The organism is Aquimarina litoralis (assembly GCF_019295435.1).
GTDB classification, from domain to species: Bacteria; Bacteroidota; Bacteroidia; order Flavobacteriales; family Flavobacteriaceae; genus Aquimarina; species Aquimarina litoralis_A.
Window position 1 is genome coordinate 115,344 of sequence record NZ_WEKL01000005.1, and the last position, 47,397, is coordinate 162,740.

Consider the following 47,397-nt stretch of genomic DNA (forward strand, 5'->3'; position numbering starts at 1 on the left):
TAAAGAATTACTTTAGTCCATAAATATCAAAAACCGCTTCATATGAAGCGGTTTTTTTCGTCATTTTTCAAAGTATTTTCTAATAATTTCCAAAACACCTTCATTTAAACATTTTGGACCCCTCCAAAATGCTACCCCATAAAAGACTAACTCCCCAATTAGTCTAGTCTACAAATCACCCTTAAGCAAATTTGTAAATTCTAAAAAATGTTCTGTCATTATTTCAAAAATACTTCTCATCTCCCCTATTTTGTTTTCCCTTTGGCAAACCTAAAACATTATCAAACACCAATCAATAGGGACATCAGGGGAAAAGAACCCTTTTTTAGTGCAGACCTTTCTTTTTAACATTTTTTTCAATTTTAAAAGAAATTACGTTTCGTCAGCAAAGTATTTTCTTAATTAAGAATATCGTTATATTTGCAGCACACTATAAACAAATGATGAAATACAAAAGAATATTACTAAAGCTATCCGGTGAAGCTCTCATGGGAGAACGTCAATACGGTATTGACCCAAAAAGACTAGCAGAATATGCTCATGAAATAAAGCAAATAACAGAAAAAGGTGTTGAAGTTGCTATAGTAATTGGTGGAGGTAATATTTTTAGAGGAGTTGCTGGAGCAAGTAAAGGAATGGACAGAGTACAAGCAGATCATATGGGAATGCTAGCTACAGTAATTAATGGACTAGCTCTTCAGAGTGCATTAGAAGATGCTCAAATTCCGACTCGATTGCAATCTGCTATAAAAGTTAACGAGGTTGCAGAACCTTTTATTAAAAGAAGAGCTCTTAGACATCTTGAAAAAGGGAGAGTAGTAATTTTTGGAGGCGGAACAGGAAATCCGTATTTCACTACTGATTCTGCAGCGGTTTTGAGAGCAATTGAGATCAATGCAGATGTAATCCTTAAAGGAACAAGAGTAGATGGAATCTACACAGATGATCCTGAAAAAAATGCAGATGCTACTAAATTTGATTTTATTACATTTGATGATGTTTTAAGTAAAGGTCTTAAAGTTATGGATACAACAGCCTTTACTTTAAGCCAAGAAAATGAATTACCAATCATTGTTTTCGATATGAATAAAGCTGGGAATTTACTGAAAGTAGTTTCCGGAGAATCTATTGGAACCAAAGTAAATCTTTAGTAATCATAAAATGGCTCATTTTTTGATTCATTCATTAATAAAGAAAAGAATTAGACACAAATGAACGAAGAAGTAGATTTTATTCTTGATTCAACCAAAGAATCTATGCAGGGCGCTATCGCTCATTTAGAAAAACAGTTAACAGTAATACGTGCTGGAAAAGCATCTCCAGCAATGCTTAGTGGCGTTATGGTTGAATATTACGGAAGTCCCACTCCTTTAAATCAGGTTGGAAATGTAAATACACCTGATGCAAGAACTATTACAATACAACCATTTGAAAAATCCCTTATTCAAGAAATTGAAAAAGCGATTATGGTAGCTAATCTTGGGTTTAATCCTATGAATAATGGTGAGAGTGTGATTATTAGCGTACCTCCTTTAACAGAAGAGCGACGTAGAGATCTCGTAAAACAGGCCAAAGCAGAAGCAGAGGACTCTAAAGTTGGTGTTCGAAATGATAGAAAAAATGCCAATAACGAAATAAAAAAATTAGAAAAAGACGGACTATCTGAAGATATGGCTAAAAATGCTGAAACAGATATTCAACAGCTAACAGATAATTTTATTAAGAAAATTGATGAAATGTTAGCGGTTAAAGAAAAAGAAATTATGACGGTATAATTTCCCTACAATTTTCACACAAAAGTGTTTTTTTGGTCAAAAAAAACACTTTTGTGCATTTTTAACTAAACTATTATGATTCGCGGATAATGCAAAATAAACTTTTCTGTTTACTATTTTTTACCCATTTTGTTTTACTATCTCAAATTAGCATTACCGGAAAAGTAATCGATCAAAGCACCAATGAATCTCTACCTTTTGCTACGGTTAAAACCGATGACAATGCCTATGCATTAACTTCTTCTACTGGAGAATTTGTAATAAGATGTGATAGCTATCCCGTAAACCTAACCATAAGTTATGTAGGATATAAAACAAAAAAGTTTTCTATTAAATCAGAGGATGTTGTAAAAGTAGAAATACAATTATCTCCTAAACAAGAAGATCTAGAGACCGTAAAACTAGATATCCCAGGAAGTATAGCCTCCAATATTATAAAGCAAGCTATTACCAACAAAGAGACTAACAACCCCAATAAAGCGCTAACCAACTACAATTACAAAACTTACAACAAGTTTAAAATTACTGAAGATAATCAGGCTCGATTGGAAACTCCAGATACTACTAGAGCTGATATAGAAAGAATCTTTAACGATGCCCATTCTTTTCTATCTGAAAAAGTAAGCTTTCATCAAGTAAAAAAAGGACGTGATGAAAAAGAAACTGTTCTCGCCTCTAGAATGACAGGGTTTAATAAGCCCGTATACAATGTGCTTGGAATTAAAGTACAATCCAACTCTCTATATAATGAGAATTATGTCATTTTTAACAATAGATATGCAGGACCATTATCCAATAGAGCACTAAAAAATTATTACTATAAAGTTCTCGATACTACAAAAGGAAAAAGACCAGCATATGTAATCCTATTTCAACCAAGAAGATCAAAAAGAATTGCTAGTCTCGAAGGTGTTTTATATCTGGATATGGAAACTTTAGCTATCCAAAAGGCTGTTGCTGAGTTAAGAGGTGAATTAAATGTTTTAGTTAATCATAATTTCAAATATGATACTGAAAAAAAATTATGGTTCCCTTTAGATCAAGAAGTAAGCATAAGACCAGGTATTGGCAAACAAAAAGTGACTTTATTTGGTGGACAGATATCTGTGGGTAGATTAGGGAATGATAAGAAAAGTTTTACCGGTAATAACGACTTCTTGATTTCAAAAACAGATTATTTTGATTTCAAAACAGAATCAGACGCAAAAATTAGACTCCAGCAGTCAGCCATCGAAATAGCGCCTGAAGCAACAAGTCGAAATGAAGAATTTTGGAACCAATATCGAACTAGTGCTATAACCGAAAAAGATTTAAAGTCTTTTACAGTTGTTGACAGTATTGTACAAGCACAAAATATTGAAAGACGAATCGATGTCATTCAAAGTTTTAATATTGGATATTATCCTGTTGGTTTTTTTGATTTTGATCTAACCTACCCTATTAAATACAATAATTTTGAAGGACTACGCTTAGGACTAGGTGGTTTAACCAATGAGAAGTTTTCCAAACGATTTCGAGCTGAAGGATATCTAGTATATGGATTTAGAGATGCTAAATTTAAATTTGGCCTTGGAGGAGGTGTTTTGCTAAATAAAGATTCAGGATCTTGGTTAAATGTAAACTATACAGATGACTTAAGAGAAGTGGGAAGCTTCTTCTATCTTACAGACAGAAGAGTTTATTCGCTTTTCGAACCACGTTTAGTAAATATAGATTTCTATTACAAACACAGAACATGGAGCACCAGTTTGCAACATAGAATTTTACCTAAATTATTATCAGAAACTCAATTTTCTGTTAGCAATATTGATCAAACAGGAGGATATACCTATTTAAACGATGGCAACGTTTTTTCTCAGTATAAAACCGCAGAATCCACAATTGCCCTTAGATGGAGTCCCTTTAGTAAGTTCTTAAAAACCCCTAATGGTTTTAAAGAAATACAAGATGGGTATCCAAAAATAACAGCACAATACACCCAAGGCTATAAAGGCGTGTTTGATAGTAATTTTAATTATAGTAAAATTGGTATCAAAGCAGAATATATTATCAATCGTCTTAACCAATCTAGCACCAGCTTATTATTGGAAGCAGATATAGCAAGTGGAGATGTTCCTTTAACACACTTGTACCACGCCTATCCAAATGCTCCAACTAAAGAGACTGTTTTTCAAAGATTTTCTGTAGCGGGTAGAAGAAGTTTTGAGACCATGTTTTTTAGTGAATTCTTTAGCGATCGTTTAGCTACATTACAAGTAAGACATCGTTTACGACCTTTTAAATTTACTAGTTGGTTTAAACCTGAAATGGTACTAATCACCAGATATGCAATTGGAGATGTTAGTAATCGTGACAAACACCAAGGAGTTAACTTCAATTCATTACAAAGAGGCTATCAAGAATCGGGATTTGAAATCAACAAACTTTTTGCAGGTTTTGGCCTTAGTTTTGCTTATAGATATGGAGCCTATCATCTTCCAAAATTTGAGGACAATATTGCTTTTAAATTTACTTTTTACCTAAAGCTTTAAAACAGCAATATTTATTCATTTTCTTTTCGGAATTTTTAAGTATTAAACTCTCAAATCCTTACATTTGCACAAGGAAAATAGAGAATGGCAAAGTTACTAACTTTCGGGTTTTGGAATACCTTAGCTGGAATTATACTCCGCAATAGAGCAGCAATATTTATAGTGATTATTGGGATCACCGTTTTTCTTGGTTTTCAATGGAAAAACATGCGATTTTCATTCACTGAAGCAAACCTACTTCCTGATGACCATGAAGTTAATTTGAAGTATCAAGAGTTCCTTGATAAATTCGGAGACGAAGGAAATCTTATAGTGATGGCAGTGAATGACAGTTCATTATTCACTCCTACAAAATTAAAAGCATGGAATGATTTCAATGATTCTTTTAAAAAATACGATGAAATTGATCTTGTAATCTCTGTAAGTGATTTAAAAACATTAAAAAAAGAGAACAATCCTCCTAGATTTGAACTGGTATCTTTTATAAAAGACAGTATATATACCGAAGAACAAGTTTCTCAATACCAAGATGAGCTATTTAACAAGCTACCTTTTTATGAAGGACTTATTTATAGCAATAAATCTAATACAATACAGAGCGCGATATACTTAAACAAAGATATTGTAAACACGATTGTTAGAAAAAAGTTTATTGAGGACGTTCTTAATCCTGAAATTGAAGCGTTTGAGGAAAAGTTTGGAATGGATGTAAAAGTTTCTGGTATGCCATACATCCGGACCATGAATTCTCAAAACATTATGGATGAGATTCAGATTTTTATCCTAGCGGCTTTATTGGTTACTTCTTTAATCTTCTTTTTCTTTTTTAGATCTTTCAGAGCTACTTTTATCTCAATGACTGCTGTAATCATAGGGGTTATGTGGGCATTCGGTTTACTTGGATTACTGGAATACGAAATTACTGTATTAACTGCGATCATTCCTCCATTGGTAATTGTTATTGGAATTCCAAATTGTATCTTTTTGATAAACAAATATCAACAGGAAATAAAAAAACACGGTAATAAAGCAAAATCCCTTCAAAGAGTTATCACTAAAGTAGGTAACGCCACTTTAATGACAAATGTTACTACTGCAGCTGGTTTTGCGACTTTTGCATTAACTGAAAGTAAATTACTTAAAGAGTTTGGTATTGTTGCCGCCATAAATATTGTTGCTCTTTTTATCTTATGCTTATTGGTAATTACGATTATCTATAGCTATATGCCACCTCCTAAGGAAAGACATCTAAAACATTTAGGTAAAAGATGGGTAGAAAGCTTAGTAAACTGGATGGAGCATGTGGTAAAAAACAGAAGAATCACCATCTATATATCTTCTGTTATCATCCTAATAGCAAGCATTATAGGTATTTATACAATAAAAGTTTCTGGAAGCTTGCTAGAGGACATGCCAAAGTCTGCAGGCTTTTTTCAAGACATTCAATTTTTTGAAGATGAGTTCGATGGCATTATGCCTTTGGAAATTTTAATTGACACTAAACGCAAACAAGGTGTTTTAAAGCTTCCTACTTTACGTAGAATGGAACAACTAGAAGAATTACTAGAAGAAACACCCGAACTTTCTAAACCAATTTCTATCGTAAACTTGGTTAAATATGCCAAACAGACCTATTACAATGGAAATCCAAAATATTACCAACTTCCTACAAGTCAGGAACGAAATTTCATCCTACCTTATGCCAAAAGTTTTGAATCCGAAGCAGGAGCTATGAATAGCTACGTAGATTCTACTGGGCAGTACGCGCGGATCACGACATTTATGAAAGATGTTGGTACTGAGGAAATGAAAAGAATAGAAGCCAATTTAGCTCCTAAATTAGAAAAGTTATTCCCGAAAGACCGTTATGAAGTTTCCTTTACAGGAAAGGCTCTAATTTTTCAAAAAGGAACTACGTATTTAGTATGGAATCTTATATTCTCGTTAGGATTAGCAATTATATTAATTGCGCTATTTATGGCTTGGATGTTTAGATCGTTTAAAATGATCATTATTTCTTTAATTCCTAATCTATTACCTCTACTAATGACAGCAGGTCTCATGGGATTTTTAGGAGTTCCTATAAAACCTTCAACTATCCTAGTTTTCAGTATAGCATTTGGTATTTCTGTAGATGACACCATTCACTTTTTGGCAAAATACAGACAAGAACTGAAATCCAATCATTGGAGGATTCGAAAATCAGTTTTTGCAGCGCTAAAAGAAACTGGAGTGAGTATGTTTTATACATCTACAGTACTATTTTTTGGTTTCTCCGTATTTATGATTTCCAGCTTTGGAGGAACAAAAGCATTAGGTGGTTTGGTTTCTGCAACATTATTGTTTGCAATGCTAGCTAATCTATTATTATTACCTTCCTTATTACTTTCTTTAGAACGTAGTATTGCTAACAAAAAGACTTTAAAGGAACCTTCTTTAAAGATCATAGCTAGCGATGAAGAACTCCCTGAAGAGCACGAAGATCAAAAGGAATTATAAGTCAAATTTCAAATAGTTGGAATCTATTTAAAAAAAGAAGCCTCACTAGTAAACTAGCGAGACTTCGTGTAAGATAGATTACCCCAAAACCTATCGAACTAAACTTAACGTAAACACAATCGTCATAATTGCATATGCAAGATACACTCCCTTTTTGTATTTTGAAACACATTTTAGGGGGGAATTTCCCCCTTTCGATAAAATAAATATATATTTAACATTTTTTTTGTAGTCCTAAAATACTCATTAACAAAACAAACGTCTGTTTAACAATATTTTACAATAAAAAAATACGTAAGAATTTTTAGGTTCTATTTTAAAAAAAACTTCAAAAAAAGCGGTTTTTTCCCCAAAAAACTCTATTTTTACGGTTTTTACATCGAATTCTTCTAGAAAAAACCGCCAGATTCTGCATTTGGTAAAAACATCTCATTTTTATACTTTCAAAAAGAATCAAAACAACTATATCTTGAATTCACCACTTTTTTGCATAAGAATCTAACGCATCAATTCGATTAAAAATTTATCTTTGCTAACTTGAAATTTATGCTAGTGATTATTACATAAAATTCAATCAAAAAATTTAATACACTAATCACAAGAGATTGTTTATCATAGAATATAAAAACTTATGATCAATAGTCAATTTAGTGTATGATGACGTAAACAAATTAAAAAAGATCTAATGATAGTTTAGATCTAAGAATCAAAAAGAATAAAAAGAAAAATGAAACATACTAAAGTAGTAGACGTACTAGAAAGTGACAAACTATTGCAGCCTGTTTCTGTAAAGGGATGGGTTCGTTCTTTTCGTAATGATCGTTTTATAGCAATTAACGATGGATCTACCATTAAGAACATTCAGTGTGTAATTGAAGATAACACTATAGATGATTCTATCACCTCTAAAATTAATGTGGGTGCAGCTCTTTCTATAGAAGGAACACTTACGGAAAGTGAAGGTAAAGGACAACGAGTGGAAATAAAAGTTTCTAACATTGAAATTGAAGGTGAAGCAGATCCTGAAGAATTGAAGCTTACCATTCTTTCTCCAAAACGTCATAGCTTAGAAAAATTAAGAGAGCAAGCACACTTGCGTGTTCGAACGAATACTTTTGGAGCAATAATGCGTATGAGATCCAAATTATCATTTGCAATACATGAGTATTTTCAAAAAAATGATTTCTACTATGTACACACTCCAGTTATTACCAAAAGTGATGCTGAAGGAGCCGGAGAAGCATTTAAAGTAACAAACTTAGATTTTAACAACATCCCAAAAGATGAAAATGGAGAAATCGACTATAAACAAGATTTTTTTGGCGGTGAAACAAATCTTACTGTTTCAGGACAGTTAGAAGCAGAGACCTATGCAATGGGATTGGGGCAAGTGTATACCTTTGGACCTACATTTAGAGCTGAGAACTCTAATMCTTCCCGCCACTTGGCTGAATTTTGGATGGTAGAGCCAGAAGTTGCTTTTTGTGACCTTGATGGAAACATGGATCTAGCAGAGGATTTTATCAAATATGTAATTCAATATGTATTGGATAATTGCCAAGATGATCTTGAATTTTTAGAAAATAGATTAGTTCAAGAAGATAAGCAAAAACCTCAGGCAGAAAGATCAGAGATGCTGCTTAGAGATAAGTTGAAATTTGTTCTGGAGAATAACTTTAAAAGAGTAAGTTATACGGAAGCTATTGAAATTCTTAAAAACTCCAAACCAAATAAAAAGAAGAAATTCAAATTCCCGATCAATGAATGGGGAGCTGATTTACAAAGTGAACATGAACGTTTTCTAGTAGAGAAACACTTTAAATGTCCTGTAATATTATTTGATTATCCAGCAGACATTAAATCTTTCTACATGAGACTTAATGAAGATGGAAAAACAGTAAGAGCTATGGACATTTTATTTCCTGGAATTGGTGAAATCGTAGGAGGTTCTCAAAGAGAGGAACGATTAGACGTATTAAAAGAAAAAATGGCTGCACTAAATATTCCAGAAGAAGAATTATGGTGGTATTTAGATACACGTCGCTTTGGAACCTGTACACATAGTGGTTTTGGTTTAGGATTTGAAAGATTGGTATTGTTTGTTACAGGAATGGGTAATATCAGAGATGTAATACCTTATCCAAGAACTCCGTTAAACGCAGAATTCTAAAACATAGTTAGTTATTTCTATGTTTCTTTAATAAAATCTCAGAGATTAGATCGTAAATTATCTTTTGATTACTATCTAATTTTTGAGATTTATTTTTTGCCCTTTGAATTTTATCATAGTGTGGTACTTTACCTGTCTCAGCTAAAAACGCCATTGCATCTTCAAAAAAACTATTTAGAGCGGGCATAATATATTTGCTATGTGAATTATTACTTTTTAAATGAATAAATTTCTTCGCATACGCTAAAAACAATTGAGGATACTGCGCAAACGTAATAATTGTTTCAACAAAATTTTTTCTTACTTCTTCTGAACTAAGAGAATTCTTAAATCTTAATTTAGTAGTATCAATGTTTTTGATAGTATACAATAAAGCACTCTCTCTTATAAAATTACTGTAATCATTTTCAGAGTAATAATAGATTTCCATACCAATATTGGTATTGATAATCAATACTTCTGCCCAAATACTATCCGAAAGAAATGACTGAAAAGCTCCCGCAGTTGATGAAGACATTAATAATTGTCTTTTGATATTAGTAGAACGAATATTAACTGATTTTATATCTTTTATTTTATGATCTATACTCACTCTGTTTCATTCAATAATTCAGAAAAATCAATTCCTTGATTTCGAGCATGCATTTCGGCCGTGTGTCCTGTATTATCTTTTATAGTTATGTCTGCTCCATTGGCAATTAATAATTTGATGATTTCCTTTTGACCAAAAGTAGCTGCAAAAATTAGTGCTGTAGCATCATTGTAACTTTTAATATCGACATCTGCACCATTAGAAATCAGTAGTTCTGCAATTTCATAATGCCCTTTAAAACAAACTCCCATTAACGCAGTATTACCGGATGCATCTTGTTCATTCACATTCGCACCATAACCTATGATAAGTTTGGCTATATCTAAAAAACCATAGTATGTAGAAAGTAAAAGAGGAGTAGAACCTCTTTGATCTTTTGTATTTACTAAAGTATTATCCTTTTTTAGAAAACTCTCGACGGTTTCTAAATTTCCAGATCTGATTGCATCAAAAATAGTATTCATTGAAATGGAGTTGCAATTATTATTTTGAATTCACGTTCATACACTGATAAACCAATGGAAGATATCAAAAAAATATCGAGCAATACCTTAATTAGGAGAATTTTATAATTTTCAGCCCAAAATGGATAATTAAATTCATTCATAGAGCCTTTACTACTGCTCTATCCATTTCCTGAATGCCGAAGTATGAGAAGCACTGGTCATCACCTTTTCTTTTGCTCCTTTCATCTGTAGCAACAATCTATTTTTAAAATGGTTTTCAATTGTTTCTATATACTCAATATGCACAATTTGACTTCTATTAACCTTAAAAAACTTTTTGGGGTTAAGTTGTTCTGTCAAATTTCCTATTTTCTCTAAAATTGGATGTGTCTTACCATCCTTATCCGTAGCAATACAAAAATCACCCGAAGCATTAATCACGCTGATATCTTTTACATTTAATAACTGAATTCCTTTGCTTCTTTTAATTACAAATCGCTTCTTATAATTATCATGACCTTGCTGTATAGCAGATTTGAGCGCATTGATAGTCGAGTTATCTAATGTACTATAAGAACCTTGTTGAAAAAGTGATTGATATTTTTCCAATGCCCTTTGAAAATCATCTTTTGAATAAGGCTTTAATATATAGGCAATACCATTCGTATTAAAGGCCTGAAACAAATAATCATCATGTGCAGAACAAAAAATTATAGGACTCTCTACTTCAACCTTATTAAACAAATCGAATGAAGTACCATCTAATAATTGGATATCAGATAATATAAAATCATATTGATGGTTTTGTAGAAAACTTTCTCCATCAAGCACGGAACGCGACCAATCATGATCAAAAGAATTCTCATAAAAACCCTCTAAATAAGATAATAGCTTTTGATATGCCGGAATTTCATCTTCTAAGATTAAAATATTCATAGCCTTAAGATTCATTACTCAGTTGAACAATAGGAATAGAAACTTTGAATTTTGTCTCTGTATTAATGATTTGAATCTCTTGATCAGATAACAACTTATAACGTGTTTTTAGATTCTTTAAACCAGTTCCAAAAGATTCTTCTCTAGATTTGATGTTGGATTTCGTATTTATGACCGTCAACCAGTTTTTTTCGATTACCACCACAACATCAATGGTTTTAACATTGCTTGCTTTATTATGTTTTACTACATTTTCAAGTAATGTTTGTATAGATCCCGTTGGAACAAACTTGTCTTTTAAGGATATATCCTTAGTAATTCTAAAATTATAATCTTTTCCAAATCTAGTTTCTATCAAAAAAATATAATTCTCTGCAAAAGCTATTTCGTCAGAAAGCTCCATAACCTCAGCGTCCTTAGTCTGTATAAGATATCTATAAATAAGAGATAAACGATTTATATATTCTTTAGCTTTTGCCGTATTACTATCTATTAAAGCGTCTAATGTGTTTAGATTATTAAATAGAAAATGTGGATCGATCTGAGAACGTAACAGTTTTAATTCATTTTCTTTTTGTTGTTTTTGAACGTTAAAAAACTGCGCCTGCCCTTCATAAAACTTTTTAGCCAATAAAATACCAAATATAAAACCGGCATCTTCTGACAAACGAAAAAGACTTCGTAGCAAAAAATCGTACCATGCTGGAAACTTATTCCAATCTCCTTTTCCTGTCCAATATCCTGCTACAAAATCGATAGCACCAAAAAAGCACAATATAAACAGACCAAAGAATACGAATTGAACATACTTTTTTTCCCTAACAAAATATTTGGGGATAAGCCAGTACATAAAAATCAATATAATGATAAAAGAAAGAATTACAGATAATGGAATATCAATTAAATATTCTATCAAAAAGCTATCTGCTCGATAATAATCTATAATGTTGAAAACTGCAGATACAGTATAAATTATAGCAATTAAAATATAATCAGATCTATTTAACCTAGTATCCATAACTTAGCATTTCTCGATTTTACGTTTTTTGATTTCCTTAATGATTTGCTTTACTAAAAACAGTAGCATAAGAATAAAAGTAACTAGAGCAATCCCTATAGTTAGGTACAGTTTACGCTGACCTGGATCTGACAGCAAGTAAAAAGATAACTCTTCACCAAGTTGCTCACCATATTCTGAATTAGTAAATATAACAAAACCCCAATCCTTTTTTGTATCCAAAACAAACCAACTTGTAAAGCCTTCATTATTGCCTCCATGAAGATAAATATTTGTAAAAGGCAACTCTGGAATTGTAAACCCTAGTGAATAAGAAATATCAAATTCATCATAAGGCACTTCAGAATGCGGTTTCAATAATTCCTTATAGCTATCTTCGGTTAAGATATCTTCATTCATGACCGCAATCATCCATTTTGAAAAATCTAAAGATTCAGAATGTATAGAAGCTGGAGCAGAAAAAATATTATTTTCTTTCTTGAACCAATAATCATTTTTCCAATCGATCCATTTTGCATCTTTATCATAAGGTTCAGCCTTGTGTTTTCTTGTATATGTATTCTGAATATAAACGGTATGATCCAAACCGATTGGTTTTCCTATTCGTTTCTGAAATTCGACCTCTAACCCTGCGTCATCAGTATTCAAAATATGTTTTAAAACTTGTGTCAAATACTGATATCCTTCTCCAGAATAGAAAAAATCTGTACCAGGTTCAAATTGAATTTTAAGAATATTATCCTTATCATCTTCTCTCCAATTTTGAAAACCTGTTCGATGAGACAATGCCATTCTTGCCGTAATCTTCTTGTAACGTTCATCATGCGCTATATCCGGATACTCCCAATATTCATGCAATGGTTTATCCAGATCTAACAATCCATCTTCTACTAAAGTCATAACAAAGAATCCAAAAACAGGTTTAGATAATGAAGCTCCTTCAAAAATAGTTTGCTTTGTTATGGGTAATTGTTTCTCCAGATCAGCGTATCCTTCTACCTTATGATATACTACCTTTCCATCATTTATAATTGCCATTGAAAGTCCAGGAATTTTATATTCCTTCATTTTTGCCTTCACAAAAGCATCTACAGAATCTTTTGGAATATCAAAACCTAAGTAGCTATCTACAACACTTTCTCTATTAGAAGTACAACTAGCTATAAAACTAATTACAAATCCAACTACACATATTTGCTTTATTAAACCTTTCATAGTATATCTTAGTTTTTATCTTCTATTCTATCTCTTTCGTCTTCAGAGACATTATTTCTATTTTTCTTTTTACTAAGCTTAGATCCAAAATTATAATTGAGCTGAAGAAATATATTCTGTCTTGGCCAATCATTTACAATGGTTGCATTAACATTATCGTAATTAATACTACCCAAGAATTTTCTGTTTAAGATTTCTTCAAACTCTAAACTAACCTTTAATCTGTCATTCATAAACTTCTTACTTATCGCCAAATCAATTCCCGCAATCCATTTATATTCTATCTGACCTTCTAAACCACCTGTAGAATAGTATCCCGAAACTTCAGAATTGATTCCCCAAGGCAACTTATATTCTGCACTTGTATACCAAGTTAAACTCCATTGAGACAAATCCAAAGATGGAATTAGTCTTTCTGATGTATACTCGTTATAATTAACGATCACTCCAGTATATCCATCTAATCCTTTTATAAAATCCAATGGACCAAATAAACTTGCAGTGAAACTATTGTTCTCTGCTAAATTAATTACAGAACGTGAAGTTTCAGCAGAAGTATCATTTTGAGTAATGATCTCAAACAAAGCATCTCTAGTCTGTCCATAACTTACACTAAAAAATGGTTGATCATCATACGTAAGATTGAAACGAAAATTATTTGTAAATGCTGGTTTTAGATTTGGGTTTCCTTCTTCGAACGTAAAAGGATCATAATAATAAACGAAAGAATTTAATGAACTATACGATGGTCTTTGTATTCGATAGCTATAAGATACATTAGCTCCAATCTCTTCGGTAATATCTCTTCCAAGACTTACACTCGGGAAAAATTTAGAAATCTTCCGTGATCGTGTTTCATTCTGTGTTAACGAAGTACCTTTAGTATCACTTTCTTCCCAACGTAATCCTCCTGAAAATGACCATTTATTATATTTCGTATTAAATTTAGAATATAAAGCCAAAATACTTTCATCTATAAGGAAGCGATTAGTTTGATTTACATTATTTTCGAATTCACCAAGATCATTTTGAGTAAAAGATTGTAAATCACTATCTGAATTCACTTCTGTATATTTCCCTCCAAATCCCCAACTAAAATTATCATTTTGAGTTCTTTTATAGTCTCCTTGATACGTGAAAATTTCATAATCCGCATTCTGAAAATATCTTTGATTTGCATAGTCAACAGAACTTTCATTAGTTCTAAATAAATTGTTTTCATTTTCAAACGTATAATCTATATAGCTAAAATCTAAAGTTACTTTATTTTTTTGATCATCATATTCGTAGTATGGATTGAATGTATAAGTAACTCGATCTCTATCATAACTATTATCGGTTAATAAGACCGCAGATGCTATTCCATCGGTAATAGTTGTATTATTTTTAGTAACTCTATCTGATATTGATTGAATTCTATTAGCACTAATTCCCAAGGTATTTTTATCGTTTAAGTAATAATCTAAACCACCACTTACTCTAATGGTTTCTGGATCAAAAGGAGAAATTGAGGTTTGATTATAGGTTTCGTCCAAAACTTGTCTGGAAATAATTAAATCCTCTCTCCAAGAAGATCGATTATAACCAGCACTTGCTTGCCAGTTTAATTTATTCTTATAACTCGCCAAAGATGCGCTGGTTCCATAAGTAAGATCATCTACATACCCAATAGTACTTCTTACACTACCGTGAGTTCCTAATTTCACATTTTTCTTTAATATAATATTGATTAGTGGTCCTGATCCTTCTGCATCATATTCAGCACCTGGTTGCTGAATCAATTCAACTCTTGCTATATTATCTGCTGGCATCTCTCTTAATAAAGAAGAAACATCCATATAATCAGTAGTTTTACCATTGATCAGAATTCTAATATTGCCCTGACCTCCATAATTTAGATTTCCATTGGTAACAATAACTCCAGGAACTTTTTTCATTACATCTTGTAAATTAGTATTGATCAATTCTGATTTTTCAATATCTACAATTAATTTTTCTGCAGTTTGTTTAATGATTGGTTTCTTGTACGTAACCACTACCTCATCTAACTGTTCTGACTGTAATACAAAATCCTTAGATAAATCTTTGCCTTCATCTGTGAGTGTAAATATTTCAGAAGACTTGGTCTCAAAACCTAACATTGATACCTCTATTCTATATAGACCTTCTTTAATATTTTCAAAGAAATAAGATCCTTTTTCGCTAGTTGCCATTGCTGCAATTGCGGTGTTATTTTCATTCTGATAAAGAATTACATTGGCAAAAACTAACGGTTGTTGATTTTGATCGGTAACTTTTCCTGTAATAGTGTTTTGTGCACTCAATATTTTTACACAGATGAGTAAAATAAAGAGAAGCGTTTTTTTGTATTCCATGACTGTTCGTTTTTTGATTGATGATGGATCAAATGTAGATCTACACTCCTATTTATTAAAGTAGATTCTGTTCAATCGGGTCAAAAAACCGACGAATCCGTATAAATTTATTGTTGAATTGTAAAAGAAAAAGAGGAGCCATGGCTCCTCTTTTTATGAATTATTCTAATTATAGATGACTTAGATTACCCCAATTTCTCTTTCATTCTTAATAACTCCTGTTCTATCATTTGTAATTTACCTTCCATACCATCAGCGAATTCTGGAATACGTTTACAAAACACATATCGTACTCGCCACATTTCATTAATCTCTGAAATAGGATATTCCTCATCCTCAATATTCTTATGATCTGCTCGTAAAACCACACTGTTTTTGGTGATATATAATCGTCTAAAGATTAATTTGGTATCTGTAAGAGCAACGACAAGAGTGCCGTTATTCAATTTTTTGATCACATCAGAAGGAACTTCTTCTCCTATTACAATATCCTTAGGATAGAAACCTTGATCATGATTTGTCATTTCTAAATTCAAAACTGTATACCCTCTAAATTTTTTAGCAGGGTTTAATGGCAATTGAATTGTTGGTAATTCTTTTATAAAGTTCTCTTTATCATATAAAGTAATATATTCTCCTGCTGTACTTTCTGTAATACAAGGAATTAAAGGAAACTGTTCTCTTTTTATATCTTCTGCATAGGTAGTGAGATCTCCCTTAAACTTTAAAAGTTCATTTACGGTCAATTCATCTGTTAACAGCTTATCTATTTCAATGCTAAAATAATTAGCTATTTTAATTATTGTATCTATTTTCGGTTCACTCCTCCCCTCTTCATAAGCCCCCAAAGTCCCTCTTTTTAAATCAAATAGCTCTGCAAAAGCCTGTTGACTTAAGCTCTTAACACTTCTAATTTTTTTAATATTTTTTCCAAAAAATGACATTTTTGCTAATTTTATTTGCAATTATAAAAATTTATTGTACTTTTACACTAACAATATTAGCTAATATATTTAATAAATGCTAATTTTAGTAGAAATACTTTTAAAAAGTATATGAATTTTGAGCAGATTTACGCAGTCTACTAAAAATTTTAGCAAGTAACAATTATTTCATTAATCATAAAACAACAACATACCCATGATGTCCGCAGTACAATACATTGCCAATTTAGCCGTCGATATAGTAGAAAAGTTATCGTACTTTTTGTAATATTGATATAAGGTCATAAACAAGAAATAAATTACTAATTATCAATCAAAACAACCATCATATGCAAGATCACTTCCAACTGGTGAAAGATTATTTACTGAAACTTAATTTCAATATTATTCATGAGAATATCGGGGATGGAATTATCATGATCAGTAAAGAAAATGAAGGGATTAAAAACTTGATTTTAGGTGTTGCGCCACCTATTTTGATCATAGAACAACACATTTTTAATATCAAAAACAAAAATGAGTTGGTGTATCGCAGTTTACTTCAGAAGAACAGAGATATTGTTCATGGAGCATTTGTTCTAGATGAAACCGGAGAAAAAGTAATCTTTAGAGATACATTGCAATTAGAAAATTTAGATCTCAATGAACTAGAAGGTACTTTAAATTCATTAGGGCTATTATTAAGCGAATACTCAGAACAAATTATAAATTTTTCAAAATATTAAGTTATGAACTTTTTCAAAAGACTATTTAAAATAGGTGAAGCTGAAGCACATTCTGCTATTGATAAAATGGAAGATCCAATCAAGATGACAGAACAAGGTATAAGAGATATGAAAGTTGACCTTGAAAAAAGCTTAGAAGCACTAGCACAGGTAAAAGCATTAGCAATTAGATCTAAAAACGATACTGAGGAGTTTGCTGCTAAAGCAGAAGATTATCAGCAAAAAGCAATGTTAATCCTGAAAAAAGGGCAAAGTGGAGACTTAGATTCTGCCGAAGCAGATAGATTAGCTAAAGAAGCGCTGATTAAAAAAGAAGAATCCCTACAACATGTCGCTCGTGGTAAAGGTGAAACAGAAAAGTTCGATAAATCTGTATCTCAGTTGGAAAAAAATGTTGAGGAAATCAAACAAAATATTAGCAAGTGGGAAAATGAGTTAAAAACCTTAAAAGCGAGAGTAAAGGTTTCTGCTGCTACCAAAAATGTAAATAAACAAATGGCAGAGATAGATAGTTCTAGCACTGTTTCTATGTTAGAAAGAATGAAAGACAAAGTAAACCAAGAAGAAGCATTAGCAGAAGCTTATGGTGATATCGCCAATGCATCTAAATCTATAGATGAAGAATTAGACAAAGCTGTCGATGTAACAAGAACAAATGCTGAAGACGATTTAGCAAAGCTGAAAGAACAACTTGGAATGAAAGATTCATAATCAGGAAAAACCCGGAAAAAGGGGTAACATTCTGAGACTTTAAGACACTAACTTGCAGCGCGCGTACGCATGCTAAAAGTTAACCATCAATTACTCTTTCGATAATAAAAAGTAAGTATAGAGATTTTTATATGCCTTCTTTAATAAGGATACTAAAAACAGACAATTATTAGACTTGATTCAGGTCAACTAAAACTGTTGATTATCAGTCTATTTTCATCAATTCTAAAAAATAATAAAAAAAACTAATAAATCATGGTAACATCTACGACAGAAAAGATACCTAATAAGGAAGTTATTGAAATTTTAGGAATTGCAAGAGGAAGTACAGTGAGAGCCAGGAATATTGGTAGGGATGTTTTTGCAGGGCTAAAAAATATTGTAGGAGGAGAAATTGAAGAATATACCAAACTACAAGCACAGTCCAGAGAACAAGCATTACAAAGAATGAATCGGGATGCGCAACGATTAGGAGCAGATGCGGTTATTAATGTAAGATTGACTACTTCTATGGTCATGCAAGGAGCTTCAGAAATCCTTGCATATGGAACAGCTGTAAAACTTAAATAATAAGAAAATGGAAATATTATTTGTAGGTATTTTTTGGACAAGCATCCTCATTGCTTTGATTTATCTAGCAATAAGAAGAATTAAAATTTATCAAACCGAAGATTTTGAAAAGCGGGATAATTAATGAGATTACATTTAACTTACTAAACAACCAAAACATTGAAAGAATTAGTAGAAATAGCATTTTCGCCGGTAAACGCATTTTTCTCAATTATGTGTTTAGCTCTTTTGTTATATTGGATTTTAACGATACTTACAGGATTAGATTTAGATTTCTTTGATGTAGAATTCGATGCTTCGACAGACATAGACCTTGATGTAGATATGGATGCTGATATAGACAATTATAATCCAGATGTCGATTTACCTCCAAAAAACATCAATTCTGAAGTTCAAACCGAAAGTGCAGGTATACAATTTTTAAGGTATTTTAATTTTGATGAATTACCCTTAATGTTTATGCTTACAATTCTGTTTTTTTCAATTTGGTTTATATCTATAAATATCACCTATTCTTTTGGATGGCAATCTAATTGGATCGGTTTTCTAATGCTACTTCCCAATCTAATAGTAAGCTTATTTATTACAAAATTGTTAACCAAGCCTATTGCCAAACTTTATAGAATGATAGATCATAAAGGAGAAGAAGAAATTGACTTTTTAGGAAGAAGGTGTATTGTAAAATCTCCGGTATCTGGAGAAAAACTAGGGCAAATTGAAGTCATGGTAAAAGGTGATCCTATAAGAGTTCAAGCTAAAGGGTTCAAAGGGGCATCTATTTCATCTGGAGAAGAAGCCTTAATTGTGAATGAATCAAAGGATAAAAAATACTATTTAATAGAAAAATTTCAATCATAAATAACCGACAAATTTAAATTAATATGTTAGAGAAATCATCAATAATAGTCTTAATTGCTATAGTAATTGTAGCTTTTGGATTAATTGTATGGATTATATCCATGTACAAAAAAATAATCCAAGGTAAAGTCTTGGTAAGAACAGGAGCTGGTGGAACCAAAGTCTATTTTAATGCGGGATTAGTAGTTCCAGTACTTCATAAAATGGAGATCATGGATATCGCTGTAAAGAAGCTGGAAATCGAAAGAACAGGAACCAATGGTTTAATTTGTAAAGACAACATTCGTGCAGATATTAAAGTAGCGTTTTTTGTACGTGTAAATAAATCAAAAGCAGATATCATTAATGTAGCGCAAACTATTGGATGTGCCAGAGCCTCAGAAATCGATGTTCTTCGTAATTTATTTGATGCTAAGTTCTCCGAAGCATTAAAAACCGTTGGGAAAAAGTTTGAATTTGTAGAATTATATGAAGCCCGTAGAGAATTTAGAGATGAAATAGTAAACATCATTGGTACAGATCTAAATGGATATGTACTAGATGATTGTGCAATTGATGATTTAGAACAAACTTCCCTAAGCGTTATGAAGCCAGACAATATTCTGGATGCAGAAGGGATCAAAAAAATTACTGAATTAACTGCTGCACAGAATGTAAAATCCAACTTGATCAAACGCGATGAAGAAAAAGTTATTCGTAAACAAGATGTAGAAGCACGAGAAGCAATCTTAGAACTTGATAAACAATTGGCTGAAAAAGAAGAACAACAAAGAAGAGAAATTGCCAATATCAAAGCGCGTGAAGAAGCAGAAACGCTAAAAGTAGCAGAAGAGGAAAGATTAAAGTCAGAAACTGCACGTATTGCTACCGAAGAGAAAGTAAAAGTTGCAGAAGAAAATATGCAACGTCAGATTATTGTTGCCGAGAAAAATAAGCAACGTACGGATGCTGTAGAAACAGAAAGAGTAGAAAAAGATAGAATGCTAGAGGCCACAGAACGTGAGCGAATTGTAACCTTAGCGCAAATCGAAAAAGAAAAAGTAGTTGAAGTAGAGAAAAAGAACATCCAAGATGTGATTCGTGATCGAGTGATGCTAGAAAAAGGTGTGGTTGAAGAGCAAGAAAACATGAAAGACATCGAAGCTTTTAAAACTGCAGATCGTGAAAAGCAAGTAAAAATCACCATTGCAGAGGCTAATGCAGAAGAAGCATTGATCTCCACCATCAAAGCCGCTGAAGCTCAAAAAGAAGCTGCTAAGCAAAAGGCTGAAGAAATCAATATCGAAGCACAAGCGCAAAAAGAAGCTAGCGAGAAAGAAGCAGAAGCTCGTAAAACTTTAGCAGAAGCACAAGCTAAAGAAGAAGCGACTATTGGAATGTCTGAAGCACAAGTAATGCATGCAAAAGCAGATGCTAACGAACGTCAGGGATTAGTTGAAGCGAATATCATCGAGAAAAAAGCCAAAGCAGAAGCCGCAGGTATTCTCGCTAAAGCTGAGGCCACCAAAGAAGAAGGATTGGCAGAAGCAGAAGTAATTAAAGAGAAAGCATTAGCAGATGCTGCTGGAATCGAGGAGAAAGCGGAAGCGATGAAGAAACTGGATGGTGTAGGTAAAGAACATGAAGAATTCAAGCTGAAGTTAGATAAAGAATTACAAGTGGATCTTGCCGAAATCAATATTCAAAAAGAGATTGCCTTTGCACAGGCAGATGTTATTGGAGAAGCATTGAAAGCTGCTAACATTGATATTGTAGGTGGTGAAACTATGTTCTTTGAACAAATTATCGGTCAAATCACCAAAGCTAAAGGATATGATAGATTGGTGCAGCATTCTAATACTGTGCAAGAAGTGAAAGATGCTATTCTAGGAAGTGATGATGTTAAAGGAAATCTTTTAGAAAAAGTAAGAGAGTTTGCTACTAAATACGGAATCTCTTCTGAGGATATCAAAAATCTAACGATTGCTAATATTCTAATGGATTTAAAACAGAAATCTACTAATGAGGAAGAAAACACCTTGTTTAGCAACCTGTTTAATCTAGCTAAAGGATTAGGTATTTCAGATAAGAAGTTGAAATAACATTTATAAAAATTCTCCTTCTTTTTTAAGGAGGAGAATAAATCCGCTAAAAGTAGAAAAAGAAGAGATTAGAAATCTTCAAATTTTATGCAAACGATCATCCATACATTTTTAAGCCCATAAACGTCAATCCCTGAAAGTCCTGAGCTCTTAGTGGGGTAGTGAGCGATTGACTAGATGGGATTTGTTTAATTTTTAATACGGTTTAATATGGGAGGAGAAGGATCCATGATGCAGGCTATTGTCTCTTTAAAAAATAATAGAAGACAAAGAAATAAAAGAGATGTTTTTAGCCATATAAACGGAAATACAGATACCCAAAGTCAAGGTATCAAAGTAGAACCCGTTTCGGAAGAAACTTTACAAGAGATACGAGAAAAACTCAAACAACAAAGACAAGTACTTTTTAGAAAACGATTAGTTGTTTTTGGAATTATAATAGCTCTGATCACATCAATTCTCATGTATTTAATATAACTACAAACCAAATTGATCAATGATCATTAAACTAAAAAAGAAATCATGAACAGAAAATTTTTAGGACTAATAGCAGTATTATTTATATGTATTGGAGTGTTAGCGTTTAATACGTATTATAAAAAGGAAGGTTTAGCAAAAAATGGAGTTCAAACAACTGCTGTTATTACCAAGATTACAACGAACAAATTAGACAGTGATATTGGTCTTGACATTGATAATTTTCATGTTACTTATAAATATGAAGTAGGTGGAAAAAGCTATCAAAAGATTCAGGAAATAGTGAGACAAGACCATGATTTGTATTTCGAAGAAACTGGAAAAGTAGGAGATTCTTTAAAAATCATTTATGATTCTAAAAAACCAACAAATTCTAAGATTGAGAAGATTAAAGAATAGATTTTGAAACAACTACACAATAGAAAATATTTAGAATCTTTCAGAAAGAATTTAAGGAACAATGGCACATCTGCTGAAGCCTTTTTATGGAAGTACCTTCAAAAGAGTCAAATACAAGGAAGAAAATTCCGAAGACAACATAGTATTGGTAATTATATAGTAGATTTTTATTGTCCTAAAGAAAAAATGATCATAGAGTTGGATGGTGAAATTCATAATCAAGCAAAAAAACAAGAATATGATCAAAAAAGAACTAAATATTTAGAAGGTTTAGGGTTTGCGGTTATTCGTTTTGAAAATAAAATGGTATTCGAGAGTTTACCATCTGTTTTGAAAGAAATAGAAGATAATTTTGCAGATAATAATGAAAAGTAAGATTTTCAAAAAGCACTCCGCCTTTCTAAAGGAGGAGAATGAATCCGCCTTAGGCGGAGAAAGAGGTGGTTGTGGATCCCACATCACCCCTGATGTATTAAAGATACATCTTTCCCCTCCTCAAAAATGAGGGGAATTTATTAATCAACGTTAAAAACCTAGGGTAACAACTATGGAAGAAACCAACACAAATAACATACAATTAGACGGTGGAACCTATGAGATCATCCAAAATCGTTTGCAAAAACAAAAAGGTGAACTCCAGAATCGTCTTACCCAATTAAATGATGCACGAAAAGAAGTTTTTGGTAGTGTAGAGACAAAACTGATTGCAAACAATCGTATCAACACCGAAAACAATTGTATCGCAAGAGATATTGTTACCATTGGTAAGTATTGCCTCTTTGGTTATAACGTACATTTTGGTTTACGTACAGAAATCAAACTAGAAGACGTTTTTAGTATTTACACATACACAGATGATCATTTTGTAAATAAAAAATTAGATCTACTTCAGGATGCTATTTTTATAAATGATTTTACGAATTTATATAAGTATTACAGGAATACCATTTTTTCAAAGTTTGCTATCGTTGGCAATTACCTTCATATGGTTTTCCAGTTAAGCGAAAGTGTATCTGATATCAAAACCTTTAAATGGTTAATCAATGAAGGAACACTTACCTATGTCGATAATCGTAGCGAGCACGAATTTAAATTTCCGAATCAGTATGATTTTGAGTGGACAGAAGTCACGCGTGATATGCATCGCTATGGAACACATCCACATATCTCCATATTAGACAAAGTATTCGTAGAGACTGTTGGTGGTGATCTTACTATAAAAATTGAAGACAATACCGATGATGGAAAAGGAATCTACAATGAAGCTGTGGCACAAGTAGACCAAACCTTAGATGATGGTCAATATCGTTATGCAGATTTAGGTAACCTTATTGCCTTAGAAATAAAACCATTCCAAGAAGCTGCTAGATATTTTGTATACAACCATAAAGTACAAGAAGTAAAAAAAATCGAATGTATAAAGGATGCCTGCGTACTTTTACCAGATGATCAGGGAATCATATATCCCAATGGTTATTATTTACAATCCGGAGAAGTAAAACTATTTACCAATGAGGTTTCTGATGTTCAGTTTCAAGAAAAAATAAGCTCTCCTAACGGAGAAGATTTTCTATATGTTTTCTATGAGAGTGAAAAAGGACTATACACTTTGATGTCTTATAATGTTATTGAGCAGGAAGTAAAAACTCCTATTATTTGTAATGGATTTACCATTTTAGAAGATGGAGAATTATGTTATTTCAAAACTGAAGATGAGCAAACTAAACATCATGTCATTCAAATTTGGCAAACTCCTTTCCTGACAGGAAATGAAATTCCTTCGGAACATACAGACACCTTAATTTACAAAATAGGAAATAAAGATATCGTGAAAGCGATGGCAGAATGCCATGCGTTGATTACACTTCTTAATAAGGAAGATAGCTACGATGGCTTATATGATGATCTTGCTAAGTCTTCTGGAGAAATTATAGATAGTTATTATTGGATTAGAGAGAACGATACGTTCCGATTAGATATTCCATTAGGAGAGATTAGTAATGCCGCTAATGCCGCTATTGATGAATTTGAAAAAGTCGTTCAACTCAGAAGAACTGCTGCCAATGTAACCAAAGAAACTAAAACAAAGGCAGAAGAAATCTTTGGAAAAATAAAAAGTAGTTCTTTCCGATCTATAGATGATTTTGTACAAGTTTTATCACAACTACGAACCTTGCGTGGTGAAGTAATCGGTTTACAAGACATTCGTTATGTAGATAAAACTTTTATCACAGAACTTGAAACAGAAATTGCCGAACAAACGGATAAAATTTCGCAACGATGTGTACAATTTTTATTAGATGATAAGGCACTACTACCCTATCACCAACGAGTAGAAGAAAAAAAACAAGCTCTAGAAAGTATCAAAAAAGTAATTGATGCTAAAAAGTTAGAAGAAGAAGTAAATCAAATTGCAACTGATCTGGAAATGCTTATTGATATCGTTTCCAACCTTCAGATTGAAGACACCTCACATTCTACAAAAATTATCGATAATATATCTCTGATTTTCGCCACCATTAATCAATTAAAGGCTGGAATCAAGAATACGATAAAATCGTTAGGAAGCAAAGAAGCCAATGCTGAGTTTGCCGCACAATTAAAATTGGTAGATCAGAGTATTATCAATTATCTAGACATTGCCAATACACCAGAAAAAACAGATGAGTTATTAAACAAAGTATCTGTTCAATTAGAAGATTTAGAAGGTAGATTTGCTGATTTTGAAGAATTCATTACTCAGATTATTGAAAAGCGAGAAGAAGTATACAACGCTTTTGAAGCCAGGAAAAACAGTCTGATCGAGGCAAGAAATAAAAAGGCTGTTGCCTTAGAAAATGCTGCAAATAGAATACTCAAAGGAGTTACTAAAAAAGCATTAAGTTTCGATACCGTAGCAGATATTAACGGGTATTTTGCTTCAGATCTAATGATCAACAAATTACGAGATATCATATCCAATTTAATGGAGCTAAATGATGCTGGTAAGGCAGAAACCATAGAAACGGCTTTAAAAGTTGCCAAAGAAGATGCCACCCGAAAATTAAAAGACAAACAAGATCTATATGAAGACGGTGAAAACATTATCAAGCTTGGAAAACATAAGTTTGGTGTCAACAAACAGCCTCTTGATTTAACAATTGTATACAAAGATAGCACCTTACAATACCATCTTACAGGAACAGATTTTTATCAAGAAATAGAAAATGAAACCTTATTGATATCCAAAAAATATTGGGATCAAGAACTTATTTCTGAAAATCAAGATATATATCGTGCTGCTTACTTAGCTTACAAGATTTTTAACAAGTGTCACGCTGAGCCTGTCGAAGCGCAATTTAGCAACCCGGACAAAAAAGACTTCGACAAGCTCAGTCTGACAATCATGAGCGAAGAAAAACTTTTAACTTTAGTACAACAAGAAAGTAGCAAAAACTATGCTGAAGGATATGTAAAAGGAGTACACGATGTGGACGCTGCTAAAATTTTAAAAGTTTTAGTGCAGAAAGATCATGATCTTGGCTTATTAAAATATGATTCTAGTTCAAGATCGTATGCGCAATATTTTTGGAATAGTTTAGATAGTGACAAAAAAGGGTACTGGAATGATACCATTAAAGCTTCCGGCGAAGTTTTAGCTATATTCTCAAATAGTACTGAATACAAAACTGTGCTTACTGACTTAGAAAAAGAAGTGATTTCTTTCTCAGAAGAACACCAACTTTTCACGTCAGATGATGCTGAAACCATTAGTAATTACCTTTTTGAGGAGTTACAAACTAACGATGTTTTTTGTATCAGTCAAACAGCGAACGAGCTATATGACAACTTTTTAGCCGAATTAAAAAAGAAAAAGGTGCTTGACAAATTCAAAAAGTCATTAGAAGCAACAGGTGATAAATATCAAAAAGATCTCATTCGTTTGGCATTGCAATGGGTAACAGCATATCTAAAAACACATCATCCGAAACAAATTGATTATGCAAATGAAATTGTTTGCTGCTTACTATACAAAAAAGAATCTGTAGCGGAAATTGTACATGTGAATCCTTCGCAAACTATTGAAGGATTACAAGGAAGTCACCCAACAATACAAGAAGGAAATTTCAATTTTAATTATCATGCGTTCGTTACTGATTTAGCAGAATTTGTTCAGGTTGATGTTCCTGCATACGAAGCGTATCGTGATGCTAAGCATCAGGTGACAGAAATGCTAAAGGAAGATTTAAAACTTTCAGAGTTTAAACCAAGAGTTTTATCCTCTTTTGTTAGAAATAAACTAATTGACCAAGTCTATCTTCCTTTATTTGGAGATAACTTAGCTAAACAATTAGGAAGCGTTGGAGATAACAAGCGTACCGATAGAATGGGAATGTTATTACTTATTTCCCCACCAGGATATGGTAAAACTACTTTGATGGAATATATGGCAAATCGCTTAGGATTAGTATTTATGAAAATAAATGGTCCTGCAATCGGTCACGAAGTAACCTCAGTAGATCCAATGGCAGCCAATAACGCTGCTGCAAGGGAAGAGTTGAAAAAGCTAAACCTGGCATTCGAAATGGGTAATAATGTGATGCTATATCTCGATGATATTCAACACTGTAATCCAGAATTTTTACAGAAATTTATTTCATTAGCTGATGGTACTCGTAAGATTGAAGGAGTTTATAAAGGAAACCCTAAAACCTATGATCTACGTAGCAAGAAGTTCTGTGTAATCATGGCAGGGAATCCATATACAGAAAGTGGTGAAAAATTCCAGATTCCAGATATGTTAGCAAACAGAGCAGACATCTATAATCTTGGAGATATTATTGGCGATACAGCTGACTTATTCAAATTGAGTTTGATCGAAAATGCATTAACTTCTAATCCTATTTTACATCAACTAAGTAGTAAGTATTTTGAAGATATTTATGGACTAATTGAAATGGTTGAATCAGGAACTCAAGAAGGCATTGAACTTAAAGGAAATCATACCAAACAAGAAGTGCAAGATTATCTGGCTATACTAGAAAAAGTAGTTACGATCCGTGATACGGTAATGCAAGTAAATGCGACATATATTCAATCTGCTGCAATGGAAGATTCCTATCGTACAGAGCCATCTTTTAAATTACAAGGTTCGTATCGTGATATGAGCAAATTAGTGGCAAAAGTGGTTCCTATTATGAATGAAAAGGAACTACAAACACTATTACTATCACACTATGAAAATGAGTCTCAAACCTTAACAAGTGCTGCTGAAGCCAATCTTTTAAAATACAAAGAGCTGACCAATAACATTTCAACGGATGAAAAACAACGATGGGAAGCTATCAAAGAAACTTTTGTAAAAAATAATAAGTTAAAAGGGTTTGGTGACAAAAATGAGATGGCACAAGTACTTGCACAGATGATGCAATTTAGTGAACACCTATCTGGAATTCAGGAAGTATTAAAAAAAGGATTGGAAAAGTAATATCAGAGTGTATAATAAATAACGAYTTTGATGAATTCTTAAACATAAAAAAAGGATTGAATACATACATATCCAATCCTTTTCAGAAAAAAATAGTCAGTTAGTTACACTATTGTTTAATAAACTTTAAAGTATTTTGGTTTTTTCCATCTCTAATCACCATGAAATACACTCCAGAAGGAATATTGGAAATATCAATGGAAGAATTATTCTTTGATTCAGAAATTTCTATGGAAGAAATCACTTTTCTACCGGTCATATCATACACAGAGACTTTTCCTTGAGTTAACCCTTCTACATTTACTATGTTTCGAGCTGGATTTGGATATACTCTGAATTTATTACTATCAAAATCATTTACAGATAATTGACAGTCTGACAACACTACTTCTGGTCCAGTACCTGTAGGCTTTGTATACGACTTAGAAAGCACAAACTTATCGATTTCCGTTCCATCTTCTCTCATGGATAATGAAATTGTATGTACTCCGGCACTAGGAACATCAATAAAAATAAGTTGTTCTTCTCCGCAATGATTTGCATTGGTTCGTTGTTTACTTTCCCAAGTCCATTGATTTTTACCAGCACACCATTGCATACGCTGTCCTGAAGCTGGCCAAGTACCATTAATTCCCACATGAAGTCCATTATCTTCAGAACCTGTAGAATATAATCGTACCCAAACAAAATATTTTCCTGGAGAGTTAAACTTCACTTTATAATCCAAAACTCCTACTACTCCAGGAGTATTAGAAAAACTTTCTCCATTCACTAATGGATCATCATGCGTTACTCTGGTATCTGGTAAAATTTCCAAATATCCTCCTCCACTTGCCGAAGCATGATGGCTAGGATCAGGATCAGGTGTTGGTGTAGACACTGTTCCGTCTTGGAAATACCATTGTCTTTTCTCTGTTTTTGTTTGATTTACAAAATCTTCAGCCTCGATAGCTACGACACCATTTTCTTCTGTTGGGACACAAGTAGTATCTCCATCGCCGTCACCATCACCATCTCCTCCATCATTACAATCTGTCAATGTTACAACGATTTGTGGGGCAACGGCACCTTCTTTAGAATGAAAGGAAACATCATTAGAACCTGTGTGTTTTAGTATTAATGAAATCGATTCTCCTTGGGAAACATCAGACAAAGTCCATTCATACGATTGCCCAGCAGAAAAGGAACCACTAATAGATCCTATTTTATCACCTTCTGAAGGTTTATTAGAGTCTGATAAATTCCCTTCTGTCCAATTATTTGAAGTACCTTTATAAACATCGATAGTTCCTTCACCAGGGTCATCGTTCACAGTTAATCTCAATTTAATCGCACTTACCGCGTCTTGAGTTGATGGCACATCAAATTGCAGATAAGAAACTCTATTTGCTTGCTCTACTCTAAGTTCATCTGTATTAAATCTTGTAGTTCCTTGCAGATAGGCATCTTGTGTTGCTATGCTTTCTAAATCATCGCAAGATGGCCCTCCATCTGATTCTCCTTTGATCAATGCTACCCAATCGTTATTATCTGGAGCGGATAAGGAGTTTGTAATTGCTTGTGGAGAAGATAATGCACCTCCAGATCTTGGATTAAACCATTGTACTTGCCAAGTTCCAGAAGGTAAGTTAATAGTAGTCGATCCACCATCTGGTAGATATACGGCATATACTTCATTTGGTTTTGCTAGCACATAATCGTTGGCAGATRTAAGTCCATCAGAAGACACCATATCTACTAAATAAGTATCTAAATAGGTTTCGAAAAAGTGCAATGCATGACTTGCGTGTGTATATTTAAGATCTCTAGATCTATGATCCTGAGCTGTTAAATCCGTTTCTCCAGTTTGGTAACCGTAATAATACTCTACTCCTGTACCACCAGCCATAAACGTTCCCCATAGCACCTGATGACGAACTAATTTATCTTCTTGTCCATCTTGATCTACTCCTATATTTGCATTTCCCTGTTCATCGTTTGCAACTACCCATTTTTTTCCGGCGTTTCTAGATTTCTCAAGCCACCTTCTTACATCGTTATGTACGTTGTTTTTCCCAGTTTGAATAGATGCTCCAGTAAGTTCCGAATTACTACCTAACAAAGGATCATATCTTTGATCTTGCTGATTAGGATAGGTATGTAAAACAATATGATGATTATAAGGGTCCGTATCTTTAATATAGGATGCTATGCTTTTTACTACATTATCCGGAATTGTTGTCTCTTCCGTAATGTTCCAGTTTAGTGCCAAATGATGTCCAAATCTTGCAATGAGTTCTCGGTAATACAATTTTCTTTCTCTACCATTGGTATTATTATCCATCATATTATCATTCTCAGTCTCCATGGTTTTGAAATGCATAAAAACACCTTTTTTATCAGCATATTCAAAGATTTTTTCCCATTGTGCCATTTTAGAAACATCAAAACGATCCTTATGCACACCCTGATTCCATTGCTGACTATCATTATAACCATTATATACGCTTTCGGAAACTTTCATCAAATGTGGAAATACATTTTCATCGTCTCCATGTAAACTAAGTGTTAAAAAAGAGAAAGCATTCAATCCTTTAGAAGAAAGATAATTTACTACTCCTAATAATTCAGAACCATTACCTCCATTCCAAGTATACGCCGAAGCATCAGATGCTACATAATCTTGTTGGTGGGGATTCCAATTTTTTCGTCTGTTTCCTCGATTTGGTGTATTATCAAAATCTTCATAAGCCAAGGTATTCTCCGGAGCATCTGCACCAGCTTTTACAAACCAATTTCCATTAGGGTTTTCTGGATCCGTACCGGAATATCTTAAGTAGTGTTCTCCAACATATTGAAGTCTTCCTTTATCCATGGCTCTATGATCCCGTCCTGTTTTATCAGATTCTGAAATATTGAAAGAACCTGTATCTCCATCCATAAATCCAGCAGACGCTCCGCCAGTTGTAATAGCAATATCATCTCCTGATTTAAAAGATGCAGTCCAATTCCAAGTACCAGTGTTTCCTGGAGCAAAGTGTACTTTCCAAACAGCACCAGAATCACAACTGGATTCTGCAGGATCTTCACAACCTGCATAATATCCGGGAACTGTGTAAGAAGATGATCCATTGGTAAACGTAACATCCAAACGATAATCAGAAAAAGGGTTTGGATTAGCAGTCTCAGAAGTATTTGGACCTGTGAAAGACAAGGTAACTTTATGCCATCTTTTTAATTCTCCTTGAGGGTTTTGAGCACTCATCGCAAAGGCAGTAAATGCAAATAATGCGAAAAGTTTTAGTCGAGTTGAAGTAATCATTGTGTGGTTAATTTTGTTGATTGTTATATTCGGGTTTTATTATGGAATTGAAGTACAAGCATTTACAAACTAAGACCTTAAAACCATAATCTACTGATAACGAAATAATTAATTAAAAAGTACTATAGTCCTTACAGGAATAGTATTTGTAGAATTACAAACAGGATTCGTGGTTATTTAGCGAGAATTTGATATTAGAAATGATTACTTAAAATAAGATATCTTCATATCCCTTAGCTTTAGCACTATAACTCCTCTTTACTCATTGAATACCATTTTTTTGGCTGTAATACATAAAATTATTAAATTTACATAAGCACTTATATAAATACTTATGTAAAATGAAAGATTCTTTACAAGAATTTGGAGAATTAGGATTAGGCTCTCGTTTTAAGCGACTTAGTGACTATCTCATGAAAGAAACACAGATTATTTATGACTCCTTACATATAGAATTTGATCCTTACTTATTTCCTATTTTTAAGATCATCAGTGACCAAAATATTGTAACGACCTCAGAAGTTCAAGAGCAATTACATTACACACAACCCGCTATTACCCAAGCGTTACAAAAACTATCAAAAAGAGGCTTGATACAATATAAAATGGATGCTGTAGATAAGCGCAAAAAACTTTATCAACTATCATCCAAAGGAAAAAAAACTCACAAACAGTTGATTCCCGTATGGGAAACAATAGACAAACAAGTTAAATGGGTTACTGAAGGCTCATCGACTAGTCTAACACGACATCTAACTTATATGGAAAATCAATTTAAAGAAAAGTCTCTTAGCAAACGAATATTAGAAAACCTTAAACTACACAACCATGAATGATATAAAACAAATAGAAATCATCCCATTTAATCCAAAGTACGCAAAGGATTTTGCGGATCTCAATGTCGCCTGGCTAGAAAAATATTTTGTAGTAGAACCCCATGATGTGGAACTCTTAGAAAGATGTGAAGAAACAATTATTAATAAAGGAGGTTACATTTTCTTTGCAAAAATAGGTTCTGCTATTGCTGGTACTTTCTCTTTAATTAAGATGCAAGAGGGAATATACGAGCTAGGAAAAATGGCAGTTTCTCCAGAATTTCAAGGAAAAAAAATTGGACAACAATTAATGACGTTTTGTATTGATTTCGCAAAAAAACAACATTGGAACAAACTTGTATTGTACTCCAACACAAAACTAGAAAATGCAATTTACATTTATAAAAAATATGGCTTTGTAGAAATTGAACTCGAAAAAGACTCTCCTTACCTAAGAAGTAATATCAAGATGGAATTTGCATTATAAACAACAAAGTCCACCTAGCTAACACACATGCTAGGCGGACTTCCACACTTACAATAAATAAATATTCTTATTTAATCGTAATCGTTGATACCTACTTTATAGTTATTACCATAGTTATTATCCCAATATTCATTTCCATTTACACGATACACAATAGCATATTCAACTTCATCCGCAGAGGAATCTAACGAAGTAAAACCCTGCCATCTTTCAACACCAAAATTATTTGGACTTTGAATTGTAAATAAAGGACCGTTAGACCAAAATTGTCTATATGTTAGTGGCAGATAATCTTGTGTTTGCCAACCATCAGATGTATACACCACTCCCACCTCTTTATTAGGAGCAAGATTCCTAACATCTACTGTTATATTCAATGAATTTGTATCATTAAAAGGAACATAAGACAAACTACTAAAATCTGTATCTGCACTGACATTAAGATTTGGATCCGCAAAGAAAGAACCTTCCATTCTGGACATAGCATAATTAGAACCATTATTATTATCCCAATATATTGTTCCATTTACTTCATATCGAACTACAAATTCATCGGCATATATTCTATCTATAGAAAATCCTCCTTGACTATAGGTTGCAGTCCAAATTTCTTTTTGCCCATCTTCAATACTTTGATCATACTCCAATAGAATTTCATCCCAACTACCATCTACTTTTTGATGATAAATACTAACATTTTTCTCGAAAGCCAGATTTTCTAGTTCTACTGTAAATTTCCTTGTGTACGATTGAAATCCTCTATAAAAACTATAGGTTGTCCAAGCTTTGATCAACTGAACAGGATTCGAGTTTTTCAAAGAAACTTCTAAAGAATTTAGAGAATCTTCAGGACTTTCTGTTACATCATCTTGACTACAAGAAAACAACGCCAAACTGATTAATAAATAAAGGTACTTTTTCATTTTAAATGATTTGTGAGTTACTATTGGTTAATAAAATATCTTATCCAGCGTATAATTATTTCCATAATTATTATCCCAGTACTCTTCACCATTTACTTTATAAACAATGGCAAATTCAATTGACTGCACTTCATCGTGAACACGGATCAAAGTATCATACACATCCACATCGAATTGATTCGGACTCATGATATAATGTGCATATCCTACTCTAAAATATCTTTGATACGACATTGGGACGGTGTTTTTTGTTACCCAATTATCTGTTGTGTATACAACCTCTACGGTTACATTTGCTCCATAATTACGCCTTGCATTTACATTGATAGCAAATGATGTACCTGCAGACCTAGTAAAACTGTCATTTACTTCTACATGTACGTCTGGTGCTAAAAATCCACCCATATTCACCAGCATACTGTAATTTTTACCATTATTATTATCCCAATACGTTTGTCCATCCACAGTATACTTTACCACAAAATCGGTACTATACATTTCGTAATCAGGTGTTACCTCTCCTACCCAAATTTCTTCATCATTACCTATACTTTGGTCATAGGTTAAAGGAATATCTACCCAATCTCCATCATTGGTTGCATGATGAATGGCTACTTCTTTCTGATAGGCTAAATTTTTGACTTTTACTTTAAACTTACGCTGATAATTAATCTGAACAGGACTACTCCTATTTGCAGTCCAAGCACTTATTAATTTTACATTTTCAGAGCTACTTTTTGAAGATACTTCAATTGATGTCATTTCAGAGTCTAAGGTATCGATATCCGAAGCACAGGAATACAAACCAAAGATTATACTAAGTACTAGATAAATTTTTCTCATGATTGCGATTATTAGTTTTTGTTTAACATTGTGAGTTAGCAAAAGTTACTTTTCGAAAAGTTTAGTTCTTAGCTGTTCTAGCTACTATGAAGTAAGAAAAGAAAAATGCGGTTGGCAATTTGAGTGTGAATTTTTAACAATTTATTTAACGAAAAACGTTTTCGCTAAAACCAAAAATTAACATTTTTTTAAATCCATATTTTTGACATTATCAAGTAGTGCTATTTTTCGTGTTATTTCTAAAAAGATCCACAATGAACACGAAAAACTTTCGTTTTGATTTTCGCAAAAATTTAGTAGAAAAATCCCCAAAATCATTCTCTACGAAAACACAAACCACTTTGTAGTTAGACAAGTGTTAATGATTTAACAAATATCATTAAACACATTCCTACAGTGTGTCTTACAAGAAAACTATAATACTTAGAAATTAAATGTTGGTTATTAGAAAATAGAACGATGTATTTAAAACATCTCCCTAAATTCCTCTTCAAAGAGGGACTTTTTTTAGCTTCTCTCCTGTGAAACGACAGCGTGATAACGATGAGCGAGTTGTGGTGTTGGAAAGAGTTAGGGTTTTAACTAATAAAACACTCTTATACATCCCTCTAAATCTCCCTTCGAAGGGAGGCTTTTCAATTCTTATCGAAATAAATTCCAGTTCCCATCCTTTTGAAGGAAGGGTTAGGGATGGATGTTTAGTTCTCAAACGACAATAGCTTTTGATCCTTAGTAATCTTGAGAAAAGCTAGATATTATTAAAATTATCTACTTTTAAAATGTAAATCTTCAATTATGTCATTGCAAAAAGTTTTACCCTACACAAAAGAAGCCAGAGCATTATCCAAAATTCTCAGAAAAGAGATGACAGGTAGTGAGAAAGTAATTTGGGAGAAGATCAGAAAAAAGCAATTAGAAGTTGATTTTTTTCGTCAATTTCCAATACTAGACTATGTCGTAGATTTTTATTGTAAAGAGATTGGTTTAGCTATCGAGATTGATGGATCGCTTCATGACAACCAATTCATTGAAGACAGTAAAAGACAAAGTCGAATAGAGCAACTTGGCGTGAAATTCATTAGATTTTCGAATGATCAAGTTTTAAATAATTTTGAGGTCGTTTTAAAAGAACTAAAAGAGACTATTGATTTGCTTAAAGAAGAATAATCTCAAAATAAACATCTCCCTAAATCCCTCTTCCAAAAGGGACTTTATTAACTCCTCTCCTTTGAAACGACAGCGTGATAACGATGGGCGAGTTGGTGCGTCGGAACGAGAGAAGATGTAATAAATCAACCGTTAATCCACTTTTTTTAAAAGGGGTGTTTACCCCTTTTCGACACAGCTCTATTTCAGAGAAAATGTTCAAAAGCGCTTGTAATTCAGTATTTTCAACTATAAAACTATAATTGCTACTTCGCTGAATTTTTTAAAACTATATAAAATGGTATTTTTAAATCTTAAAACTTAGGAAAACTTAAGTTTTTCAACAACTAACATTTTTGGCAATAGCCAAAATCACACAAATACTTTATTAAACCTATCAAAAAATGAAACTACAAACTAACCCTATCAAACAGTATCTGATCATTGCTTTTGCATGCTTATCAGTAATATCTTGTAAAGATGCAGTGCAAACCAACACTGCCGAATTAGAAAGATTCAAAAACACGATTAAAGAGAAAGACAGTATCATCAAGGAGCTACAAAAACAGTTAGGCACTATTGATGGTAAAAGAAAACCAAGTAACATTATTCAGTCTGATTTTGCCAAAGAGATTTACCACTTATATGATCAACGAGAAGAGTTGATTAACGAAGTAGTAGGACAAGATGGAGAAGACAATGCTTTTAAAGCAACTCGATCCTTATTTTATGATATTGATGAATTACAAAAATACATTAGATATGTAAAGATTCAGTCTCGAAGAGCAAAAGTAAAACCAACTGGATTTAGATTTTATTTCGCCTTGTATCCGGACAACTATATCCGAGATAAGGAAGACAAAAGATATGCGAAAAGACAAACATTCTTTATCGCTCCTACCAAAGAGGTAAAAGATGCTGCTGGAAACATAGAGCAGATGGGATATACTTTAGACAATAATTTCAAGGTAGAATTATTACAAGACAAAATTGGACTAGATAGCAGAGTAGATAAAAATGGAAATATCCAAAAAGCAGGTTTTTTTAACCTGAACCTGAATCAAGAAGAGGAAAACAGTTTAATCGCAAATGAAGTAACTGGAACTCCTCCAATGGGAAAACAACAGTAAAATAAACAATGACGCTAAGTAACGAAATTATAAACTTATTAATAAAATTTTGTGTTGGTTTTGAAGTACTAGCTGCAATTATTGGAACCATCTTTTATTTCAAGTACAAAAACACGAAGTTTTTAAAATATTTTATTTTCTTTATTTGGTACGTTGCTTTTAATGAACTAGTAGGACTTTACATTAAATTAAACGAAGGAGTAAACGCCATTATTCATAATATATATAATTTGGTAAATTTCACTTTCTTTCTTTTACTGTATCGCTATTACTTTAAAAATAAAAAGAATAAGAAATTAGCCTTTTACTTTTGTATTATATATTTATCATCCTTTGTGATCAATGGTTTTTTTGAAAATTACATGTCAGAATACCAACGATTACCATACATATTGGGTGCTTTGTTTTTAGTGATAACCATTTTATTATACTTTTTTGAAATCTTAAATTCAGAGCAGGTTCTCCACGCAAAAAAGAACCTGCTTATCTGGATTAGTTTTGGACTCTTAATTTATTTTGTAGGGAATCTCCCTTTTAGAATATTAAGAAATTACTATGCTGAACTTACAGATGCTACAGTTTTATTTTTAGTTAATATTACATTAACCGTAGTAATGAACACTTGTTTTATTATTGGATTTATATGGAGCGACAAGAAACAGCAATATTAATAGCTACCGTAGTTTTAATACTTCTGGTAGTGCTTATTATTACGCTTTTTTGGGTGTTTCAAAGAAGGAAGAATAGCTTATTGCTAAAACAAAAAGAAGCTGAAAAGAAGTTTGAAAGAGCTATTGCCGAAACGCAGATTGAAATACGGGAAGAAACTTTGCGCAATATCAGTTGGGAGTTGCATGATAATATTGGTCAGTTGCTAACGCTAGCCAAAATACAGGTGGATGTAGCTAAAGAAGACCCTGAAAAGTTACCAGAGGTTACCGATACCATCACCAAAAGCCTAACGGAATTAAGAGCCTTATCAAAACTGATAAATCCAGATGCAATTAAGAGTTTAAGTCTTACAGAAGCTATTGCGCTAGAAGTAGAACGTTTTAATCGTTTACAGTTTATAGAAGCCACCTTAAGTAGTAATACAGAAGTAAGAACCTTAGATGACAAAGCAGAGGTGATTATTTTTAGGATACTGCAGGAGTTTTTTAGTAATACCATCAAACATTCTAAAGCCTCTACACTAACCGTAAATGTAAAATATAGTAATGAGAAGTTAGTAATCCACGCAAAGGATGATGGTGTTGGATTCGACATGAATGATATCAGAAACAGAAAACAAGTAGGTATTGGTCTATGCAATATGCAAAATAGAGCTAAATTGATTAATGCGGAGGTAAGTCTGGATGCTGCTAAAGGAAAAGGAACAGCGATTACACTAACCTATTACTATAAAAAATTAGAACAAGAAGAGGAAGAGGATTAATATGAAGGGTTATTAGAAACAATTTGTCACACTGAGCTTCCTCCTAAGACGGACATCAAACTTGAATCAAAACAAGGGCATAAAAAGCACTATACACACAAAACATCAAAAAATGAAATACTCAGTAGTTATTGTAGAAGATCATATCCTATTATCACAGGCACTAGCAGGATTGGTAAATGGGTTTTCTAAGTTTAAAATATTATACCTGTGCAAAAATGGAAGAGAGTTACTTACCCGATTTAAGGATCCCAAAAACATCCCGGATATCGTTTTAATGGATATCAATATGCCCATCATGAATGGTATTGAAACGACCATTGCTTTAAAAGAAGAATATCCACAAGTAAATGTATTGGCACTTTCTGTTGAAGAAGATGAAAAAACCATCCTTAAAATGTTGAGAGCTGGTGCGAAGGGATATTTATTAAAAGATACAGAGAAAAGCATTTTGGAAAATGCACTTATCGAAGTACAAGAAACTGGTTTTTATCACACCAAAGATGTGACCAATCTGCTATTAGGCTCCCTAAATCCTAAAAAGGAAAACAAAGTAATCTTAAAGGATCGTGAAATRGAATTCATCAAACATGCCTGTACCGAAAAAACATATAAAGAAATTGCAAGTGATATGTGTTTGAGCCCTAAAACGATCGAAGGATATAGAGATTCCATATTCGAAAAACTACACCTTAAAAACCGAACAGGTTTGGTGATTTATGCGATTAAGAATAAAATTTTCATTCCATAAGTCTTTCTATTTTTGACATATTTTTAACTAAAAAAATATCGATCATTGCGTAATAAATCAATTTTGGCGCGTTTATTGATTAGTAGCATAAAATAGTTTTAAAAATTTATGCTTTTAAGTAAATTTTTGAGCTATTTGAATTAGATCCCATACTACATATGTGATTAGTTCAACTATATTTTTTTAATCTTCGTTTTGAACGAATTTTAAAAAAAGTTTCACTAAACTAACCTTCGATTACCTACAGAAATACGCTGTATTTTGTTTATTTTTGTGAGTATAAGAACATTGATATTTTTATGCTTAAGCAACAACTAAATTTTAAACTCTCTCAAAAACTTTCTCCACAGCAGATTCAATTAATGAAGCTAATTCAGCTTCCTACACAAGCATTTGAACAACGTTTAAAGCAAGAAATGGAAGAAAATCCTGCCTTAGATAGTGGTAAAGAGAAGATGGATGAATATGAAGATGCTTTTAACAATGAAGGTAATGTGGATGATGATTATGGTACTGAAAAAATAGAAACCGAAATCAATGTCGATGAATACCTTAGTGATGATGAAATACCAAGTTATCGATTAAGTTCTAATAACTACAGTTCTGATGATGAAGAAAAGAATGTTCCTTATGCTTCTGGAACTTCCTTTCATCAACATTTAGTAAATCAACTCAATACGTATCGATTCGAAGCTGAAGAAAGAGAAATCGCAGAGTTTTTGGTGGGTAGCATAGATGAAAGCGGTTACATTAGAAGATCTTTAACGGATATATTAGACGATCTTGCTTTTACTCAAAACGTATACACTACAGAAGAAAAGATAGAAAGTATTCTTAAAACCGTACATCAATTAGACCCTGCAGGTGTAGGAGCCAGAAATCTTCAGGAATGTCTATTGATTCAATTAAACAGGAAAGAAACTACCCTACCTATCAAATTGGCTACGCAAATTCTGGAAAAGTCTTTTGATCACTTTAGCAAAAAACATTATGAAAAATTATTAGCTAAATTTGATATTACCGAGGATTTGTTAAAAGAAGCTATTGAGGAAATAGAAGGGTTAAACCCAAAACCAGGTGGCGCTTACGCTGGAAACAATAAACTTATTGAACATGTAGTTCCTGATTTTACGATCAGAATAGTGGAAGGAGAATTAGAACTGACTTTAAATGGAAGAAACGCTCCTGAATTACATGTTTCCAGAGAGTATAACAATATGCTTCAAGGTTATAAGGCTAGTAAACAAAAATCCAAATCTCAAAAAGATGCGGTGATGTTTATCAAGCAAAAATTGGATGCTGCCAAATGGTTCATTGAAGCGGTTAAACAAAGACAACAAACACTGTTTTTGACGATGAGTGCAATAATGCACTACCAAAAAAGTTATTTTTTAAGTGGAGACGAGCGGAATCTAAAGCCAATGATCCTCAAAGATATTGCAGATGAAATTGATATGGATGTAAGTACCGTTTCGCGAGTAGCAAATAGTAAGTATGTAGACACTCCTTATGGAACGAAGCTAATCAAAGAGTTTTTCTCTGAATCCATGACCAATGATCAAGGAGAGGAAGTTTCTACCAGAGAAATTAAAAAAATACTGGAAATCACTATAGGAGAAGAGGACAAGAAAAAACCTCTTACTGACGAAAAGCTAGCTAAAATCCTCAAAGAAAAGGGATATCCTATAGCCAGAAGAACAGTAGCTAAATACAGGGAACAACTAGATATTCCTGTTGCTAGGTTACGAAAGAAAATTTAATGAATTTTTTACTAAAAAGTATTTCTTATATTTTCCATCCTTTGCTGATGCCTTTAGCCGGCGCAGTGATCTATTTTGTTACAGCTCCAAGATTTATTCCTGAGAATATTATTCAAGCCAAAATTTTTGGTTTAGTAGTGGTTACCATTTTGATACCTATTGTCCTTTACTTTTTTCTAAGAACCATGGGAATTATAACCTCTATGCATCTGGAAGATGTTAGGCAGCGTAAAATACCATTATTGCTACAATCTTTAATACTCTTACTAGTCATTAAAATGATTATAGATGTATACAACTATCCTGAACTATATTTCTTCTTTTTGGGAGCCTTATTATCTTCTTTAAGTGCAATCTTTATTGTGTTTTTTGATGTCAAAGCTAGCTTACATATGTTGGGATCTGGTGCTGTTACCATGTTTACGATTGCACTGAGTATTCACTTCGAGATCAACCTTATACTATTAATTGCAGCGATGATCTTTGCCAATGGACTAGTTGCTACTTCTAGATTGCATTATAAAGCACATACCAATCTCGAACTAACATTAGGCTTTTTAATAGGAGTAATTCCTCAACTTACTTTGATTAATTTCTGGCTATAAAATATAGAACATCAAGCCTATTTTGACAGTGTTTAATCCAACTCTCTCACTTCCAATTCTGGCATTACTATCAAATAAGGGATTCAAACTATAATAAAAGTGAAAGTTAAAGGTGTTCCATCCAAATGTAAAGGTCGCTCCTATTCGCCATCTATCTAATTCGTCAATTTTAACCTGTCTTACTTGGTTACCTGGTTGTTCAAATTTTGCATCGAAATAATACAAATACCCAACCCTTAATCCTGTATAAATTCTCCAAAACTTATGCGTATCTGGCACCGATGTACGCCATCTAAATTCCAAAGGTGATTCGATCAAATGAGTGGTAAATCTATTTTTATCAAAATCTACACCATCCAAACTACTAAAAATACTTTGCCCTGTTTCAACATCTTCTCCTATAAAAAGATTTTGTCCATAGGTATTAATTGAATAACCTAAACCCAAACCAATAGCAATATTTCGTCTCTTATTAATCGGCATATCTCTGGTATAACCCAGATGTAAACCACCAGAAAAACCAGACTGACTTACTCCAGAAGGAGTGTTCCAAAGTAAATTAAACGTAAATCCTGCATAAAACTGATCTTCTCTGTACATTGAGTCTAATTCGACTTCTTTAGCAGTATTCTCATTCTGACTAAAACCGATGTTTACAACAAAAAAAACGAATATTACTACTAAGAATTGCTTTATAGACATCATATTTTTCAATATTCTTCCCATACAATTCACTAAAATAAATCTATTTATTTAGAAAAGACCTCAGTTTTAAAAAAAGAATAAGAATTCCACGAATGCTCATGGAATTCTTATTATACAACAACAGATATTTATTGCAAATTATTCGTTACTTCACCACTTCTAGTGGTATAATTAATCTTCAACATACGTGCAGTACGTAACTCTTTCTTTATGTCTCCTACCAAGCCCATTTTAGTATCCTTATCAACTTTTAAAGATGTTGTAAGATACGGTTGCAACTCTTTTGGCTTAGACTTTATTTCTTCTAAAACAAAAGGCTGAATATCCTTTAAATTAGCAAATTTATCATTGAGTTGAATCCTTGCTTCAGTCCCAACATTTTTATATCTAGAGCTTGGTTTCCCAGCATAAATATGAATGACCATATTCTTGCGATCTAGCTTCTCTATCTGATCAGCAACGGGTAGTTCATTTTTTACAATTAAGGTATCTTTCCTCATTACAGTTGCAACCATAAAGAAGAACAATAACATAAAAACGATATCTGGTAATGAAGCCGTAGAAATTACTGGCATGCTTCCTTTTTCTTTTTTCTTAAATATTGACATATTGATAATTTTTTAAATAATTACAATGAGGCTGTTACTGGCTCTGCTTCCGAAAGTTTTTCTGGAAATAGAGATCGTATTTCTTCTATCTGTGTCTTAAGATTTTCCTTGTTACCTGAGTAATTGGGATCATTGAAATGATCTTTCATTAATCCAAAAGACATTCCATACAATCTCTGAGCTTCTCGATCTCTTAGTTCCGCATATGCAGCCACCAACTCATTTTGCACAGCGATATAGGTTTCATAACTTGTTTCTCTACTATTTACGAGAGAGATAATGGCCTTAGAAGGGTTATCAGAAGATTTCGGATTATGTGCTCCTTTACAGTACTCACATGATTCTTTTCCAATTCCGCCACCATTATCCAAAAAAGCGATTGCAGCAGCTTTTAAATCCTTTAAACTCATCGGTTTCTTTTCAACAAATAATTCATTAAGCTGATTCACTTCTACACGAAATAGATTTTTCTCCTTAACTAAGGCACTAGGTTGTATCTCATCTGGAGGAGGAGGTAACCTTCGACTAATTCCATAATCGGTTTGTATCGTTGTACTGACCAAAAAAAAGATCAATAATAAAAAGGCAATATCTGCCATTGAACCTGCATTCACTTCTGGTGCTAATCTTCTAGCCATAATAATTTATATTTAGTTAATAATTACGTACTAAATCAATTACTGTGAACCGAAGAGATATTAAAATAAAAAATAGTGAACCTTTTAAACATCTGCATATTGCATAAGCAAATGCAAGCTATAAAGCTAAAAGGTAAACGAGATAACCGCTATTCCATTATTTCAATATCACAAGGTTTGGAAGGTTAGATATTGATCAGTTTAACAGATCACAGCTATTCAATATGCAACAATTGTTATGCCACGATCGTGAATCTACATAAACATTTAGGATATAAATTTTAGTTATTGAAGATTATGTTTTTAAAAACATATCAAAAAACTAGAAGGAAAGAAAATCTATAGATACAACCATCACATTGGAGAAATTGCAAACTCAACTAAAAGTATTAAAAATAAAAAATCCCGCTAGATAGCGGGATTTTAATATATAAAGTCTTTAAACCTTTATTCTAAATTTCCAGTTGCGGCACCTTCTCTTGTGGTATAATTAATTTTTAGCGCTTGAACTTCTCTAAGTTCTTTTTTAATATCACCTACAAGACCCATATTCGTATCTCCATCTACTTTTAAAGCAGTAATAAGAAATGGCACCTCTTCTTCCCTTTTAGCAGCTCTTTCTGCTAATACGAAAGGTTTGATATCACTTACCTCAGCAAATTTATCATTCAACTGAATTCTTGCTTGAGTACCAGCACTTGCAGCATATCTAGAACTAGGTTTACCAGCATAGATATACATTACCAAGTTTTTCTTATCTAACTTTTCAGTTTGATCTGCTTGAGGAAGTCTATTCTCTATTTTAAGATTATTCTCTCTCATTACCGTAGCAACCATAAAGAAGAATAATAACATAAATACGATATCTGGTAAAGACGCCGTTGAAATAGCAGGCAAATCTCCGCCTTTTTTCTTTTTAAACTTAGACATAATTTCGTTTTTACGTTAGTATAATTATTTCTTTGGTTCTGCTTCAGAAAGCTTTTCAGGATACATTAACTGAATTTGCTTTATCTGATCTTTAAGTCTGTCCTTACTCCCAGAGTAATTTACATCCTTAAGCTCTTCCTCCATTTGAGTAAAAGACTTTCCATAAAGACGTTCTGACTCTCTGTTACGTAATTCTGTATACGCTGCCACTAATTCATTTTGAACAGCGATATAGGCTGCATAACTTGTTTCTCTATTATTACGAAGTGAAATCACCGCTTTTTCAGGATTATCTGAAGAACTTGGACTTCTTTCTCCTTTACAATAGCTACAAGCCTCATCACCAGTTCCTCCTCCATTATCAAGAAAAGCAACAGCTGCAGCACGCAATTCACTTAATTGCATTGGAGCCTCCTCTACCAAAAGATCATTGTTTTTATTCAATTCTACAACGAATATATTTTTCTGCTTAAGAATTGGAGGTTCAACTGTTTCATCTAATGGCGGTGGTAGCTTACGACTAATACCTCTGTCCGTATCTATGGTTGTAGTAACCAGAAAGAATATAAGAAGTAAAAAAGCAATATCTGCCATAGATCCTGCATTCACTTCTGGTGCTGATCTTCTTGCCATATTATTTACCTATTAATTTTTTAACTCCTGATAAAATCATTAATCCAACAGCGATTATCGCTAAAAAGTAGAAAGCATAGATACCCGTTCCTACCCATCTAGATCCACTTTCAGAAAGAACCTCACCATCCTTCATTGGTGTCTCTACTCCTTGTGCCATTCCATATCCAATACCGATAACAACTAGGAAAGCAACGATACCTATACCTGCTTTTTTAAGACCTGCTGGATTTTTAGCCAAAGCAGAAAATACTGCAAATAACGTAGCGATGATTATAATAACCAGTATTACAACAGTCAGGTTATACATAGGACTCACTAGAGAAGTAGCCTCTGCAAAAGCCGATGAAGAAGTATCTTTCACCAAGTCCTTAGCTTCTGTAATACCATAGTTATCCATAAGGGTGGTAAAGTTACCACTCATTAAGAATAGTAATATAGCACCTATTGCACCTACTGCTAGCACAACATATGATAATATTTTTGAAATTTTCATGTGACTTATATTTTATTATTGAGTTGTTGATGTGACACTACACAACTCTATTTATGATAATAAATGTTTTCTCAAAACTTTGTTCGAACACTTACATTCTTCAACAAAGTTCTATAAGCATTTATTACTTTTTGTTTTTGTACGCTACTAACATATCGATTAAAGTAATCGATGCATCTTCCATATCGTTTACAATACTATCTATCTTAGCGATAATATAGTTGTAGAATACCTGAAGTATAATAGCTACAATAAGTCCAAATACTGTAGTAAGAAGTGCTACTTTAATACCACCTGCTACTAATGAAGGCTGCATATCTCCTGCTGCTTCAATCTTATCGAATGCATCAATCATACCGATTACCGTACCCATAAATCCAAGCATTGGAGCTAGTGCGATAAATAAAGATACCCAAGATACATTTTTTTCTAATTGTCCCATTTGAACACCTCCGTAAGCAACAACCGCTTTTTCTGCAGCATCAATACTCTCGTCAGCTCTATCAAGACCTTGATAGTAGATAGATGCAACAGGTCCTTTTGTATTTCTACAAACTTCCTTAGCTGCTTCTACTCCACCACTATTTAAAGCGTCTTCTACGTTTTGTTGTAACTTCTTACTGTTAGTAGTAGATAAACTCAAAAAGATAATTCTCTCAATTGCGATCGCAAGACCTAAAATCAAACATAAAAGAACGATTCCCATAAAGCTAGGACCTCCTTCTATAAAACGCTTTTTAAGGTTTTGGTGGAAGGACTCTGGTTCTGCTGCAGCATCATCCCCATCCTGAAGAGTTGTTGTTATTGGAGCAATTAATAATTGCACGTTTGTCGTTAACTGGGCTGGAGCAGTAGCTGCTTGTATATTTCCGAAAGCCATTACTGTTGCGATTGCCAGAATAGAAAATAGTCTTTTCATTGCGCTGATTCTTAATTTTAATTAGTTAAAGGGTTAAAGATAAAAAAATATTATAAAATCCATTATAATTTTAATAATAATGCAGAGAGGAAGGGATTCGAACCCTCGATACGCTTTTGACGTATACACACTTTCCAGGCGTGCGCCTTCGACCACTCGGCCACCTCTCTATTAATGTTTGCCCAAAATGGTTGAGCAAATAACAAAAAAAATGTTAACTACTAAAATTTGAGGCGTTAATTTTCTGACATTTCACCGCGTAGTGAGGTTTCATAAATGGTTTTGAGGACTTTAAGCGGTAATTTTTCTCCCAACAAATACATCAATTTGGCCAAAGCCGCCTCTGTTGTTATATCTTTTCCAGATATTACCCCTACTTTTTTTAAAGCAACACTCGTATCATATTTACCCATTTCTACACTTCCTCCTGCACATTGAGTAACATTAACTACCGGAATCCCCTTTTTAATTAAGTCAGAAATCAATTTCAAAAACCATCTTTTGGTAGTTGTATTTCCTGCACCATATGTTTCCAGAATAATACCTTTTATCGTTTCGGAAGTAAAAATGCTTTTCAGTATAGTCTCATTTATACCTGGAAACATTTTTATAATGACAATATTATTATCAAAATGAGTATGATACACCATTTTTTTTCTTCTATTTACCGCTCTTAAAAAAGATGTATGCACTTTAAGATGCACTCCTGACTCCACTAAAGCTGGATAATTCAGTGATTGAAATGCTTCAAAATGTTCTGCGTTTATTTTGGTTGTTCGATTCGCTCGAAGTAATTTATACTCAAAATACAGTCCTACTTCGGTTATTACAGGCTTACCTTTCTTTTGTAAAGCGGCTATCTGAACTGCAGTAATTAAATTCTCCTTAGCATCTGTCCTTAAATCCCCTATTGGCAATTGGGATCCTGTAAAAATAATAGGCTTTCCTAAATTTTCGAACATAAAACTAATAGCAGATGCGGTATATGACATCGTATCACTTCCATGTAGGACAACAAAACCATCGTATGAAGAATAATTGGTATTGATAATATCTCCTAATTCTCTCCATCGATCCACATCCATATCTGAAGAATCAATTGGATTTTCGAAACTAACAGTTTCGATATTACAATCTAATTGTCTTAACTCTGGAATGCGAAGTAGTAATTCATCAAAATTAAAAGCTACCAAAGCTCCTGTTTCAAAATTTTTGACCATACCTATGGTACCACCAGTGTATATCAATAGTATATTAGGAGAGTTCTTCATTTGTTTCCTTTATTAATAAGACGTGACAAATGAACAAAATTTAAATTATAAATTAAGAATTAGATTCCAAATATATCCTTTGAATTTTGAGTCGTGATTTTGGCAATTTCGTCAGGTGAAGTATTATAAATTTCAGCTAGCTTATTAACAACTTCTATCAAATAAGAGCTTTCATTGCGCTTACCTCGATATGGAGTTGGAGCCAGATAGGG

General features: G+C 32.9%; 42 protein-coding genes and 1 tRNA gene. 23 read left to right on the forward strand and 20 right to left on the reverse strand.

The annotated features are described in order from the left end of the window. Positions 1–443: 443 nt before the first annotated feature. The 5 genes from pyrH to asnS all read left to right on the forward strand — a co-directional run bounded on the left by pyrH (position 444) and on the right by asnS (position 8,975). The gene (gene pyrH / locus GBO31_RS04270; protein WP_219007121.1) at positions 444–1,151 is read left to right on the forward strand and encodes a UMP kinase; all 708 of its coding nucleotides are present in this window, start codon (positions 444–446) and stop codon (positions 1,149–1,151) included. Positions 1,152–1,211: 60 nt separating this feature from the next. Further along, a complete protein-coding gene (gene frr, locus GBO31_RS04275; RefSeq protein ID WP_219007079.1) occupies positions 1,212–1,775 on the forward strand; it encodes a ribosome recycling factor in 564 nt (187 codons plus the stop codon). A gap of 89 nt (positions 1,776–1,864) precedes the next feature. After that, positions 1,865–4,306: a DUF5686 family protein gene (locus GBO31_RS04280; protein ID WP_219007080.1), complete on the forward strand. Its 2,442-nt coding sequence runs from the start codon at positions 1,865–1,867 to the stop codon at positions 4,304–4,306. 84 nt (positions 4,307–4,390) lie between these two features. Further along, the gene (locus GBO31_RS04285) at positions 4,391–6,805 is read left to right on the forward strand and encodes an efflux RND transporter permease subunit (protein ID WP_219007081.1); all 2,415 of its coding nucleotides are present in this window, start codon (positions 4,391–4,393) and stop codon (positions 6,803–6,805) included. Positions 6,806–7,532: 727 nt separating this feature from the next. Then, positions 7,533–8,975: an asparagine--tRNA ligase gene (asnS, locus tag GBO31_RS04290; protein ID WP_219007082.1), complete on the forward strand. Its 1,443-nt coding sequence runs from the start codon at positions 7,533–7,535 to the stop codon at positions 8,973–8,975. A 7-nt stretch (positions 8,976–8,982) separates the two neighbouring features. On the opposite strand, the gene GBO31_RS04295 is transcribed toward asnS, so the two are convergent. The 7 genes from GBO31_RS04295 to GBO31_RS04325 all read right to left on the reverse strand — a co-directional run bounded on the left by GBO31_RS04295 (position 8,983) and on the right by GBO31_RS04325 (position 16,501). After that, on the reverse strand, positions 8,983–9,492 hold the full coding sequence (locus GBO31_RS04295) for a hypothetical protein (RefSeq protein WP_219007083.1): 510 nt from the start codon (positions 9,490–9,492) through the stop codon (positions 8,983–8,985). A gap of 71 nt (positions 9,493–9,563) precedes the next feature. Further along, positions 9,564–10,031 carry an ankyrin repeat domain-containing protein gene (locus tag GBO31_RS04300; RefSeq protein WP_219007084.1) on the reverse strand — a complete coding sequence of 156 codons (468 nt, stop codon included), beginning with the start codon at positions 10,029–10,031 and terminating at the stop codon, positions 9,564–9,566. 153 nt (positions 10,032–10,184) lie between these two features. Beyond that, positions 10,185–10,949, reverse strand: coding sequence for a LytR/AlgR family response regulator transcription factor (locus GBO31_RS04305; RefSeq protein WP_219007085.1), 765 nt, complete (start codon positions 10,947–10,949; stop codon positions 10,185–10,187). A gap of 4 nt (positions 10,950–10,953) precedes the next feature. Next, positions 10,954–11,967, reverse strand: coding sequence for a sensor histidine kinase (locus GBO31_RS04310; RefSeq protein WP_219007086.1), 1,014 nt, complete (start codon positions 11,965–11,967; stop codon positions 10,954–10,956). A 3-nt stretch (positions 11,968–11,970) separates the two neighbouring features. Continuing rightward, positions 11,971–13,182 carry a serine hydrolase domain-containing protein gene (locus tag GBO31_RS04315; RefSeq protein ID WP_219007087.1) on the reverse strand — a complete coding sequence of 404 codons (1,212 nt, stop codon included), beginning with the start codon at positions 13,180–13,182 and terminating at the stop codon, positions 11,971–11,973. Positions 13,183–13,190: 8 nt separating this feature from the next. Beyond that, a complete protein-coding gene (locus tag GBO31_RS04320; protein ID WP_219007088.1) occupies positions 13,191–15,557 on the reverse strand; it encodes a TonB-dependent receptor domain-containing protein in 2,367 nt (788 codons plus the stop codon). Between the two features lie 185 nt (positions 15,558–15,742). Beyond that, positions 15,743–16,501 carry a helix-turn-helix domain-containing protein gene (locus tag GBO31_RS04325; protein WP_219007089.1) on the reverse strand — a complete coding sequence of 253 codons (759 nt, stop codon included), beginning with the start codon at positions 16,499–16,501 and terminating at the stop codon, positions 15,743–15,745. A 329-nt stretch (positions 16,502–16,830) separates the two neighbouring features. Here GBO31_RS04325 and GBO31_RS04330 point away from each other — a divergent pair, with 329 nt between their 5' ends. From GBO31_RS04330 to GBO31_RS04370, 9 genes are all read left to right on the forward strand, one after another. After that, complete coding sequence (locus tag GBO31_RS04330; protein ID WP_219007090.1) at positions 16,831–17,226, forward strand: YbjN domain-containing protein; 396 nt, start codon at positions 16,831–16,833, stop codon at positions 17,224–17,226. Positions 17,227–17,229: 3 nt separating this feature from the next. Continuing rightward, positions 17,230–17,937 carry a PspA/IM30 family protein gene (locus tag GBO31_RS04335; RefSeq protein WP_219007091.1) on the forward strand — a complete coding sequence of 236 codons (708 nt, stop codon included), beginning with the start codon at positions 17,230–17,232 and terminating at the stop codon, positions 17,935–17,937. A 255-nt stretch (positions 17,938–18,192) separates the two neighbouring features. After that, positions 18,193–18,507 (forward strand): YbjQ family protein, encoded by a 315-nt coding sequence (locus GBO31_RS04340; RefSeq protein WP_219007092.1) that lies wholly within the window; start codon positions 18,193–18,195, stop codon positions 18,505–18,507. 159 nt (positions 18,508–18,666) lie between these two features. After that, complete coding sequence (locus GBO31_RS04345; RefSeq protein WP_219007093.1) at positions 18,667–19,365, forward strand: OB-fold-containig protein; 699 nt, start codon at positions 18,667–18,669, stop codon at positions 19,363–19,365. Positions 19,366–19,388: 23 nt separating this feature from the next. Beyond that, positions 19,389–21,446: a flotillin family protein gene (locus GBO31_RS04350; RefSeq protein WP_219007094.1), complete on the forward strand. Its 2,058-nt coding sequence runs from the start codon at positions 19,389–19,391 to the stop codon at positions 21,444–21,446. 210 nt (positions 21,447–21,656) lie between these two features. Further along, positions 21,657–21,923, forward strand: coding sequence for a hypothetical protein (locus GBO31_RS04355; protein ID WP_219007095.1), 267 nt, complete (start codon positions 21,657–21,659; stop codon positions 21,921–21,923). A gap of 45 nt (positions 21,924–21,968) precedes the next feature. Beyond that, positions 21,969–22,322: a DUF3592 domain-containing protein gene (locus GBO31_RS04360; protein ID WP_219007096.1), complete on the forward strand. Its 354-nt coding sequence runs from the start codon at positions 21,969–21,971 to the stop codon at positions 22,320–22,322. A gap of 3 nt (positions 22,323–22,325) precedes the next feature. Beyond that, positions 22,326–22,697 carry an endonuclease domain-containing protein gene (locus tag GBO31_RS04365; RefSeq protein ID WP_246615764.1) on the forward strand — a complete coding sequence of 124 codons (372 nt, stop codon included), beginning with the start codon at positions 22,326–22,328 and terminating at the stop codon, positions 22,695–22,697. A gap of 172 nt (positions 22,698–22,869) precedes the next feature. Next, the gene (locus GBO31_RS04370) at positions 22,870–27,789 is read left to right on the forward strand and encodes a DNA repair ATPase (RefSeq protein ID WP_219007097.1); all 4,920 of its coding nucleotides are present in this window, start codon (positions 22,870–22,872) and stop codon (positions 27,787–27,789) included. Between the two features lie 109 nt (positions 27,790–27,898). Here the strand turns inward: GBO31_RS04370 and GBO31_RS04375 are convergent, their stop codons facing one another. Then, on the reverse strand, positions 27,899–31,090 hold the full coding sequence (locus GBO31_RS04375; RefSeq protein ID WP_219007098.1) for a DUF5060 domain-containing protein: 3,192 nt from the start codon (positions 31,088–31,090) through the stop codon (positions 27,899–27,901). A gap of 341 nt (positions 31,091–31,431) precedes the next feature. On the opposite strand from GBO31_RS04375, the gene GBO31_RS04380 reads away from it, so the two are divergent. Together GBO31_RS04380 and GBO31_RS04385 are read left to right on the forward strand one after the other, a co-directional pair. Then, entirely contained in the window at positions 31,432–31,926 is a 495-nt protein-coding gene (locus GBO31_RS04380) for a MarR family winged helix-turn-helix transcriptional regulator (RefSeq protein WP_219007099.1), read from the forward strand. After that, complete coding sequence (locus GBO31_RS04385) at positions 31,919–32,392, forward strand: GNAT family N-acetyltransferase (protein WP_219007100.1); 474 nt, start codon at positions 31,919–31,921, stop codon at positions 32,390–32,392. The genes GBO31_RS04380 and GBO31_RS04385 overlap by 8 nt, the downstream gene beginning before the upstream one ends. Positions 32,393–32,463: 71 nt before the next feature. Here the strand turns inward: GBO31_RS04385 and GBO31_RS04390 are convergent, their stop codons facing one another. Together GBO31_RS04390 and GBO31_RS04395 are read right to left on the reverse strand one after the other, a co-directional pair. Next, positions 32,464–33,315: a carbohydrate-binding protein gene (locus tag GBO31_RS04390; RefSeq protein ID WP_219007101.1), complete on the reverse strand. Its 852-nt coding sequence runs from the start codon at positions 33,313–33,315 to the stop codon at positions 32,464–32,466. A 27-nt stretch (positions 33,316–33,342) separates the two neighbouring features. Beyond that, a complete protein-coding gene (locus tag GBO31_RS04395; protein WP_219007102.1) occupies positions 33,343–34,158 on the reverse strand; it encodes a carbohydrate-binding protein in 816 nt (271 codons plus the stop codon). Between the two features lie 795 nt (positions 34,159–34,953). On the opposite strand from GBO31_RS04395, the gene GBO31_RS04400 reads away from it, so the two are divergent. From GBO31_RS04400 to GBO31_RS04430, 7 genes are all read left to right on the forward strand, one after another. Continuing rightward, complete coding sequence (locus GBO31_RS04400) at positions 34,954–35,325, forward strand: endonuclease domain-containing protein (RefSeq protein WP_219007103.1); 372 nt, start codon at positions 34,954–34,956, stop codon at positions 35,323–35,325. Positions 35,326–35,708: 383 nt separating this feature from the next. After that, positions 35,709–36,434: a hypothetical protein gene (locus GBO31_RS04405; RefSeq protein ID WP_219007104.1), complete on the forward strand. Its 726-nt coding sequence runs from the start codon at positions 35,709–35,711 to the stop codon at positions 36,432–36,434. Positions 36,435–36,442: 8 nt separating this feature from the next. Continuing rightward, a complete protein-coding gene (locus GBO31_RS04410) occupies positions 36,443–37,105 on the forward strand; it encodes a hypothetical protein (protein WP_219007105.1) in 663 nt (220 codons plus the stop codon). Beyond that, positions 37,078–37,869: a sensor histidine kinase gene (locus GBO31_RS04415; RefSeq protein WP_219007106.1), complete on the forward strand. Its 792-nt coding sequence runs from the start codon at positions 37,078–37,080 to the stop codon at positions 37,867–37,869. Before GBO31_RS04410 ends, GBO31_RS04415 begins: the two co-directional genes overlap by 28 nt. Positions 37,870–37,981: 112 nt before the next feature. Continuing rightward, positions 37,982–38,620, forward strand: a complete 639-nt coding sequence (locus GBO31_RS04420) for a response regulator transcription factor (RefSeq protein WP_219007107.1) — start codon at positions 37,982–37,984, stop codon at positions 38,618–38,620. A gap of 299 nt (positions 38,621–38,919) precedes the next feature. Further along, positions 38,920–40,380, forward strand: a complete 1,461-nt coding sequence (gene rpoN / locus GBO31_RS04425; RefSeq protein ID WP_219007108.1) for an RNA polymerase factor sigma-54 — start codon at positions 38,920–38,922, stop codon at positions 40,378–40,380. Next, entirely contained in the window at positions 40,380–40,985 is a 606-nt protein-coding gene (locus tag GBO31_RS04430) for a hypothetical protein (protein ID WP_219007109.1), read from the forward strand. Before rpoN ends, GBO31_RS04430 begins: the two co-directional genes overlap by 1 nt. Here GBO31_RS04430 and GBO31_RS04435 read toward each other — a convergent pair. From GBO31_RS04435 to GBO31_RS04480, 10 genes are all read right to left on the reverse strand, one after another. Next, a complete protein-coding gene (locus tag GBO31_RS04435; protein ID WP_246615765.1) occupies positions 40,980–41,711 on the reverse strand; it encodes a porin family protein in 732 nt (243 codons plus the stop codon). The two genes, GBO31_RS04430 and GBO31_RS04435, sit on opposite strands and share 6 nt — an antisense overlap. 107 nt (positions 41,712–41,818) lie before the next feature. Next, positions 41,819–42,298: an ExbD/TolR family protein gene (locus GBO31_RS04440; protein WP_219007110.1), complete on the reverse strand. Its 480-nt coding sequence runs from the start codon at positions 42,296–42,298 to the stop codon at positions 41,819–41,821. Between the two features lie 20 nt (positions 42,299–42,318). Further along, positions 42,319–42,936, reverse strand: a complete 618-nt coding sequence (locus GBO31_RS04445) for an ExbD/TolR family protein (RefSeq protein ID WP_219007111.1) — start codon at positions 42,934–42,936, stop codon at positions 42,319–42,321. A 447-nt stretch (positions 42,937–43,383) separates the two neighbouring features. Next, entirely contained in the window at positions 43,384–43,866 is a 483-nt protein-coding gene (locus GBO31_RS04450) for an ExbD/TolR family protein (RefSeq protein WP_219007112.1), read from the reverse strand. A gap of 24 nt (positions 43,867–43,890) precedes the next feature. Next, a complete protein-coding gene (locus tag GBO31_RS04455) occupies positions 43,891–44,499 on the reverse strand; it encodes an ExbD/TolR family protein (protein ID WP_219007113.1) in 609 nt (202 codons plus the stop codon). 1 nt (position 44,500) lies between these two features. Beyond that, positions 44,501–44,995, reverse strand: coding sequence for a phosphoethanolamine transferase domain-containing protein (locus GBO31_RS04460; protein ID WP_219007114.1), 495 nt, complete (start codon positions 44,993–44,995; stop codon positions 44,501–44,503). Positions 44,996–45,119: 124 nt separating this feature from the next. Continuing rightward, a complete protein-coding gene (locus tag GBO31_RS04465; protein WP_219007115.1) occupies positions 45,120–45,914 on the reverse strand; it encodes a MotA/TolQ/ExbB proton channel family protein in 795 nt (264 codons plus the stop codon). A gap of 82 nt (positions 45,915–45,996) precedes the next feature. After that, a tRNA-Ser gene (locus GBO31_RS04470) sits at positions 45,997–46,084 on the reverse strand. A 66-nt stretch (positions 46,085–46,150) separates the two neighbouring features. Further along, positions 46,151–47,185, reverse strand: coding sequence for an asparaginase (locus tag GBO31_RS04475; protein WP_219007116.1), 1,035 nt, complete (start codon positions 47,183–47,185; stop codon positions 46,151–46,153). A gap of 59 nt (positions 47,186–47,244) precedes the next feature. Next, a partial coding sequence (locus GBO31_RS04480; protein WP_219007124.1) for a TatD family hydrolase occupies positions 47,245–47,397 on the reverse strand: 153 nt, incomplete at its 5' end.

What these genes read in the sequence shown, in the direction of transcription:
- GBO31_RS04465 (WP_219007115.1), bottom strand. Translation starts at nt 45,914, where the DNA reads ATGAAAAGACTATTTTCTATTCTGGCAATCGCAACAGTAATGGCTTTC.
- GBO31_RS04285 (WP_219007081.1), top strand. Translation starts at nt 4,391, where the DNA reads ATGGCAAAGTTACTAACTTTCGGGTTTTGGAATACCTTAGCTGGAATT.
- GBO31_RS04460 (WP_219007114.1), bottom strand. Translation starts at nt 44,995, where the DNA reads ATGAAAATTTCAAAAATATTATCATATGTTGTGCTAGCAGTAGGTGCA.
- frr (WP_219007079.1), top strand. Translation starts at nt 1,212, where the DNA reads ATGAACGAAGAAGTAGATTTTATTCTTGATTCAACCAAAGAATCTATG.
- GBO31_RS04430 (WP_219007109.1), top strand. Translation starts at nt 40,380, where the DNA reads ATGAATTTTTTACTAAAAAGTATTTCTTATATTTTCCATCCTTTGCTG.
- GBO31_RS04295 (WP_219007083.1), bottom strand. Translation starts at nt 9,492, where the DNA reads ATGTCTTCATCAACTGCGGGAGCTTTTCAGTCATTTCTTTCGGATAGT.
- GBO31_RS04320 (WP_219007088.1), bottom strand. Translation starts at nt 15,557, where the DNA reads ATGGAATACAAAAAAACGCTTCTCTTTATTTTACTCATCTGTGTAAAA.
- GBO31_RS04335 (WP_219007091.1), top strand. Translation starts at nt 17,230, where the DNA reads ATGAACTTTTTCAAAAGACTATTTAAAATAGGTGAAGCTGAAGCACAT.
- GBO31_RS04280 (WP_219007080.1), top strand. Translation starts at nt 1,865, where the DNA reads ATGCAAAATAAACTTTTCTGTTTACTATTTTTTACCCATTTTGTTTTA.
- GBO31_RS04310 (WP_219007086.1), bottom strand. Translation starts at nt 11,967, where the DNA reads ATGGATACTAGGTTAAATAGATCTGATTATATTTTAATTGCTATAATT.
- GBO31_RS04360 (WP_219007096.1), top strand. Translation starts at nt 21,969, where the DNA reads ATGAACAGAAAATTTTTAGGACTAATAGCAGTATTATTTATATGTATT.
- GBO31_RS04315 (WP_219007087.1), bottom strand. Translation starts at nt 13,182, where the DNA reads ATGAAAGGTTTAATAAAGCAAATATGTGTAGTTGGATTTGTAATTAGT.
- GBO31_RS04450 (WP_219007112.1), bottom strand. Translation starts at nt 43,866, where the DNA reads ATGTCTAAGTTTAAAAAGAAAAAAGGCGGAGATTTGCCTGCTATTTCA.
- GBO31_RS04435 (WP_246615765.1), bottom strand. Translation starts at nt 41,711, where the DNA reads ATGGGAAGAATATTGAAAAATATGATGTCTATAAAGCAATTCTTAGTA.
- GBO31_RS04355 (WP_219007095.1), top strand. Translation starts at nt 21,657, where the DNA reads ATGGGAGGAGAAGGATCCATGATGCAGGCTATTGTCTCTTTAAAAAAT.
- GBO31_RS04405 (WP_219007104.1), top strand. Translation starts at nt 35,709, where the DNA reads ATGAAACTACAAACTAACCCTATCAAACAGTATCTGATCATTGCTTTT.
- rpoN (WP_219007108.1), top strand. Translation starts at nt 38,920, where the DNA reads ATGCTTAAGCAACAACTAAATTTTAAACTCTCTCAAAAACTTTCTCCA.
- GBO31_RS04410 (WP_219007105.1), top strand. Translation starts at nt 36,443, where the DNA reads ATGACGCTAAGTAACGAAATTATAAACTTATTAATAAAATTTTGTGTT.
- GBO31_RS04395 (WP_219007102.1), bottom strand. Translation starts at nt 34,158, where the DNA reads ATGAGAAAAATTTATCTAGTACTTAGTATAATCTTTGGTTTGTATTCC.
- GBO31_RS04385 (WP_219007100.1), top strand. Translation starts at nt 31,919, where the DNA reads ATGAATGATATAAAACAAATAGAAATCATCCCATTTAATCCAAAGTAC.
- GBO31_RS04300 (WP_219007084.1), bottom strand. Translation starts at nt 10,031, where the DNA reads ATGAATACTATTTTTGATGCAATCAGATCTGGAAATTTAGAAACCGTC.
- GBO31_RS04455 (WP_219007113.1), bottom strand. Translation starts at nt 44,499, where the DNA reads ATGGCAAGAAGATCAGCACCAGAAGTGAATGCAGGATCTATGGCAGAT.
- GBO31_RS04390 (WP_219007101.1), bottom strand. Translation starts at nt 33,315, where the DNA reads ATGAAAAAGTACCTTTATTTATTAATCAGTTTGGCGTTGTTTTCTTGT.
- GBO31_RS04330 (WP_219007090.1), top strand. Translation starts at nt 16,831, where the DNA reads ATGCAAGATCACTTCCAACTGGTGAAAGATTATTTACTGAAACTTAAT.
- GBO31_RS04325 (WP_219007089.1), bottom strand. Translation starts at nt 16,501, where the DNA reads ATGTCATTTTTTGGAAAAAATATTAAAAAAATTAGAAGTGTTAAGAGC.
- GBO31_RS04415 (WP_219007106.1), top strand. Translation starts at nt 37,078, where the DNA reads ATGGAGCGACAAGAAACAGCAATATTAATAGCTACCGTAGTTTTAATA.
- GBO31_RS04340 (WP_219007092.1), top strand. Translation starts at nt 18,193, where the DNA reads ATGGTAACATCTACGACAGAAAAGATACCTAATAAGGAAGTTATTGAA.
- GBO31_RS04445 (WP_219007111.1), bottom strand. Translation starts at nt 42,936, where the DNA reads ATGGCTAGAAGATTAGCACCAGAAGTGAATGCAGGTTCAATGGCAGAT.
- pyrH (WP_219007121.1), top strand. Translation starts at nt 444, where the DNA reads ATGAAATACAAAAGAATATTACTAAAGCTATCCGGTGAAGCTCTCATG.
- GBO31_RS04400 (WP_219007103.1), top strand. Translation starts at nt 34,954, where the DNA reads ATGTCATTGCAAAAAGTTTTACCCTACACAAAAGAAGCCAGAGCATTA.
- GBO31_RS04350 (WP_219007094.1), top strand. Translation starts at nt 19,389, where the DNA reads ATGTTAGAGAAATCATCAATAATAGTCTTAATTGCTATAGTAATTGTA.
- GBO31_RS04370 (WP_219007097.1), top strand. Translation starts at nt 22,870, where the DNA reads ATGGAAGAAACCAACACAAATAACATACAATTAGACGGTGGAACCTAT.
- GBO31_RS04305 (WP_219007085.1), bottom strand. Translation starts at nt 10,949, where the DNA reads ATGAATATTTTAATCTTAGAAGATGAAATTCCGGCATATCAAAAGCTA.
- GBO31_RS04475 (WP_219007116.1), bottom strand. Translation starts at nt 47,185, where the DNA reads ATGAAGAACTCTCCTAATATACTATTGATATACACTGGTGGTACCATA.
- GBO31_RS04440 (WP_219007110.1), bottom strand. Translation starts at nt 42,298, where the DNA reads ATGTCAATATTTAAGAAAAAAGAAAAAGGAAGCATGCCAGTAATTTCT.
- GBO31_RS04380 (WP_219007099.1), top strand. Translation starts at nt 31,432, where the DNA reads ATGAAAGATTCTTTACAAGAATTTGGAGAATTAGGATTAGGCTCTCGT.